At 35.1% G+C, this 57,671-nt stretch carries 60 protein-coding genes, 1 riboswitch and 2 other annotated features (1 of these 63 cut by a window edge); of the genes, 18 read left to right on the forward strand and 42 right to left on the reverse strand.

All coding sequences use genetic code 11. The annotated features are described in order from the left end of the window. Positions 1-425: the 3' portion of a hypothetical protein gene (locus AC0NJG_RS08495; protein WP_087951838.1), read on the forward strand. It extends 262 nt beyond the left edge of the window; 425 of the gene's 687 nt are visible here — the last part of the coding sequence; its start codon lies off the left edge, out of view; it ends in the stop codon at positions 423-425. Positions 426-454: 29 nt separating this feature from the next. Here AC0NJG_RS08495 and AC0NJG_RS08500 read toward each other — a convergent pair whose 3' ends face one another. The 14 genes from AC0NJG_RS08500 to AC0NJG_RS08565 all read right to left on the reverse strand — a co-directional run bounded on the left by AC0NJG_RS08500 (position 455) and on the right by AC0NJG_RS08565 (position 13,571). Then, positions 455-1,069, reverse strand: coding sequence for a peptidoglycan DD-metalloendopeptidase family protein (locus AC0NJG_RS08500; RefSeq protein ID WP_087951837.1), 615 nt, complete (start codon positions 1,067-1,069; stop codon positions 455-457). Between the two features lie 84 nt (positions 1,070-1,153). After that, the gene (locus AC0NJG_RS08505; RefSeq protein ID WP_087951836.1) at positions 1,154-1,735 is read right to left on the reverse strand and encodes a cob(I)yrinic acid a,c-diamide adenosyltransferase; all 582 of its coding nucleotides are present in this window, start codon (positions 1,733-1,735) and stop codon (positions 1,154-1,156) included. A gap of 137 nt (positions 1,736-1,872) precedes the next feature. Beyond that, a complete protein-coding gene (resE, locus tag AC0NJG_RS08510; protein WP_000964682.1) occupies positions 1,873-3,648 on the reverse strand; it encodes a sensor histidine kinase ResE in 1,776 nt (591 codons plus the stop codon). Continuing rightward, entirely contained in the window at positions 3,648-4,364 is a 717-nt protein-coding gene (resD, locus tag AC0NJG_RS08515; protein WP_000426862.1) for a DNA-binding response regulator ResD, read from the reverse strand. Before resD ends, resE begins: the two co-directional genes overlap by 1 nt. Before the next feature lie 302 nt (positions 4,365-4,666). Further along, positions 4,667-5,824 (reverse strand): cytochrome c biogenesis protein ResC, encoded by a 1,158-nt coding sequence (resC, locus tag AC0NJG_RS08520; RefSeq protein WP_087951835.1) that lies wholly within the window; start codon positions 5,822-5,824, stop codon positions 4,667-4,669. Between the two features lie 14 nt (positions 5,825-5,838). Further along, positions 5,839-7,464 (reverse strand): cytochrome c biogenesis protein ResB, encoded by a 1,626-nt coding sequence (gene resB, locus AC0NJG_RS08525; RefSeq protein ID WP_474062980.1) that lies wholly within the window; start codon positions 7,462-7,464, stop codon positions 5,839-5,841. A gap of 121 nt (positions 7,465-7,585) precedes the next feature. Further along, a complete protein-coding gene (gene resA / locus AC0NJG_RS08530) occupies positions 7,586-8,107 on the reverse strand; it encodes a thiol-disulfide oxidoreductase ResA (protein WP_000742200.1) in 522 nt (173 codons plus the stop codon). A gap of 93 nt (positions 8,108-8,200) precedes the next feature. Next, a complete protein-coding gene (gene rluB, locus AC0NJG_RS08535; protein WP_000440556.1) occupies positions 8,201-8,929 on the reverse strand; it encodes a 23S rRNA pseudouridine(2605) synthase RluB in 729 nt (242 codons plus the stop codon). 289 nt (positions 8,930-9,218) lie between these two features. Continuing rightward, positions 9,219-9,749, reverse strand: coding sequence for a spore maturation protein SpmB (gene spmB / locus AC0NJG_RS08540; protein WP_000029511.1), 531 nt, complete (start codon positions 9,747-9,749; stop codon positions 9,219-9,221). Further along, a complete protein-coding gene (gene spmA / locus AC0NJG_RS08545; RefSeq protein ID WP_046955232.1) occupies positions 9,746-10,342 on the reverse strand; it encodes a spore maturation protein SpmA in 597 nt (198 codons plus the stop codon). The genes spmB and spmA overlap by 4 nt, the downstream gene beginning before the upstream one ends. Then, positions 10,335-11,459, reverse strand: coding sequence for a D-alanyl-D-alanine carboxypeptidase DacB (gene dacB / locus AC0NJG_RS08550; protein WP_087951834.1), 1,125 nt, complete (start codon positions 11,457-11,459; stop codon positions 10,335-10,337). The genes spmA and dacB overlap by 8 nt, the downstream gene beginning before the upstream one ends. 189 nt (positions 11,460-11,648) lie before the next feature. Then, positions 11,649-12,563 carry a superoxide dismutase gene (locus AC0NJG_RS08555; RefSeq protein WP_087951833.1) on the reverse strand — a complete coding sequence of 305 codons (915 nt, stop codon included), beginning with the start codon at positions 12,561-12,563 and terminating at the stop codon, positions 11,649-11,651. Positions 12,564-12,668: 105 nt separating this feature from the next. Further along, positions 12,669-13,160 (reverse strand): YpuI family protein, encoded by a 492-nt coding sequence (locus tag AC0NJG_RS08560; RefSeq protein WP_000067566.1) that lies wholly within the window; start codon positions 13,158-13,160, stop codon positions 12,669-12,671. Positions 13,161-13,181: 21 nt separating this feature from the next. Beyond that, complete coding sequence (locus tag AC0NJG_RS08565) at positions 13,182-13,571, reverse strand: hypothetical protein (RefSeq protein ID WP_087951832.1); 390 nt, start codon at positions 13,569-13,571, stop codon at positions 13,182-13,184. Positions 13,572-13,757: 186 nt separating this feature from the next. On the opposite strand from AC0NJG_RS08565, the gene mprF reads away from it, so the two are divergent. After that, positions 13,758-16,343 (forward strand): bifunctional lysylphosphatidylglycerol flippase/synthetase MprF, encoded by a 2,586-nt coding sequence (gene mprF / locus AC0NJG_RS08570; RefSeq protein ID WP_087951831.1) that lies wholly within the window; start codon positions 13,758-13,760, stop codon positions 16,341-16,343. Between the two features lie 4 nt (positions 16,344-16,347). On the opposite strand, the gene AC0NJG_RS08575 is transcribed toward mprF, so the two are convergent. Next, positions 16,348-17,136, reverse strand: coding sequence for a hypothetical protein (locus tag AC0NJG_RS08575; protein ID WP_041184453.1), 789 nt, complete (start codon positions 17,134-17,136; stop codon positions 16,348-16,350). Positions 17,137-17,311: 175 nt separating this feature from the next. On the opposite strand from AC0NJG_RS08575, the gene deoD reads away from it, so the two are divergent. The 4 genes from deoD to AC0NJG_RS08595 all read left to right on the forward strand — a co-directional run bounded on the left by deoD (position 17,312) and on the right by AC0NJG_RS08595 (position 20,939). Continuing rightward, complete coding sequence (gene deoD / locus AC0NJG_RS08580; protein WP_000110707.1) at positions 17,312-18,019, forward strand: purine-nucleoside phosphorylase; 708 nt, start codon at positions 17,312-17,314, stop codon at positions 18,017-18,019. A 156-nt stretch (positions 18,020-18,175) separates the two neighbouring features. Beyond that, positions 18,176-19,987, forward strand: a complete 1,812-nt coding sequence (locus AC0NJG_RS08585; protein ID WP_087951830.1) for a sensor histidine kinase — start codon at positions 18,176-18,178, stop codon at positions 19,985-19,987. Between the two features lie 107 nt (positions 19,988-20,094). Further along, a complete protein-coding gene (locus AC0NJG_RS08590) occupies positions 20,095-20,625 on the forward strand; it encodes a tyrosine-type recombinase/integrase (protein ID WP_000806236.1) in 531 nt (176 codons plus the stop codon). Between the two features lie 119 nt (positions 20,626-20,744). Then, on the forward strand, positions 20,745-20,939 hold the full coding sequence (locus AC0NJG_RS08595) for a DUF3924 family protein (RefSeq protein ID WP_001094859.1): 195 nt from the start codon (positions 20,745-20,747) through the stop codon (positions 20,937-20,939). A gap of 293 nt (positions 20,940-21,232) precedes the next feature. Here AC0NJG_RS08595 and AC0NJG_RS08600 read toward each other — a convergent pair whose 3' ends face one another. Next, positions 21,233-22,078, reverse strand: coding sequence for a DUF72 domain-containing protein (locus AC0NJG_RS08600; protein ID WP_087951829.1), 846 nt, complete (start codon positions 22,076-22,078; stop codon positions 21,233-21,235). Between the two features lie 160 nt (positions 22,079-22,238). Here AC0NJG_RS08600 and AC0NJG_RS08605 point away from each other — a divergent pair, with 160 nt between their 5' ends. From AC0NJG_RS08605 to AC0NJG_RS08615, 3 genes are all read left to right on the forward strand, one after another. Beyond that, complete coding sequence (locus AC0NJG_RS08605; RefSeq protein ID WP_087951828.1) at positions 22,239-23,510, forward strand: ATP-binding protein; 1,272 nt, start codon at positions 22,239-22,241, stop codon at positions 23,508-23,510. A 194-nt stretch (positions 23,511-23,704) separates the two neighbouring features. Next, on the forward strand, positions 23,705-24,763 hold the full coding sequence (locus AC0NJG_RS08610; protein WP_474062981.1) for a Gly-Xaa-Xaa repeat protein: 1,059 nt from the start codon (positions 23,705-23,707) through the stop codon (positions 24,761-24,763). 195 nt (positions 24,764-24,958) lie between these two features. Then, a complete protein-coding gene (locus tag AC0NJG_RS08615; RefSeq protein ID WP_087951826.1) occupies positions 24,959-25,387 on the forward strand; it encodes a hypothetical protein in 429 nt (142 codons plus the stop codon). Positions 25,388-25,511: 124 nt separating this feature from the next. On the opposite strand, the gene AC0NJG_RS08620 is transcribed toward AC0NJG_RS08615, so the two are convergent. Next, positions 25,512-27,554: a transglycosylase domain-containing protein gene (locus tag AC0NJG_RS08620; RefSeq protein WP_474062982.1), complete on the reverse strand. Its 2,043-nt coding sequence runs from the start codon at positions 27,552-27,554 to the stop codon at positions 25,512-25,514. 312 nt (positions 27,555-27,866) lie between these two features. Here AC0NJG_RS08620 and AC0NJG_RS08625 point away from each other — a divergent pair, with 312 nt between their 5' ends. The 3 genes from AC0NJG_RS08625 to AC0NJG_RS08635 all read left to right on the forward strand — a co-directional run bounded on the left by AC0NJG_RS08625 (position 27,867) and on the right by AC0NJG_RS08635 (position 30,415). After that, entirely contained in the window at positions 27,867-28,487 is a 621-nt protein-coding gene (locus AC0NJG_RS08625) for a DUF47 domain-containing protein (RefSeq protein ID WP_000231448.1), read from the forward strand. Between the two features lie 11 nt (positions 28,488-28,498). Then, the gene (locus AC0NJG_RS08630) at positions 28,499-29,497 is read left to right on the forward strand and encodes an inorganic phosphate transporter (protein WP_000380267.1); all 999 of its coding nucleotides are present in this window, start codon (positions 28,499-28,501) and stop codon (positions 29,495-29,497) included. Positions 29,498-29,614: 117 nt separating this feature from the next. Then, positions 29,615-30,415: a sulfite exporter TauE/SafE family protein gene (locus AC0NJG_RS08635; protein WP_000455758.1), complete on the forward strand. Its 801-nt coding sequence runs from the start codon at positions 29,615-29,617 to the stop codon at positions 30,413-30,415. 293 nt (positions 30,416-30,708) lie between these two features. On the opposite strand, the gene AC0NJG_RS08640 is transcribed toward AC0NJG_RS08635, so the two are convergent. Continuing rightward, positions 30,709-30,936 (reverse strand): hypothetical protein, encoded by a 228-nt coding sequence (locus AC0NJG_RS08640; protein WP_087951824.1) that lies wholly within the window; start codon positions 30,934-30,936, stop codon positions 30,709-30,711. A gap of 168 nt (positions 30,937-31,104) precedes the next feature. On the opposite strand from AC0NJG_RS08640, the gene AC0NJG_RS08645 reads away from it, so the two are divergent. Continuing rightward, on the forward strand, positions 31,105-31,605 hold the full coding sequence (locus AC0NJG_RS08645) for a Crp/Fnr family transcriptional regulator (RefSeq protein ID WP_087951823.1): 501 nt from the start codon (positions 31,105-31,107) through the stop codon (positions 31,603-31,605). A gap of 197 nt (positions 31,606-31,802) precedes the next feature. On the opposite strand, the gene hmpA is transcribed toward AC0NJG_RS08645, so the two are convergent. The 3 genes from hmpA to AC0NJG_RS08660 form a co-directional block, all read right to left on the reverse strand. Next, a complete protein-coding gene (gene hmpA / locus AC0NJG_RS08650; protein ID WP_088328143.1) occupies positions 31,803-33,011 on the reverse strand; it encodes an NO-inducible flavohemoprotein in 1,209 nt (402 codons plus the stop codon). 155 nt (positions 33,012-33,166) lie between these two features. Then, entirely contained in the window at positions 33,167-33,688 is a 522-nt protein-coding gene (locus tag AC0NJG_RS08655; RefSeq protein ID WP_087951821.1) for a hypothetical protein, read from the reverse strand. Between the two features lie 114 nt (positions 33,689-33,802). Beyond that, positions 33,803-34,900: a site-2 protease family protein gene (locus AC0NJG_RS08660; RefSeq protein ID WP_429680423.1), complete on the reverse strand. Its 1,098-nt coding sequence runs from the start codon at positions 34,898-34,900 to the stop codon at positions 33,803-33,805. A gap of 150 nt (positions 34,901-35,050) precedes the next feature. On the opposite strand from AC0NJG_RS08660, the gene AC0NJG_RS08665 reads away from it, so the two are divergent. After that, entirely contained in the window at positions 35,051-35,248 is a 198-nt protein-coding gene (locus AC0NJG_RS08665; RefSeq protein WP_001978191.1) for a hypothetical protein, read from the forward strand. A 94-nt stretch (positions 35,249-35,342) separates the two neighbouring features. On the opposite strand, the gene AC0NJG_RS08670 is transcribed toward AC0NJG_RS08665, so the two are convergent. Next, positions 35,343-36,194 (reverse strand): YhfM domain-containing protein, encoded by an 852-nt coding sequence (locus AC0NJG_RS08670; protein ID WP_143880970.1) that lies wholly within the window; start codon positions 36,192-36,194, stop codon positions 35,343-35,345. Between the two features lie 108 nt (positions 36,195-36,302). On the opposite strand from AC0NJG_RS08670, the gene AC0NJG_RS08675 reads away from it, so the two are divergent. Further along, the gene (locus AC0NJG_RS08675; protein ID WP_474062983.1) at positions 36,303-37,079 is read left to right on the forward strand and encodes a class I SAM-dependent methyltransferase; all 777 of its coding nucleotides are present in this window, start codon (positions 36,303-36,305) and stop codon (positions 37,077-37,079) included. 39 nt (positions 37,080-37,118) lie between these two features. Here the strand turns inward: AC0NJG_RS08675 and AC0NJG_RS08680 are convergent, their stop codons facing one another. Beyond that, positions 37,119-37,328: a hypothetical protein gene (locus AC0NJG_RS08680; protein ID WP_000880630.1), complete on the reverse strand. Its 210-nt coding sequence runs from the start codon at positions 37,326-37,328 to the stop codon at positions 37,119-37,121. A gap of 271 nt (positions 37,329-37,599) precedes the next feature. After that, positions 37,600-37,858: a binding site (T-box leader), on the forward strand. A gap of 57 nt (positions 37,859-37,915) precedes the next feature. Here AC0NJG_RS08680 and brnQ3 point away from each other — a divergent pair. After that, positions 37,916-39,271 carry a branched-chain amino acid transport system II carrier protein BrnQ3 gene (brnQ3, locus tag AC0NJG_RS08685; RefSeq protein ID WP_087951819.1) on the forward strand — a complete coding sequence of 452 codons (1,356 nt, stop codon included), beginning with the start codon at positions 37,916-37,918 and terminating at the stop codon, positions 39,269-39,271. Positions 39,272-39,293: 22 nt separating this feature from the next. Here brnQ3 and AC0NJG_RS08690 read toward each other — a convergent pair whose 3' ends face one another. The 9 genes from AC0NJG_RS08690 to gltP all read right to left on the reverse strand — a co-directional run bounded on the left by AC0NJG_RS08690 (position 39,294) and on the right by gltP (position 47,005). Continuing rightward, a complete protein-coding gene (locus tag AC0NJG_RS08690) occupies positions 39,294-39,632 on the reverse strand; it encodes a DUF3922 domain-containing protein (RefSeq protein WP_373408446.1) in 339 nt (112 codons plus the stop codon). 55 nt (positions 39,633-39,687) lie between these two features. Continuing rightward, positions 39,688-40,320, reverse strand: a complete 633-nt coding sequence (locus AC0NJG_RS08695; protein ID WP_000598709.1) for a response regulator — start codon at positions 40,318-40,320, stop codon at positions 39,688-39,690. Continuing rightward, on the reverse strand, positions 40,317-41,372 hold the full coding sequence (locus AC0NJG_RS08700) for a sensor histidine kinase (RefSeq protein ID WP_087951817.1): 1,056 nt from the start codon (positions 41,370-41,372) through the stop codon (positions 40,317-40,319). The genes AC0NJG_RS08695 and AC0NJG_RS08700 overlap by 4 nt, the downstream gene beginning before the upstream one ends. Continuing rightward, the gene (liaF, locus tag AC0NJG_RS08705) at positions 41,372-42,112 is read right to left on the reverse strand and encodes a cell wall-active antibiotics response protein LiaF (protein ID WP_000716094.1); all 741 of its coding nucleotides are present in this window, start codon (positions 42,110-42,112) and stop codon (positions 41,372-41,374) included. The genes AC0NJG_RS08700 and liaF overlap by 1 nt, the downstream gene beginning before the upstream one ends. A 106-nt stretch (positions 42,113-42,218) precedes the next feature. Further along, positions 42,219-42,881: a PspA/IM30 family protein gene (locus tag AC0NJG_RS08710; RefSeq protein ID WP_000814138.1), complete on the reverse strand. Its 663-nt coding sequence runs from the start codon at positions 42,879-42,881 to the stop codon at positions 42,219-42,221. A 50-nt stretch (positions 42,882-42,931) separates the two neighbouring features. Next, entirely contained in the window at positions 42,932-43,288 is a 357-nt protein-coding gene (locus tag AC0NJG_RS08715) for a lmo0954 family membrane protein (protein WP_000808648.1), read from the reverse strand. 223 nt (positions 43,289-43,511) lie between these two features. Further along, positions 43,512-44,828, reverse strand: coding sequence for a Na+/H+ antiporter NhaC family protein (locus AC0NJG_RS08720; protein WP_087951816.1), 1,317 nt, complete (start codon positions 44,826-44,828; stop codon positions 43,512-43,514). A gap of 94 nt (positions 44,829-44,922) precedes the next feature. Further along, a riboswitch (SAM riboswitch) is annotated at positions 44,923-45,028 on the reverse strand. Between the two features lie 120 nt (positions 45,029-45,148). Further along, a complete protein-coding gene (locus AC0NJG_RS08725) occupies positions 45,149-45,667 on the reverse strand; it encodes a ribonuclease FAU-1 family protein (RefSeq protein ID WP_087951815.1) in 519 nt (172 codons plus the stop codon). A 66-nt stretch (positions 45,668-45,733) separates the two neighbouring features. Further along, the gene (gltP, locus tag AC0NJG_RS08730; RefSeq protein ID WP_000821146.1) at positions 45,734-47,005 is read right to left on the reverse strand and encodes a glutamate/aspartate:proton symporter GltP; all 1,272 of its coding nucleotides are present in this window, start codon (positions 47,003-47,005) and stop codon (positions 45,734-45,736) included. 499 nt (positions 47,006-47,504) lie between these two features. On the opposite strand from gltP, the gene AC0NJG_RS08735 reads away from it, so the two are divergent. Both AC0NJG_RS08735 and AC0NJG_RS08740 read left to right on the forward strand, forming a co-directional pair. Then, positions 47,505-48,776, forward strand: a complete 1,272-nt coding sequence (locus tag AC0NJG_RS08735; RefSeq protein ID WP_087951814.1) for a murein hydrolase activator EnvC family protein — start codon at positions 47,505-47,507, stop codon at positions 48,774-48,776. A gap of 101 nt (positions 48,777-48,877) precedes the next feature. Next, positions 48,878-49,039 (forward strand): hypothetical protein, encoded by a 162-nt coding sequence (locus AC0NJG_RS08740; protein ID WP_001095994.1) that lies wholly within the window; start codon positions 48,878-48,880, stop codon positions 49,037-49,039. A gap of 30 nt (positions 49,040-49,069) precedes the next feature. Here AC0NJG_RS08740 and AC0NJG_RS08745 read toward each other — a convergent pair whose 3' ends face one another. From AC0NJG_RS08745 to AC0NJG_RS08790, 10 genes are all read right to left on the reverse strand, one after another. Further along, entirely contained in the window at positions 49,070-50,425 is a 1,356-nt protein-coding gene (locus AC0NJG_RS08745) for a sodium-dependent transporter (protein WP_000665439.1), read from the reverse strand. 111 nt (positions 50,426-50,536) lie between these two features. Continuing rightward, positions 50,537-50,785 (reverse strand) — a binding site (T-box leader). Positions 50,786-50,846: 61 nt separating this feature from the next. Next, on the reverse strand, positions 50,847-51,464 hold the full coding sequence (locus tag AC0NJG_RS08750; RefSeq protein WP_000283349.1) for an NAD(P)-binding protein: 618 nt from the start codon (positions 51,462-51,464) through the stop codon (positions 50,847-50,849). Then, entirely contained in the window at positions 51,439-52,194 is a 756-nt protein-coding gene (locus tag AC0NJG_RS08755; RefSeq protein WP_087994439.1) for a sirohydrochlorin chelatase, read from the reverse strand. The genes AC0NJG_RS08750 and AC0NJG_RS08755 overlap by 26 nt, the downstream gene beginning before the upstream one ends. Before the next feature lies 1 nt (position 52,195). Further along, positions 52,196-52,972 carry a uroporphyrinogen-III C-methyltransferase gene (gene cobA / locus AC0NJG_RS08760; protein ID WP_049111559.1) on the reverse strand — a complete coding sequence of 259 codons (777 nt, stop codon included), beginning with the start codon at positions 52,970-52,972 and terminating at the stop codon, positions 52,196-52,198. Between the two features lie 86 nt (positions 52,973-53,058). After that, positions 53,059-53,259, reverse strand: coding sequence for a DUF3906 family protein (locus AC0NJG_RS08765; protein WP_087951812.1), 201 nt, complete (start codon positions 53,257-53,259; stop codon positions 53,059-53,061). Positions 53,260-53,269: 10 nt separating this feature from the next. Beyond that, positions 53,270-54,892 carry a nitrite/sulfite reductase gene (locus tag AC0NJG_RS08770; protein WP_143880965.1) on the reverse strand — a complete coding sequence of 541 codons (1,623 nt, stop codon included), beginning with the start codon at positions 54,890-54,892 and terminating at the stop codon, positions 53,270-53,272. An 11-nt stretch (positions 54,893-54,903) separates the two neighbouring features. Next, positions 54,904-55,497, reverse strand: a complete 594-nt coding sequence (cysC, locus tag AC0NJG_RS08775; RefSeq protein WP_000380508.1) for an adenylyl-sulfate kinase — start codon at positions 55,495-55,497, stop codon at positions 54,904-54,906. Positions 55,498-55,509: 12 nt separating this feature from the next. Continuing rightward, entirely contained in the window at positions 55,510-56,646 is a 1,137-nt protein-coding gene (sat, locus tag AC0NJG_RS08780) for a sulfate adenylyltransferase (RefSeq protein WP_000107515.1), read from the reverse strand. 38 nt (positions 56,647-56,684) lie between these two features. After that, complete coding sequence (locus tag AC0NJG_RS08785; RefSeq protein ID WP_474062984.1) at positions 56,685-57,389, reverse strand: phosphoadenylyl-sulfate reductase; 705 nt, start codon at positions 57,387-57,389, stop codon at positions 56,685-56,687. 86 nt (positions 57,390-57,475) lie between these two features. Beyond that, positions 57,476-57,619 (reverse strand): YezD family protein, encoded by a 144-nt coding sequence (locus AC0NJG_RS08790; RefSeq protein WP_000116161.1) that lies wholly within the window; start codon positions 57,617-57,619, stop codon positions 57,476-57,478. Between the last annotated feature and the right edge of the window lie 52 nt (positions 57,620-57,671).

The raw sequence follows: 57,671 nt of genomic DNA on the forward strand, positions 1-57,671 counted from the left end.
CTTCACAATTTATTTTTCAAGGTGAGCGAAACTGGATATTATCCCTTTTTCAAAAAGGAAAAGAAGCTCAAAAAATAATAGAAGAGCATACATCTTTACAAACTGAAGTTGTTTCCCGCTCTTTCTTAAAAAAACTTCCAGGCTTCCGTTCTAATGCACCATTGAATAAATACATCGGCAGCATTTGCTACACTGCACTCATTGCATTTTTATTAAAATGGATGATTCCATTTCAAGCACCACAAATCGCCCTGTACTCTATTTCAATTGGTTGTATGCTTCTTGGTTTACTTTGTTTGACAATTGGTTTAATTGAACCAACTATTGTACTATTTCGAACAAACGAAAAAACAAGAGCGAAAGTATTTTACTTATATAGCTACTTAGCTATTTCTGGATTTATATGTGTCTTTATTTTTTGGTAAAAAAGAGCTAGTTAAAACTAGCTCTTTTTTTACTTTACATATAATTGTTGATTTGGATAAATCAGCTCTTGTTGCAACCCATTTTTTTCTTGAATTTCCTTAACTGACATTCTAAATTTCCGCGCAATGCTAACTAGAGTGTCGCCTTTTTGGACGACGTATAACGATGAAGAAACTGCTTCATTTCTTTGTTCATGTAAAACAAGCAATGGATTCATCGCATTCTTTTTTGCCATCGTCCATCTTCCTTGATGAACTTCTAAATGTAAGTGTGCACCTCGGGATTCTCCTGTATTTCCTACTTCTCCAATTATTTCTCCTTTTGAAATATAATCCCCTTGAACTACATATCTCTTATTTAAATGTGCATACACAGCCTCATATTCTCCATGTTTAATAAAAACAACGTTTCCATAACTACTTGAATAATAAGACTTTGTTACCTTACCTTCTTGAATAGCTAACACAGGCGCGCCGATCGGTGCCGCTATATCTATACCGTAGTGTTTTCCGTGCCTTGTTCCAAAATAATCACTTATCTGTCCTTCAACAGGCCATGCCCATTGATTTCCCTCTGCGTACACATGTAATTGAGATAAAAATAGTACTGTCAATAACATGACGCCATATTTTAAAGCTTTCATATACATCCTCCGTTTTCTAATTACGACCATACCTTCTCTATTTTGGTATATTACAGAAAAAACTATACAAAAAAAGAAAGTGAATCACTCCACTTCCTTCTCTTTCTTATCACGAAAAACGATTGCACTGCGATTATACTCTACATCTTTTACTTGTAATCGAGCGTTTATTACTCTAGCTACTGCAAATAAATAATCAGATAATCTATTTACATACTTTAGAACGACTTCATTTATTTCTCCTTCCTTTTGCAGGGACACGATACATCGTTCTGCTCGCCTTACAACTGTACGTGCAATATGAATAGCAGCTGCCGACTCGCTTCCACCTGGTAAAATAAACCGTTCTAGCGGCGGTGCTTCTTCTATATACGAATCAATCCTACTTTCTAAGTTTTCGACCATTTCAATTTTTAGTTTATAAGGAATTTTCTCGCTTACTATCGCCAAGTCTCCCCCGCAATCAAATAGTTCATGTTGAATCGTTTCAAGTTCATTATAAATATCTCCGAAAGACCCGCCTTGTAGTTTAGTCATCGCATATCCAATATGAGAATTCGCCTCATCTATTGTGCCATATGCTTCAACTCGGATATTATCTTTATCCACTCTGCCGCCTATTACACTTGTTGTCCCTTTATCTCCTGTTTTTGTATATAATTTCATCGCTTTACGACACCCCTCTCACGATTCTTCATTCGACTAAGTTAGAAAAAAAGTTCTACTATTATTTATTTAATCGATTTTACAAAAAAATAAACAACAGTAGAACTTTATTCATTATCAACTTTAAAAACATATATCTAAATTATACGATTCGGTAAATATACAGAGAATGTAGTTCCCTCTCCAACAACACTTGAAACAGCAATTTTCCCATCATGGCCTTGCACAATATTTTTTGCAATCGCAAGCCCGAGTCCTGTTCCACCTTTTTTTCCACGTGTTCTTGCTTTATCAGCTTTATAGAAACGATCAAATAAAAATGGAATATCTTCTTCTGGAATACCAGCGCCCGAATCTTGTACTTCAAAAATAAGACCATTATTTTTCGTATCAATTACAAGCGTTACATGTCCACCTGCGTTCGTATGACGTATTGCGTTATCAATTAAATTCGTCAATACTTGTTCCATACGATCTGCATCAAACGGGTATTGCTCAATTGGATTTTTGAAATCAACCGTTAACGCGACTTCTTTATCCTTTGCAATTCCTTGGAATTTACGACCTATTTTTTCAACGAAAGGATGAATATCAACTTCACCTATATGTAACTCTACATTACCACTTTCCATACGCGCTAAATCTAACAATTCATTTACAAGTTTCCCTAAACGAACGGATTCATCATAAATGATTTGAACAAACTCATTAATTTCTTCTTTTGTTTGCACAATATCATCTAAAATTGCTTCACTATACCCTTGGAGCATGACCATCGGTGTACGAAGTTCATGTGATACGTTCGCAATAAAGTCTTGGCGCATTTTCTCAAGACGGCGTTCTTCCGTCATATCACGCAATACAGCTACAGCCCCACGAATTTTCGTTTGATTGTAAAGCGGCGTCATAAGAACTACATAATTACCCTTTTGTAAATTAATTTCAACCACTTGTTGTTGTTCGCTTTCTACAACGAGATGGAATAGTTCAACAAGTTCAGAAGGTAGTTTTTTACTGAGCTCTATCTCTTTTTCTTCTTGCCAAACTTGTAAGAAATGTTCAGCCGGCGGATTAATTACAACGACTTCACCCTCTTGATTTAATGTAATAACCCCATCTGCCATACTACTTAAAATACTAGCTAACTGTTCTTTCTCTTGCTGCAGGGCATTCATATTAAACTTCAACTGTTTCCCCATTTGATTTAAGGCTGTTGCAAGCTCACCAATCTCATCTTGGGATACCATAGGAGCTTTTGCATCAAACTTCCCACGCGATACCTCAAAAGCAACCTCACGCATTTTACGAAGGGGTGCTGTAATTCGAGTAGATAAGAAGAATGCAAAGAAAGTTGTTAATATAATCGCAATCCCTGCTGATAAGAATATAAAATCAGTCGTTCTTTCCATACCTTGTATCGGTACTTGTAAAGATTCGTATACAAACACTGCACTTTGATTTTTTGACTGTACTGGTTTTCCGACAATCATAATATCATTTTCAGTATTTTTATTCTTTCTACTATTAGAGGCTTTTCTAATGTTATTCTTAATTTCTTTTTTGTCTGTAAACACAGCCGCTAATTCTTTATCTTCTTTTAAGTCATCCATTGTAAGAGTGACTAATCCTTCTTGTTTCGGTGAAGAAGATATTTCTTTACCATCTTCTACAATAATGATCCTTGAAAGTGGGTCAGAGAATTTGTATGCGATATTCTCAATTGTTTTTACATCGGCACCTTCTTCAATTAACTCTGAAACACTTGTTGCAACTTTTTGAAGCCTAGCTTCACTCATATCAACATAATATGTTCTAAAAAACTGTGAAAGTAAAATCGCAACAAATCCAAGCACGAACGAAACGAGAAGCAATATGGTCATCCATAACTTCCCTACTACACTTCTCCAAAGCATCAGTCGTTCACAACCTCAAACTTGTAACCTACTCCCCAAACGGTAACAATCATCTTGGCAGCATCGGGTGATTTTTTACTTAACTTCTCACGTAAACGCTTTACATGCGTATCAACTGTACGTAAATCTCCGAAGAATTCATATTGCCATACTTCTTTTAGCAATTGCTCACGATCGAATACTTTATCAGGCGCTTTCGCTAAGAATAATAGTAATTCGTACTCTTTCGGTGTTAAGTTCACCTCATTACCATCTGCTGTAACACGGTGTGCATCATTATCAATTGTTAAATGCGGGAATACTGTAACATCTTTTGTCGTTGTATCTTGTGTAAAGAATGTTGTTGGTACAGAACGGCGTAAGACCGCTTTCACTCGAAGCACTACTTCACGTGGGCTAAATGGTTTCACAATATAATCATCAGTTCCTACCTCAAACCCTTGTACTCGATTTACTTCTTCACCTTTTGCTGTCAACATAATAATTGGCGTCGCTTTCTTCTCACGAACCCCTTTACATACTTCGATACCATCTTTACCAGGCATCATAAGATCTAATAAAATTAAATCATAATCATTTTGCAGCGCCATTTCTAAAGCTGTATCACCATTGTCTGCTTCTTCAATTGTGTATTGTTCTCTCTCTAAATACATTTTCAACAAACGACGAATACGATCCTCATCGTCTACAATTAAAATTCTTGATTCATTTTCCATTTCTACCCGTTGCGTACTTTTACCACAACGGTTCACACCTACCCTTCTATACTATTATGTTGCGCTATTCTCGTTTATTTAAGCAATCTTCTAAATGTTTCACTTCCCATATTATGCTTCACAAGAATAATAAAGTTTGTTCAATTTTTTTCCAAAACTATGTATTTTTTTTGAACAGTATATAATGTCCTCGACATCATTTTACAAAATCAACCGCTACTTTGTCATGTTTTTCTCAAAAAAGAAGAAAAGTTGACAAAAATAAAATAGGAAAGTGACATACACTCTCCTATTTTATTTCTCTATGCGTATGAATGTAAACCCGCGATAATTAAGTTTACTACAATAAAGTTAAACATAATGATTGCAAAACCAATTACCGCTAACCATGCTGACTTCTCTCCATGCCATCCTTTTGATAAACGTAAATGTAATACCGCAGCATAAAAGAGCCAAGTAATAAGCGCCCAAACCTCTTTTGGATCCCAGCCCCAAAAACGTGTCCACGCTATTTGAGCCCAAATCATGGCGAAAATTAATGCACCTAATGTGAAAACTGGGAATCCAATTGCAATAGAACGATATCCTATTTCATCTAACAAATCGCTATTCGTATTTTTCACTAACGGCTGAAGCGCCGCTGATACTCGTTTACGTAAAATTAGCCTTAATACGATATAGAGTAACGTTCCGACTAACACTGACCAAATAACAGTATTTAATTTTTTCGCATTTACAATTGCCGGAACTTCAACTGTCGGCTCTAATTTATTTTCTGTCAGTAACTTCCCTTCATGCGGCCCCACTAAAGCCGGAAGATTGTATTTCATTTCCACTTGTTGTTCATTTTTATCAATCCATTGAAACTTCGCTTCATATTTCATACTAGAATATACCGTTGTTACTCCAATAAACCCAACTGTACAAACAAGTGTGAATACTACCGTCTCTAGCCAAAATGTACGTTTACTTTTCACTGATTGATCTACATTTTTCAATAAATACATAACACCCGTAATAAAACTAATTGCTAAAATTGCTTGTCCTGCAGCCGCAGTCGTCACGTGAATATGTAACCAATTACTTTTTAAAGATGGAATAAGCGGTGATATTTCCCTTGGAAACATACTTGCATAAGCAATTAATAAAAGCGCAACCGGTAATGCAAATAATCCGATTATACTTACGCGGTACATAAAGTACATGACAATAAATGCTCCGACAAGCATCATGCCGAAAAACGTACCAAATTCAAAAAAGTTACTAACTGGCGCATGACCTGATGCGATCCACCTTGTTACAAAATAAACTGTTTGTGCAATAAACCCTAAAATTGTAATCGTTATTCCTATATTTGCCCATTTATGACCCTTTTCTTTAATTGCTCCCCCAAAAAACAGAGTGGCAATTAAATATAAAATAAATGCGGTAAAGAGAAAGTTACTACTTATTTGCACCATATCGTTTCCCCACCTTAACTAATTTTTTTATCGACTACTTTATCATTTGGTTGCGGAATTGCTGTACCTTCTAGTACTCTTTCAATATCTTTCTTTAAACCGAACCAGTTTTTATTCGTATGTCCTGCAATCCACCATTCATCATTAACGCGTTGTATCCAAATACGGCGATGATTCCAATACATTCCTTGAATGACACCAACCATAAATATAAATCCTCCAATACCGAGAATCCAAAGCGTTAAATCTTTTCTTACAGTAAGTGCTGTTGCATTTTGCATTTCCACACCTGCAAAGGACATTTTATATTTGTTATTCCCATCAGGTTCTATATTTTGCTGAATACCAACAAAACTCACTTCACCATCTGGTGTTTCAGGTGTAAACATTTTAAATACAAATGCAGGGTTGTTTGGTAATTTTGTTTTTGTATTTGGTCTTCCATTCTCATCAAAATAAAAATCAGGGAAATAGCTTAATAGTTCTAAAGAATAACCATTTCCTAAATCATATTTTTCTGCAGGGTTTGTTAAATCAACTTTAATCGGTCCCCACTTTTGATTATTTTCTTTATTTTGCAAACGGAAGGACATACTTTTAAATTCATTTTCTCTATAACTCAATTGATAAACAGCAAATTGATCAAATTTTAGCGGTTCATTTACTCGAATTTCAACTTCCTTTACTTTTTCCAATTTTGGTTTTTGTCCAGCTACCTTTTCACCTACCGCTTTATATAATACGGCATTCGTTTGGAAGTTTTTCGCAATCATTTTATCACCTACACGATCAATTGCTTCATCAAAAACTTCCTTGTCCTTACTTTTATCATAAACTTCCTTTATAAACTTCTCACTTTTTAAATAATATTGGCCATCCGTCCCTGGTATTTCTTTCGTTTCACCATCACGTAACCAAAGCGTTTCATCTACATACATACTCGGTAAAAAACGAAGCATCGCACCGAATAAAAAGATAATAAGACCGATATGATTTACATATGGACCCCAACGCGAGAAACGTCCCTTTTCTGCTAAAACGTTTCCGTCTTCTACTTTCACATTATAGTTCGTTTTCTTTAAATTCTTTTGAACTTTTTCAAAATCTCCCTCTTGCGGTGTACCAGTGCCATATAATCTCTGTCTCTTTAAAAAGCTAGGGTGTCTTTTTACCCCTTGCTTCTTTAAAGCTTTATAAAGTGGAATGACACGATCTAAGCTACATATCACAAGAGAAATACCAATTGAAGCAATTAACATCATATACCACCATGAACCGTATAAATTATTAAAACCTAATTGATAGTATAATTGCCCTAAAAATCCGTATTCTTGCTTATAATATTCGGCGGGTGCAATCCCTGGAGTTATGTACATTTCTTGCGGAAAAATAGTTCCAATCGCTGATGCAGCTAAAGTAATTACAATGAGCCATACACCGACTTTTACAGAAGAGAAAAAACTCCAAATTTTATCGACTATCGTTTTTGTTTGCGTGAGAGATCTTCGAGCAGTCCCCTCATAGCGCATATCCAATAGTTTTATATTTTCATTGCTTTCAAATGGTTTCCCGCAAGCTTCACAAAAAACAGTTCCTATCGGATTTACATGTCCACATTCACACTTAATTTCTTTCAACACTCTCACCGCCCCTGTATCTATATGTACTATTGTATATTCTAACCTAAAGTTACCACAATACTCAGAATTTTTAAATCGAAGGCGCTATAGGTAAGCGCCACTTATGTAACGGCTTTCTTTATTACGGAGTGATTTTCTTTAAATACTCCTCCAATTGTTCCTTTGTTTGTTCACCTTTAATCTCTTGAATCACCTTACCATCTTTATCAATCAAGAAGCTTGTTGGTAATGGTATTACTCCATACGTTTTTATAATTTCTCCACCTTTATCGATTGCAACGGGGAACTTAAGATCGTATTGTTTCACAAAATTCTTAACAGCAATATCCGTTTCATCTGCATCTAACGCAATGATTTCAACGCCTTTTTCTTTATACTTTGGATATAGTTCATTCATATAAGGCATTTCTTTCTCACAAGGTTTACACCACGTACCCCAAAAGTTTAAAAATACACCTTTTCCCTTAAAATCTTTTAGCTCAATTTTCTTTCCTTCTAAATCTGTCACAACAAAGTTAGGTGCTTCTTTTCCAATTTCCATTTTCTCTTCTTTAGTGAAATATCCTTGATAAAGTGTAAATCCTACAGCACCACATAAAATGAGCAGAATAATAACGCGAAATAATAAGCGATTTTTTTTCATATTGTTTCCCCTCTCTTCGACGAGTGATGAATATATGTATTTTTAATAAATCACCAGCGGAGCATTCCACTGGTGAAAGTTTCACAATATCGATTAGCGAGGCTTTGTAGAAGCCAATGCACGTAATTGTTTCACCTCATGCGGTGTCAATTCTCTTGCATCACCAGGTCGCAAGCTACCCACTTCTAAAAAGGCATAGCGTTCACGCTTTAGTTTCACTACTTTACAGTCTAACGCTTCAAACATACGACGTACTTGACGGTTACGTCCTTCATGAATTGTTAATTGTACAATCGCCATTTCTTTACGCTTGTCCCAAGAAATAATCTTCACACGCGCTGGTGCTGTTTTTCCGTCTTCTAACGTCACACCGCGTTCTAACATGCGGATTTTCTCACCTGTTAGAGGCCCTTTTATTTTTGCAACATATGTTTTTTCAACTTTATATCTAGGGTGCATTAATACATTTGCGAAGTCCCCATCGTTTGTCATTAATAATACGCCAGACGTATCATAATCTAAGCGTCCGATTGGGAATAAACGTTGTGTAATTTCCGGGAAAAAGTCTGTTACAACACTTCTTCCTTTATCATCTGATACACTTGAAATTACGCCAGTTGGTTTATATAGTAAAAAATAAACAGGTTCTTCTTTTTCAAGAGGGATGTTATTTACTTCTACTTTATCTTGAGGAGTTACTTTCGTTCCTAACTCCTTCACTATTTTTCCGTTAACTTTCACTTTTCCTTGCTGAATTAATTCCTCAGCCTTTCTTCTCGATGCAATACCTGCTTGCGCAATCACTTTTTGTAATCGTTCCATTTCTTTTTTTCACCTCGAATTTATCTTACCTTACATTAGAAAGACTTGGCAACCGCATACGCTTGACGGCTTTTCGCTTCATCTGACTTAAACAACATAGCGATGATAATAAACATATAAAGGTCAAATCATGTTTTTACCTTTTATTATTGTCCATATTTTTCATATTGCTTACAATAAAAGTTCATTATTTTGTCAAAAATACCGCATAAAAAAACCACTATTAAGCAACACCTTAATAGTGGTCGTATACGTATTATAAGCGAAATAGCATAAAAAATGAATAGTATTACTTAAACATTAAAGAAACAAACACAATCGAACAAATAATTCCGATTAAATCAGCAAAAAGTCCTACTTTTAATGCATCCCCCATTTTTCTAATTCCAACAGCTCCGAAGTATACCGTTAAAATATAAAAAGTCGTATCTGTACTCCCTTGCATTGTAGAAGCCAATCGTCCAATGAATGAGTCTGGTCCATATGTGGCAATTAAATCGGTCGTAATACTTAAACCAGCAGAGCCCGAAATAGGACGTATAAGTGCTAGTGGAACAATTTCTGCTGGGACATGAATTAAATCTAACATCGGCTTCATTACTGATATCATTGCATCTAGTGCACCTGAAGCTCGAAATATAGAAATAGATACGAGCATTCCAACCATAAACGGTAAAATAGAGATTGCAATTTGAATCCCTTCTTTCCCCCCCTCAACGAACGATTCGTACGTCGGAACTTTCTTTATCGTTCCATATAAAAGGATAAAACCAATTACACAAGGGATTACCCATAATGATATCGTATTAACAATACTCATTTTTTCCGCCCCTTCCTACTCCTTCTTCGGTAAAAATAGCGATCAATCCAAATCGCTCCGATCATAGAGAGTACTTGTGCAATGAATGTTACCCCAACAATTTCAGTAGGATTCGCTGATTCATACGTCATTCGAATCGAAATGACAGTAGTAGGAATTAAAGTAATCGCTGATGTATTTAACGCAAGAAACGTCACCATAGAACGGCTCGCCGAATCCTTTCCCCCATTTAACTCTTTCAATTGCTCCATCGCTTTTATACCAAGAGGGGTCGCAGCATTACCTAACCCAAAAAAGTTAGCCATCATATTCGATAAAATAAATCCCATTGACGGGTGATCTTTCGGTATTTCTGGAAACAGCCTTTTGACTATCGGCATAAAAAGTGTAACTAACTTTTTTAATAACCCTGCTTCCTCTGCAATTTTCATTAAACCGAGCCAAAATACTAAAACACTAATCAGTCCTATACAAATTGTTACTGCGTCTTTTGCTCCATCAAATACTGCTTTATTTATTGCTTCCATCGTTCCATTGATCATGGCATATACGATCCCTATGACTGCCATCGCTACCCATACGAGATTAACCATCGCTTCCAACACCTATCATATGAGAAAAAATTTCTTTCACATTATTCCAGTACATTCCCGTTGTAGCTACTAACTTCCGTTTACTATAAAATAAATTTCGTTCTCCAACTTTCTCATTGCCAACATAAATTTCTGTCTTCCCAACCTTTACTCCATCCTTAAGTTTCGCACTTTTATCAAGTTCAACTTTTAATACGACATCCTTTCTTTCCTGCTCAGTTAAAGGTACCGCAAAACTATTTTTCGTATAAACATGATTCGCATATTTCTTTTCAGTTATTTCAGCAAGAGCTCCTTGTCCTACAACGTTTGTTTGTTTGAAACGTTCAAAACCTTTATCAAATAAATTCATATGATCATCCCAATCGCTAGAAGCGCTCAAAGTTACGACAATTAGATCTAGTCCATCTTTTGATGCTGTTGTAACAAGCGTCCGTCCCGCTTTCTTCGTAAAACCCGTTTTTCCTCCTGTTGCAAATTCATAATAAGACGTCACAAGTTTATGTTTGTTTCTCCACGGATAATCCCACGAATCTGATTTATACGTTTTTGTCCCAAAAATCTTCTTAAAAGTTTCGTTCCCCATTGCATACCTTGTTAAAAGTGCCATGTCATAGGCAGACGAATAATGAGATCCATCTCCATCTAAACCATGCGGGTTTGAAAAGTGAGTATCTTTCATTCCAATTTGTTTCGCCTTCTCATTCATTAAATATACAAACCCTTCTATACTCCCTCCTACATTTTCAGCAATTACTTGTGCTGCATCATTACCAGATCTAAGCATAAGTCCGTATACGATGTCCTCTAACTTCACTTTCTGTCCAGGCTTTAAATAAATTGCTGAGCCTTCCACTCTCACTGCTTCATTACTAACCGAGACCATTTCTTTCATTTTTCCTGATTCAGCAGCTAACAAGGCAGTCATAATTTTTGTTATACTAGCAATCTTTTGTGGCTCATGTTCTGCTTTTCCGTATAATACGCGACCTGACTGTTGCTCCATTAATACAGCATTTCGAGCACTGACATTACTGTTCATCTTTGCATATGTAGGAATTGGTATAACGCTTGCGTACATAATAAGAAGCGTAATGATTACACAAATTCGTCTCATATTTCCCCCCACGTCCTTTTGGCACTTTTTGTACAAGTGTATGCTTGGCCTTTTAAAATATGAACGAAATCTCCCTCTCCCCCAATAAAACAAAACTGTAATCAGTTATGGCTTTGTTGATTCTCCACTAACCATTAGCCCTCAATATGCAAGCCTTCGTGATATAAAAAAGACGCATACAATATGCGTCTAATATGGCGTCCATTCAATTTGTTTTGCACTTTCAAATCTTTTTTCTACATCCGGCCAATTTACAACATTCCACCAATTTTTAATATATTCATCTTTTCGATTTTGGTATTGTAAATAATACGCATGTTCCCACACGTCTAGTACAAGGAGCGGTATCGTATCCCATTGTGTAAATAATTGATGAAGTGTACTCTGCAAAATTTCTAATCTTCCCGATCGCGGAACCCAAACGAGAATTGCCCATCCTGAACCTTCCACTTTAGAGGCTGCTTCTGTGAAATGTTTTTGAAAACGCAAGAAACTTCCAAAATCTTGTTCAATCCGGTGTGAAAGAGCCCCTCTTGGACTTCCGCCGCCACCTTTTTTCATGTTATTCCAAAATATTGTGTGCAAGTAATGACCTGATCCATGAAAGGCCGCTTCTCTTTCCCAATGCTTAATTAAATCAAATTGATTTGTTTTTCTCGCTTCTTCCATCATCTTCTCTGCCTTATTTAATCCTTCTACGTAACTACGATGATGTTTATCATGGTGTAACATCATAATTTCTCTAGAAATATACGGTTCTAACGCATTATATGGATAAGGTAGTGGCGGGAGTGTATGCCCTCCAATTGGAACAGCTCGTTCACTATCCCCTCTTTCACATAGTTCATATTCCTCTTCTGCCTGCACGAATACTTCCTGCAAATGATGCTGAATATGTTCTACATCATCACTTATTTCATACATAAACTCTGCATCTGTATCATACTCATGCTCTTTCATACGGTCTAATAACGTTTGAATTTTATAAGCAAGCATATGGACATCATACACTTCCATTGCACGGCTATCTAACACGTGAAGAACACTTTCACACCAGCTTTCTACTTCATGAAAGTAATCTGTGAATACACCTTGCTGACTCATGTTACACCTCCTTAATGCTATCCCCTTAAATATATTCAAAGGAAATCCCTTATATAACTGTACAAAAGGAAAAGAAGCTAAGTACCCTTAGCTTCTTTTTCACAATTAATATTTGTGTAACATCTTTGTTTGGTAATCCGTCTCATAATATTCTAGTTCTTCACGCATCAATTGAAATTTACCTTCTAAATTCTTCATTACTTGCTCTATAGATGCAGGTGGCGTTTGTTGAAAAACGATGGAGTTTTTCCCTGTATAAGCAGATCGACTATTTTCATACCAATGATCACTCTTTGGTGAAAAAAACTCTGCAATTACTTGATGATAAATTTTATATAAAATCTTTTCAGCTGCTGTCTTTCGAAATGGCTGGCTATTTAACAAAACAAAACACGCATCATGCCCTTCTTCACAAAAAACGAGAAGACGTCTTATTGACGCTAATAACCCTTTATAATATTGTTCGTTTCCTGCCGGTGTCTCTTCTAATAAAGAAGGCAACGTATGATAATTTACATAATTGGTTATCAAATGAATAACATCTTCTAAAAACATAGAAACTTGTTCTGTTTGATTTTCCACCATTAGATTAGACATTTTTCCCTCTCCTTTGCCATTTCACGCTATTTCTACTCTTTTATTTTTATGTAATTCAGCCAATATTTCTTGTACTTTCACGACTATTTCCTCATCAAAATATTGTTGGAATTCTTCTATATTATTTAAATACAAACGTTTTTGCATGCGAAGCTCATTCTCTTTCAGTAAACAACAGATCGCTACAATTTCCCGCAAATATATGTCTTGATTTTCTACTTTACATACCGGATTTCCTTCAAAAGGAGTAATTTCTTGTAAAACTTCTTCAAAATACCGAACATATAAAACAGAAAAGGTTCTTTCTTTATCATTTAATATATATGTCACTTCAGATCTATTAAAAAAATCTTCTGACGTATTAGGTTTTGCTTTCTCTAGCTCATATCCCGCATAACCTATTATAATCATCTAATTCCCCTCTTTTCCTTCTTTCAATTTATTTTAACTTAATTTTCTGACAAACGAAATACTCTTTTAAATATAATCCCTATAAAAAATAGCTTCCTTATACAGGAATTTACCTTTTTATTTTTCTTGAAGTTTGTCATAATAATATTATTGTCTCAGTTTTCTTATACAAGGAGAGTTGTATTTATGTCGTTTTCATGGAAACGTTTCTTACAAATCGGGAAAATTATCTTCCCATTTGTTGTATTAACCATTGTATTCTTTCAAGCAAAAAAAGAATTAGCAGGCATTTCTTTTTTAGAAGCAATCAATACAATTAAAAACATTCCAACCGGAGGAGTCTTTTTAGCAATTACACTTGGTGCATTTGCCGTATCAACAATGTTCTTTTACGACTATGTTATGCTTCGTTATTTAAAAGCTGATATACCAGTCCAAAAGATTTTTCGTATCTCCTGGATTGCTAATACCTTAAATGGATTTATTGGATTTGGTGGTCTCGTTGGAGCGGGTGTACGTACAATGCTTTATCGTCCATACATAAAAGAAAATGGCAAGCTTATTAAAAGTATCGCCTGGATGACAACTGCTTTTATTAACGGACTCGCTATTCTTTCATTCCTCGGTCTTATTGGAATATTAGACACAAGTTTTATTTTGCATGAAAAACCGTGGCTATGGCCTGTTTTGATCTTCTTCGCCCTTTTCGTCCCTATATACATCGGCTTTTCTAAACTAAAAAATAGAAAACCAAAGCAAACCGAAGGACAAGTTGAAGGAGAAGAAGAGAAAAACCCAACTGTTTTATACTCATTAGTCTCATTAGTTGAGTGGGTATCTGCTGGCATTGTTATGTACGTCATACTAATATTATTTGGCATTGATATCGAATTTCAAAAGTTTTTAGGCGTGTATGTCATTGCTGCTTTAGCTGGTGTTGTTAGTCTTGTACCTGGTGGACTTGGTTCATTTGACCTTGTCTTTTTAACTGGGCTCGGACAATATGGCATTGATACAGGCGTATTACTACCTGCTATGTTATTATATCGCCTCGTCTATTACATTTTACCATTCTGCCTTGGTCTTATTTTTGCAGCTTTTGAAATGACAGGCGTGGCCATTAAAAAGTTTGAAGACAAACCTTTTATTGCGCCTGCATTAGAAACAACTGGTGTTATATGGACTTTGCAGCGTGATTTTCTAGGAAAACTAGGTTCATGGGCCTCTGCTGCTTTAACAGTATTTGCTGGATTAATGGTTATTTTATCGACCATTCTACCGACAAGTATAAACAGAGCTCACGCCTTACATATTCTAGCTCCAAAACATCTTATTCAATTTTCTTTTAGCTTATCACTAACATTCGGTATTCTCCTCCTGATCCTTTCACGAGGCATATATTATGGAACAAAGCGTTCTTACTATATGACGATTATTTCTTTAATCGGAGCAGCTATCTTTAATACGCTAAAAGGGATTGATATTGAAGAAACGTTTATTTTATTAATTGTACTCGCTGTATTATATATGCTTCGTAAAAGATTTGTACGCGAGAAAATGGAAGTCTCACTTTCTGATATCGTAAAAGTTTTTATATTCTTACTTATAACTTTATATTTATATAAAAACTTAGGTATTTTATTTGCAGGTGCAAAAGAAGCTTTTAAACCTGATTTTGTCGTTCGTAATATTACGCAAGTAAAACGAAGTGCATTAGCAGCTGCCTTTTTCGTTCCTACATTTTTACTGATTGGCTCACTCATTGCTAATCGTTATCGAAATGAATTTCCCGGGCAACCAGCTAATGATAAAAGATTGCAAAACTTTTTAGATGAACATGGTGGAAATGTACTTAGTCATTTAGGTTTTTTAGGTGATAAACAATTCTTCTTTAGTAGTGATGGGAAAGCGCTCCTTCTCTTCTCTATAACTGGAAAACGTCTTGTTGTGCTAGGTGATCCAATTGGAGATCCTTCCTCCTACCGTACTGTGTTACAAGAGTTTTTAGCTGAAGCTGACCGATTTGGATACATTTGTGTATTCTACCAAATCGAAAGTAAATGGATGAGTTTATATCATGATTTTGGTTACAACTTCTTTAAGCTTGGTGAAGAAGCTGTCGTTAATTTGAACACATTTACAATAACAGGAAAAAAACGTGCCGGTATGCGAGCGACTTTCAACCGTTTTGAACGAGAAGGCTATACATTCTCTATTCACCAGCCGCCGTTCTCAGATGAACTATTTGAAGAATTAAAAAAAGTTTCAGATGCGTGGCTCGGTGGAAAAAAAGAGAAAAGTTTCTCACTCGGATACTTTGATCGTGAATATATTAGCCGTGCTCCTATCGCTACATTATCTGATGCAGATGGAAAAATCATTGCATTCACGACATTTATGCCCGTATATCAAGACGGATCATTGTCTGTTGATTTAATGCGCTATTATCCAGATGCGCCTAGCGGTATTATGGATGCAATTTTCATCCACCTATTCCAGTGGGCAAAAGAAAATGAATACCACTCCTTTAATATTGGTATGGCACCACTTTCAAATGTAGGTTTATCGACACAATCTTTCTGGTCTGAACGGGTTGCTGCTGCCATCTTTAATAATGTTCGTTATACATATAGTTTCAGCGGGTTACGACATTTTAAAGAAAAATATAAACCAGCATGGAGCGGTAAATATTTAGCATTTAGAAAGAATCATTCTTTACCAATTACAATGCTCTCTGTAACAAAATTAATAGGAAAAAGAAAAAACAGCTAAATAGTTAGCTGTTTTTTCTTTTTTGAACTTGTACAATAAATTCTTTTTCATATTTCTTACCATTTATATAGAAATCTCCCCATATTTTGTACGTTCCTTCAGCAGGAAATGTAATACGGTATTGTAATTGTCCATCTGTATCAACAGGGATTGCATATAAAAAATTTTCTCTCGTTTCGTCCACAATATAGAGCGCCTCCACTTCTCCTCTCTCTGAATGTAATTTCAATTTTTCACCCTTTTTCGCTTGAAATTGAAATGTTAACGTCACTGGCTCATTCGGATGCAGTGCACCGAATAAAAGAGAAACTTCATACTCCCCTATTTTTTTTGTAAGTACACTATCGATTGGAAATTTTACTTTTTTCTTATTTTTCTCCTCTATTTCCTTCCCAAAATCTTTCTTCGCAAATGATTGCACAGACTTATTTTTGTCTTCATATAAAAATATTGTATATCCTTCATCTTTCGCTATTTTAGAAGATACCTTATATGATCCATTTCCTGCGAATGTAGGTTTCATTTGTTGTACATGTTTTAATTGTCCGTCTACAATAACTGCCCGAATTTGATCATTCACACCACGCACTTCGCTACTTTTATTATTTAATAATTGAAACACAATATCTGCTTTCTCATTTCCTTTTCCATTTGACACATCCCATTTTACTTCCTGAACATCACCTACAGTCTCTGTTGTTTCTTGATACTTTTTTATGTAAAATCCGCCTACTACAACAAATAGCAAAGCAACGAGTCCAATGACAAGATTTTTCAAAACATCACCTACCATTTTTATAGTCTCTATTCATACAAAACTTCTTACATATATATTCTAGATGATAATTTATGAAATCCTTCTGTTTTGCACATATTACAAATAATAAAAAGATTTTAATTGAAAGGATTCGTAGTGTATAATGCAAATGATATTGATTTCTATCAATACATTATAAGGAGGACTTTTCATGAGTGTACATATTGAAGCAAAACAAGGCGAAATTGCTGAATCTATTCTATTACCTGGTGATCCATTGCGTGCAAAATATATTGCTGAAACATTTCTAGAGGACGTTACTTGCTATAATAACGTGCGTGGTATGTTAGGTTTCACTGGAACTTATAAAGGAAAACGTGTATCTGTGCAAGGTACAGGTATGGGTGTTCCTTCTATTTCTATTTATGTAAACGAATTAATCCAAAGCTACGGAGTTAAAAATTTAATTCGCGTTGGAACTTGCGGTGCCATTCAAAAAGACGTAAAAGTTCGTGACGTTATTATTGCAATGACAGCTTGTACGGATTCTAATATGAACCGTTTAACATTCCCAGGATTTGATTTTGCACCAGCTGCAAACTTCGACCTTCTAAAGAAAGCTTACGATGCTGGAACTGAAAAAGGCTTACACGTTCGTGTTGGTAACGTTTTAACAGCAGATGTATTTTACCGCGAAAGCATGGACATGGTTAAAAAGCTTGGAGATTACGGTGTACTAGCAGTAGAAATGGAAACAACTGCGCTTTACACATTAGCAGCGAAATACGGTGTAAATGCGTTATCTGTATTAACAGTAAGCGATCACATCTTCACTGGTGAAGAAACAACATCTGAAGAGCGTCAAACTACATTTAACGAAATGATTGAAATCGCTTTAGATGCAGCAATTCAACAATAATACATTAAAGAACTCGTCATACGTCTGTCGAGTTCTTTTTATGTGACTTTTTATTAAAAACTACTTCCAGAAGAGACAGATTTTCTCCTCTACTTTTTTGTAACGTTTGTTATAATAAAGAAATCATTTACAGTATTTCTCACAAGAGGTGACGCAGTGAAAAACAGAAGTATCGTCTTTAAACTATTTTTATTAACATCAACATTATTTACAATCATATTCCTCCTATTTTTCCTAGGACAATCTCTATTTTTAGAGAAATTTTATATTAATAAAAAAGTAAAAACAGTTCAAACTGCTTTTGAAAAGTTCGTAGATACGTACGAAAAAAGTGGGAAAACTTATGAAGAAATTCGAAAACTAAAACAAGAATTTCATGATAAAACAAATGCTGACATGCAATTTTTAAATACGAATGGCATTATTAAAAGCGACAACAATTACTATATTGATGTATTTAATCCTAAAAATAATGAGACATATTCTATTCCGCTCAATAATCTTTTAACACCCGAAGAATATAAGAAATTTGAAAACTTAGGATTGAAAAAAGACGATGTGATAAACGTCGTCGGTTTGCTACAAAACAAAACAATAACACCAATAAAATTGACAACAAATTATAATCGATGGCAAAACGAATATACCAATTCAGATTTTTCATCTATTAATGGTAACCCTTCTAAAAATAGACTTACAAACCGATACAAAACTGTTACTCAAATTGAGTTTACTGGTACGATCTCTAAGTTACAGCTTCCATCGAGAACTGAGGTTCGTCTTGCAAATGATATTGAAACATTGCAAGCCGTTCAATATTTTGCAGAGCTTATTAGAAATGGTACTGCTAACTCGCAGCAATTAAACACTTATATAATAGATAGCGGGGAGAATATAAAGAATAGTATCTTTGTAAAACCTATTATGAAAAATGGAGAGATTACAGAATATGCTTTTGCGATAGCATCCTTGCAACCTGTTAATGAAGCGATGCTTGTTTTGAAAGATTATTATGTCTATGCCTTAATCATCGTATTTCTCGTAATTATTTTATTATCCTTCTACTACTCAAAAATCATTGTGAAACCATTAATTAAAATGAATCGTGTTACAAAAAAAATGGCCAATTTTGATTTTAGCGAGAAATTACCTGTAACAGCAGACGATGAAATTGGAGGGCTTTCCGGTAGTATTAATACGTTATCTGTAAATTTAAAAGACCGAATCGATCGATTAAATGTTGCCAATACAAAATTACAACAAGATATTGAACGTGAACGTCAATTAGAAAAAACGCGAAAAGAATTCATTTCTGGTGTATCACACGAATTAAAAACACCGCTCAGTGTAATTAGAAGTTTCGCTGAGGGAATTAAAGATGGCGTTAGTAAAGATACGACGTATTACACAGATGTTATTTTAGAAGAAACAGAAAACATGAACAGACTTATTGTTGAAATGTTAGAATTAGCAAAATTAGAATCAGGTACGTACAAACTAGATATGACGACGTTCTCAATTGGTGAATTAATTCAACAAGTCTATACAAAGTTATTATTTAGCATGGAGGAAAAGCATTTACAAGTGAATATAGATGTAGATCCTTCTATATTTGTGAAAGCGAATCGTAGTCGTATTGAGCAAGTAGTTGTGAACTTACTTAGCAATGCAATTCGCTATACACCAGATGGAGAAAAAATACAAGTCTCCGTTATGGAAATGGAAGATACAGTAAAAGTTGAAATCGAAAACACAGGAAACCCTATTCCAGAAGAAAGTCTTGAAAAAATTTGGGATCGTTTCTACCGTTTAGATGCATCGCGTAGCCGTCATACTGGTGGTACTGGTCTTGGATTATCTATTGTTAAAAATATTTTAGACCTCCACCATGCCGAGTACGGTGTATATAATACGACTAATAGTGTTGTATTCTACTTTAATTTACAAAAAGTAAAAGAAGTCAAATAATTTGTCTTAATTTCACTAGGAGTTCACATGAAATTCACACTCTCCCTTTATAGTAAGAAACAAGTTAATCCTTTCCTTTACACATATAAAAGAGGAGAGTGCGTGAAATGAAACAAGCAGGACAACCTATTCAAAACGAAAAACAATTAGAAACTATCAAAAATATACTTTTACAATCTTCGAAACGTGATGGCTTATTATTCGTATTAGCTGTAAATTCTGGCTTAAAAGTAAGCGAAATCTTACAATTAAAAGTTAGTGATGTAATCGATGAAAATGAAAATGTTCGCCATTCCATTTTATTTTACAATGAAAAAGTAAAGAAACATAAATGGTTCGCTGTAAATGAAGACTTACAGCACGCGATCGAAGACTATATGAAAGAACGTAAAACTTGGAAACGTAATGAACCATTGTTAAAGTCTCAAAAAGGAACAAAATCTATTACGAGACAACATGCGTGGTACATTTTAAACAAAGCTGCAAAAGAAGTTGGATTAGAAGGGATTAGCTCACATACACTTCGAAAAACTTGGGGATATTGTGCATACAAATCAGGTGTTGATATCGCATTTTTACAACACTTCTTTGATCATAGTACTCCATCAAAAACTTTAAAGTATATCGGTATTGCTTAATAACTCTTATACATAAAAAAGGTTACCATTTATAAATGGTAACCTTTTTTATGTTTCACATTCTCTTTTCTTGTCTCTCCTATATTGTAGTGGTACTCTAATAGTAAGGGGGAGAAATTATGAACACTTTAACAATTGAATTACCGAAAGAAACGGCTGAAAAACTTGATTTATTAAAACAAGCTTATGAAAAGAAAACAGGTGCTTCTATTTCTGAGAGTACTCTTGTTCAAACACTTATCTCAAAAGAATTTATCCAAGCGATAACTCCTTTTGATTTACAACAATTCATCACTAGCAAAGAACAGCATTAATTGCTGTTCTTTTTTTATACTTTATCAGGGGTTTGCCGGAAATCTACCTCGAAACAATTCCTTACTTTAGCCAAACTTCTATTAGGCATCTCCCTATCGTTACTACCTCATAAAAAATTTTTTATTTATTTTCAGGAAAACCATTGACAATGATAATGATAACCATTATCATTTATTACGGAGCCAACAATTGATGAATCAACCAAACGCTCAGTAACATTGTTACCCCTCTTTTTCATATAGAAAGGCACTGTACATTCCCCCTGTTTGTACAGTGCCTTTCTTGTTTATTATCACTCAAACAAATTTAATTGCTCAGGCTTTGGCTCGCCATATGTAATGTTCATCATTTTCATAAGCTGTTTCGCATTATCAGCTGCATCTCCGCCTGAATTATTGTTAAATAGTACGTATATGTCCTTTGCCTTCTTTTTTAATTGTTCTAGTCTTTCTACCCATTCTTCTAATTCTTTATTGTTGTAGCGATATAAGCAACGAACCGCTCTCCAATTTTCCCCTTTATCAAGCCAGCCATGAACATTTCGGCCATGAAAACGTATTAACACCATCTCTGCATTCGTTACTTCTAATACGAGTGGTACTGAACCCATCCCTGCCTGTGGCTCATCACAAATTGTATGAATCCATTTCTCTTGCTCTAGAAACTGTAACGTCTTATCTCTCATTTCTGGATAAAACCATGTTTGATTTCGAAATTCTATTGCACACGGCAAACCTTCCATTTTTTCTTTCGTATATCGGAGAAAATCTACATTTTTCTTTTTACAATCAAACCACGGTGGATATTGAAATAAAATCGTTTTTAATTTACCAGCTTCAATTAAAGGAAGAATAGATTGTTTATATACATCAAACATCTCATCGAACGTAGAAAAAGGAATTTCACCTTTCATATGTCCTGTCATTCCTTGATATGCTTTGACGATAAAAGAAAAATCTTTCGGTGTCTCCATTGCCCATTTTGTATAGTTTCGTGCAGGTTGCATCGCATAAAATGAACTATCCACTTCTACTATAGGGAAATACTCACTATATGTTCGTAATTTATTTCTATTTTCATAGGGATCTATATATAAAGAAGCATGATCTCCCCACCCTGTTACTCCAATGAAAAGCAAATATATTCCTCCCTTTTTAACTTCACCTACTATCCATTCTACTCACTTCCTGAACACTTCGACCAATCAATTTCATTAAGTAGTCCCTTCTTTAAGAGTATCCGTATAAAAATATGATATACTAGATGGAAGAATTTTTAAATTGAGGGGTTATTTATTTATGCTTCCAAAAGATGATATTGTGTGTCATGAAAAACGAATAGAAGAATTAGAAAATAAAGTACGTTTTTATGAAGAACTTGTGAATCAATTACCACATCATTTCACATATAAAAATCCACAGATTGGTTTACAAATAAAGAAAACGAGATCAACTCATTCTATTCAAAACATACAAAAAGAGAATAAAGAGGCTGATTTTCAGCTTACTTGCGATTCATTATTTTTATTTAAACAACTTGAAACATACTTTGTTCATATTTTTGATGCTTTTTCACATCATGTAACCTTTGTTGATAATAAAGGAAATATAACTTTATGTAATCAGGCTGCGGCAGATGATTTTGGTGTAGTACGAAATGATATAATCGGAAAGCCAATTCAACAATTACTAAAATTACCTGAAGAAAAAATTAAAGCTCTTGAAACATTAAGAACAGGCACAGAAATATATAATGAAGAAGTTTTAGACAAAAACTATGGCATTTTAAATAACCGAATTATTCGTGATTATAACGGAGAAATTTTTAGAGTTATTAGTGTCTTTCATTATTTAAACACAGAACGTGATGCAGAAAAATTTTCATTAGCAGGGCGAATCGCAGCTGGTATTGCACATGAAGTACGTAATCCTCTTACAACCGTACGAGGTTATTTACAATTTTTACAAGAAACTGTTTCTCCATCTAATAAAGAACTATTTAAAAACTTACTTATTCCTGAATTAGATCGCGCAAATAGTATCATTACAAAATTTTTATCTATTTCAAAAACACGCGAATTTACAAGAGAGCCCTTTCCAATTAATACATTTTTACGTGAGTATATTCAACAGTTACTAGCTAGCGAAGTCTTTTTACATAACATTTCAATTGATTATAATTTTTCTACCGAATTAGATAATATTTTAGTTCATATTGATCGTCATGAACTTGTGCAAGTTTTTTTAAACTTATTCCAGAACGCTGTCGATGCTCAAGGAGAAAAAAAACTTTCTATCCAAATCACTAGTTATCGTCTAGATAATTTTGTTCGTATTACTTTCACTGATAATGGGACTGGTATTCCACCAGCCATTCAAGAATATATCTTTGATCCATTCTTCTCAACAAAAGATTCCGGTACAGGACTCGGCTTGGCAGTAACGAAAAAAATTATTCAAAATCATAACGGTACATTAAAAATGACTAGTAATGAAGATGGTACTACTTTTACTATTTCAATTCCAATCTTACCTAAAACAGCCCTTGAAAGATTAAATCAATACAAATAAAATCCAATCCACGAACTGCATGTCAATTGTTAAATCCCTCAACAATTGACATGCAGTTTTTTATGTTGAACTTTTCTTCTTTACATTATATAAAACCTTCTCTATATTTTACTTATTTTTTTAGAAATGGTAGTTTGTCCAGCACTGATTTAGTATAAATTTCATTTTAATATATAGTAATGACTATTCATTCTATGAAAGAAAAGAATGAAAAGATGAACAATAAAAATAAAGGAAAAGTATTTTATGGTAATGATTGTTGCGAAGTCAGAGCTTGCAGTCATATTAACATCTCTAAGTCCGAACTTACAGAATTCGTTAGACTGCTTCAAGTTCTTGGCCAAGCTATTCAAGCTGTCTTTCAAAACCCTTCTCAAAATAATATCGATAACTTGATCGCTGCCCTAAATAACTTACAAAAATTTCTCAATTGCTTAGATTTATCTCCAGCACAAAGACAAATTGGAAATTCTATCATTGCTAATCTATTAACTATTTTAAGAACAACACCTTTCTCATGCGGAGCGTTGTACGTTGAACTACAAAGCCTGCTGAATTATTTATTGTATATCGCTAAGTTATTCAAAGTAGATTGTTGTACGACCGACAAACTAGTTAAACTCATAACAGAGATCCAAACTATCCTAGTTCAATACGGGTCAGGATGCCTTGGAGGAGGAGCAACTGGCGCTACTGGTGCTACTGGACCTCAAGGACCGGCGGGTGCTCAAGGTGCTACTGGGCCTCAGGGACCGGCAGGCGCTCAAGGCGCTACTGGACCTCAAGGGCCTCAAGGTATTCAAGGGCCGGCGGGCGCTCAAGGTGCTACTGGTGCTCAAGGACCAGCGGGTACACCAATTCCTGTAACGATCGCGGCAATCGGAAACTCAAATCCACAAACTATATACCCTGGAACAAACATCCAATTAAACCAAGTATTTGAATTAACTAATATCGCTTTCAACGATACTTCAGATACTTTAACAATTTTAGAAACAGGCGTATATGATATTAGTTTCTCAGCGTCTACAACTTTCCCAGGATCTTCACCGTTTGGGTTTGGTATTTCGTTCAATGGCCAACCACCTACTCGCAATTTCTCAACTAACGTTATCGGTAGTGCTGTTTCTTTCTCTACAATCGTTACTTTACAAGCTGGTACAACGATTGCTGTACAACCTACAGCAAACACTATTTCTATTCCAAACACAGGCGATACAACTGCAACACTATCTGTATTCCGAATTTACTAATTTTCACTCAATAAGTATATTTATAATAGTATGTATTGTTTAACCATGCATTAAATCTCTCTTTATATAGAAAGGAGCACTTATTTGGGAGGATAAGTGCTCCTTCTTTACGTTTCTTTACCTCAAATTTACTTTAACTTAATCCTCATTTTGTATGATAAATAGTGAAGTCAAAGATATGAAAGAGGGATGAAAATGAGAGTTATGTCACTAATACGCATTTGGTTTGCACTTATGGTATGCATTATTTTATGTGTAGGATTTTTTTTAACTCTAAAATATTCCACTATATCAAAAGCAGAGAGAAAAACTGCTCCATACAAACTTCTATATACGAAACAAAGCAACATTCCTTATTCCAATGCCACAAAGAATGAAAAAAAAGTTATAAAAGGGATGCTTATTACGAAAGCTTCTAGTTCCGAGGCGTTACTCCAAATTGCTGAAACGATTAAAGATCAGTATAAAAATAAAAAAATCGATGAAATGACACTCTCTATCCACAATGAAAATAGCGGTAATTACGAAGAAGAATTACCTTACGAACCTATTAGTAAAGGCCAAATAATCGTCACATACGATTCCGAATCCTTTGGCAGTACAAATATTATACTTAATGAGTAATATCATGTATCTCAATAGATATGGATTAATAGCTAATGAAGATAGACAAAAATCTCTACCGATTAAAAGTTTATGTTGTTTTTGTACAAAAAAAGAGGCGAATTTCGTTATTCGCCTCTTTCTTTTACCAAAATGAAGGAATCCACTCTTTCACTTTATCAAGCCACTCTTGTTGCTCTTGTTTTCGTTGTTGTTCCTCTTCTTTCCTTCTCTTCTCTTCTTCTTTTCTTCGTTTTTCCTCTTCTATTGTAGTCAATTGTTTTTTATAATCAGCCTCAGATATGAGAGATAACTGAAATGCTTTTTGAGCTGGATTTGCGTTCGCTTTTTTCATAATATCCCGGAACATTGTCGTCGTAATTTGACTACCACCCGGAACATAATGATCGCTATCGGTTTTATCATATCCTACCCAAATTGCACCTACCAAATCTGGTGTGTATCCAACAAACCATGAATCCTTTGCACCGGTGCTCGGGCCATTTACAATTTGAGTAGTTCCTGTCTTACCTGCCGTATCAACATTATTAACTTTCGCCTTTTCGCCCGTTCCCTTTTCGACAACACCTTTTAATAAATATGTCATTTTTTGAGAAACTTTTTCGCTCGTCACTCGTGTCTCTTTCTTATACCACTTTCCAAGCGTTTCACCTTCAGCATTTTGTATCTCCCTAATTGCATGAGCTTCCACTTGGACTCCGTCATTTGCAAATGTACTGTATGCTTGAGCCATTACAAATGGAGATGTTCCCACATGCATACCGCCTAAAGCAATCGGATACGTACGATCTTCTGGCACTAATGGAATACCAAATCGCTCTAAAGATTTCAATCCTTTATCTAATCCAATTTGTTCTAATAGCCACACAGCTGAAACATTATACGACTTTGCTACGGCTTCATACATTGTCACATCACCGTGAAAAGTATGATCGCTATTTTGTGGTTTATATTCTTTGATGTTAAATGGTTCATCTTTTAATATATCGTATACTTCATATCCTTGTTCTAACGCTGGTACATATACAGCCAAAGGCTTTAACGTTGAGCCAGGTTGTCTTTTTAATTGGGTTGCATGGTTAAACTGTAAAAACTGATACGGCCCTCTGCCTCCAACTAAAGCTGGTACACCACCTGTTTTGGGATTCATAAGAACTACACCCGTTTGCATAAGTTGGTCTGAGCCACTATCTTTGAAATAACTATCATTATTCACAACGTCTTCTACGGCCTGTTGTTTTTTCGAATCAAGCTCTGTATAAATACGATAACCACCTGCTAAAATTTCATTTTGTGTTAATTCGTACTTGTCCATCGCCTCTCTAACAATATAGTCTACATATTGAGAGTATTTTCCCTTGTATTTATCATCAACGCCACGTTTTAACACAAGTCCACTCTCTTTTTCTTTATTATACTGTTCGTCCGAAATATACCCTTGCTCTTTCATTAAACTTAATACGACATTACGTCTTTCAATTGACTTGTTAAAGTTTTTATAAGGTGAATACGCAGATGGTGCTTTAATCAAGCCCGCAATCGTTGCTGCTTCTGAAATTGTTAAATCTTTTACATCTTTATCAAAATAAGATTTAGCTGCCCTTTTTATACCCCAAGCACCTTCACCAAAATAAATTTGGTTCATATACATTTCAATGATTTCATCTTTCGTATACGTACGCTCTATTTTTTTTGTTAAAAAATATTCCTTAATTTTTCGAGAGTATGTGCGGTCTTGTGTCAGAAATACATTTTTCGCAAGTTGTTGTGTAATTGTACTTCCCCCTGCTACAACTTCTCCTGCTGTAATATTTTTAAAAACTGCACTTATAATTCCAATATAGTAAATCCCATGATGGTTAAAAAATTCCTTATCTTCTACTGCAACAATGGCCTGAACCATAATATCAGGAATATCTTTCTTTTTTACGCCTTCTGTTTTAGAAGAAGCTAATTTAGTCGCAACTTCATTATTTGCATCATAAATTAAGGTCGGCTGCGGAACAGCTTGCTTTAATTCAGATATGTCTTGAATAGAAATTATTATATTTATAGCAATAAATAGAGTAGCGAGCAAACTTCCTAATACAATTAATGAATTACGAAGCTTCTTCCTCTTGTTGAACCACTCCTGCATTTTTTTTAAGTGAGTGTTCTTCAATTTCATTCGTTCACTTCCTTCGTTTGTTTACACTCTTCTTTTCAAAAGGAAGAATATACCTCCTTTTAAATTTATTATAATAACGTAGTCTTTCCTGTAGTGTAAAGCTTTTCTTTCACATTCATACTTTTTGCAAGAAAAGGACATTCTACAAGTAAGATATTCAATATTGATTATTAATATTATTAATACAACAATAAGAGTTATGTTAAGTTTTTGTAAACTTTTCGATAAAATGTTTTAAAAAACGACAGTTTTTTGTTAGAATTGACTAGCCAATATATTTTACATATATTACTTTTGTGGGGGTAACTAATAATGGTCTTTAAATCAAAAAAAGATAAATTTTCTGAAATGTTAATGAATGTTTCCGAAAATTTAAAAGAAGGCGCGCAGTTTTTCGTGGAGTATAAAATTAAAAATGCTAGCGATTTAAAAGAGTTTTCTATGCGCATGAAAGAGTATGAGTCAAAAGGTGACTCATTTATTCACGAAATCATTATGGAGCTAAACAAAGCGTTTATTACTCCTATTGAACGTGAGGACATCCTACAGCTTGCAATGAGTATGGATGATGTATTAGACGGATTAGATCATAGTGCTGGTCTATTCGAAATGTATTCTATTACAGAAGCTGATGAATACATGATTAAATTCGTAGAGGCAATTAATCAATGTGCGATTGAAATTGCAAACTCTGTTGAATTAATGTCTAACAAAAAATTAGTCGACATTCGTACAAATGCGATTAAGATTAAGGATTATGAATCACAATGTGATGATATTCGCCGTCATGCGATTAAGCACTTATTCTCTCGTGAAAAGGATCCAATTAAGATCATTCAATACAAAGAGATTTACGAAGAGCTTGAAGAAGTAGCGGATAGCTGCCAAAGCGTTGCAAACGTATTAGAAACAATTATTATGAAGAACGCGTAAGGAGTTTGATCATGGATACACTCTTGATACTGACCGTTTTAGTAGTCATTTGCGCTTTAGCTTTTGACTTTATTAATGGATTTCACGATACAGCAAACGCTATTGCAACGGCTGTTTCAACGAAAGCTCTAAAGCCTAGACATGCAATTATTATGGCAGCTATTATGAACTTTTTAGGTGCGATGACATTTACAGGTGTAGCAAAAACAATTACCAAAGACATCGTTGATCCGTTCGCTTTACCAAATGGTTCTCTTGTTATTTTAGCAGCTTTACTTGCGGCGATAGCATGGAATTTGATTACTTGGTACTACGGTATTCCAAGTAGTTCTTCGCATGCCATTATTGGCTCAATCGCAGGTGCAGCTATTGCTGCTGCTGGCTTTAGTTCATTAAACTTTAAAGGTTTCATAAAAATTCTTGAAGCTTTAATCATTTCACCGATTATCGCTTTTGTTATCGGGTATATCGTATACAGTATTTTTAAAGTCGTCTTTAAAAACTTTAATTTAACGAAGACGAACAAAAATTTCCGTATATTCCAAATTTTCACTGCTGCATTACAAGCTTATACACATGGTACGAATGATGCGCAAAAAGCAATGGGAATCATTACAATGGCTCTTATGGCTAATAACTATCATACTTCTAGCGACATCCCGTTCTGGGTACAATTATCTTGTGCAATTGCAATGGGTCTTGGTACTTCTGTCGGTGGGTGGAAAATTATTAAAACTGTTGGTGGACAAATTATGAAAATTCGTCCTGTAAATGGTGTAGCTGCCGATTTATCATCATCTCTTGTTATTTTCGGTGCAACATTCATTCACTTACCAGTTAGTACGACGCACGTTATCTCTTCTTCTATTTTAGGGGTGGGTGCTTCTCATCGTGTAAAAGGTGTAAAATGGGGAACTGCAAAACGCATGTTAATTACTTGGGTTATCACACTTCCTATTTCAGCTTCTTTAGCTGCTTTATTTTACTCTTTATTACACTTAATCTTTTAATCAAAAGTCGTCTTCCTTATTTTTCTAGGAAGACGACTTTTTTGTGAACAAAGCTTTTTCTCATGAAAAAGCGTGTATAATAATTGGTGGATAAGTTATATAGAGGAGTTGGCAATTTTGGAATACATCATGTTACTTTTCATTGGGCTAATCGCCGGGACAGTCGGGAGTCTAGTCGGACTTGGCGGCGGAATTATTATTGTTCCGTTATTAATCGGATTACACAGCCTATCACCACAACTTGCAGTAGGAACCTCAATGGTAACAGTCGTTTTTACAGGACTATCTTCCACCCTTACTTATATGAAGCATAAACGAGTAGATTACAAAAGTGGACTTATTTTATTTATCGGGAGTGGCCCTGGTGGTATCATCGGCTCGTGGGCAAATAAATTTTTAAACCAAGATACATTTTCTTTATATTTTGGGATTTTTCTTATTTTTGTCTCCATTCTTCTTATGTTACGAGACAAATTAAAACCCCTTTCTTTATCAAATATGACTGTAATCAAGCGCTCTTTTACAGATAACGAAGGAAACACTGTACACTATCAATTCCCACCGCTTCTCGCTATCTTTATCGCCTTTATAGTTGGTTTTATATCTGGATTATTTGGAATTGGTGGCGGTGCTTTACTTGTTCCAGCAATGATGCTACTTTTTGCATTCCCAGCACATATTGCTGTAGCAACTTCGATGTTTATCGTATTTCTATCAGCAATTGTAAGTTCTGCAACTCACATCTCCCTTGGAAATGTCAGCTGGATTTACGCATTAATTCTTATTCCTGGTGCATGGATTGGTGGAAAAATCGGGGCGTATATTAATACAAAATTAAGCGGTAACGCCGTAATTAATTTATTACGTATCACATTAATTATTCTTGGGACTAGATTAATCATTACTTCTTTTTTATAACGCGTTCTTTTTAGAATGCGTTTTTTTTATACACATGAATATAAAAATCCTCCTAAGAGAACAAATAAAATTAAACAAACACATAATAACATGTAATTGGAAATATGTACTTTCTTCACGTTGACCACTCCTATAACTGCGACTGTTATCTTTATGATAGCGAAAAAATAATTTACTTGCAGTTACAAAGTGCTAACAATGCAAAATCATTTATTACAAATTTTATCCTTATATTTCATTTCTTTGTATATTCTATCGTTTTAATAAAAAAAGATGTCATATTGACATCTTTTTTAGTGAAGAAGTGACCATCCCATAAAGTCTTCATGTACTTGGCACGCCCTCTTATCGCTTCGATCATATAATTCAGCATAACTATCTGTTTCTTCATCATAAGCCATCGTATAAATAATTTGGCCATCTACTTCAACGGATAACACGACTCCACCTTTCATCTCTTCTACATGAATGATGGCATTCGCTGGAATTCTCATATCCGTCATTTTTATCGCATCTAACAATATACTAAACCCCCTACAGCGTATTCATTGCTAGTACTATTACACACTAAATAGTATACTACTGTAATAGCATATATTTCGTCAATGAAATTGCTGTTTAAATAGCATATTGTCTTTATACATATACACTAAAAGAAATAGAAATGTTTAATAAATGGGGGGCTAACATTGATTCTACACAAAGGAGATGTACTATTCCGTCAAGGTGAGGACGGTCCTTTATATTTTATAAAAACAGGTTTATTAAAAGTAGTAAGGATAGAAGAAGATGGAACACCATTTCTATTCAACATTATCGTTCCAGGAGAAACGATACCTCACCATTCCTTAATTTCACCGAAGGAATATCACGGTACAGCAATCGCTTTAATGAAAACGGAAGTTGAACCTATAATTAGCAATGAGTGGTACAATCAACTTCAAGCGGACCCTGCATCATATGCAAATATCGCTATGCAATTACAGTCAAAATTAAGAATGATGCAGCAACGTATCGACCAATTGACGACCGTCTCTCCAAAAGAACGTCTTCATCGCTTACAAGAATGGTTCACACTATATTTAGGTGACATTCCTATATATGAAATATTAACACAAACTGAAATTGGTCAGCTCATCGGTATACGCCGCGAAACGGTAAATCGACTATTACGAGAACAAATAAAGTGAAACTTTAATCATTGGGGGTTTTCTTCATCCCCCAATGATTATCAGCCCTCACCAATCGGACTTTTAGGGGCAGCCCGACCCCCTCCTAACTTCTTTGCTTTCGCTGAATTTTGAGGTGGGGGTCTTACTGCCCATTAAAGCGGGATAAAAAACGAGATGAAATAATACCTCGTTTTTTTGCTTCTTCAAAACTCCATCTATTGTAAGCTTGCTGCTGGACCGAAAAATTCATAATGAATATGCTCTTGTTTTACACCTAAATCAGTTAGTGCAGCATTTATATGTTTCATAAATGGTACGGGACCGCAGAAATAAAATTCTGCTTCCGTTGTCGGGATAATAGTTTCTAACCATTCAGCTTCAATGAAACCTTCTTTATCAAAGTTCTTCATTTCCAAATCTTTTTCAGTTGGTGCAGAATAGCAAGTGTATGCTTTCACTTGTTCGTATTCATTACCTACTGCCTCAACGTGTTCTTTCATTGCATGTGTATTACTATTTATCGCTGCATGAACAAAACATACATTACGTTTTGAGTCTTGTTCAATTAACGTATTTAGCATACTCATCATCGGAGTAATCCCTACCCCACCACTAATTAGTACAACTGGTAATGTTGAATCCATATTTAATACGAAATCCCCTGCTGGTGCACTTACTGGTAACATATCCCCTTCTTGTACATGATCCTGTAAGTAGTTAGATACTTTACCGTCCGGTGTATCTACACCTTTTTCTTTCTTTACACTAATACGATAATATTCTTTTCCAGGAGCATCTGATAAACTGTATTGACGATTATGCGTATATGTTTCACCTTCTATATTTATTTGAATCGTCACATATTGTCCTGGGATGAATGAAGAAACTTTCCCGTCATCTTCAGGTTTTAAATAAAATGACGTAATAACATCGCTTTCCTTCACTTTTTTAACAACTACAAAGTTACGGAAATCTTTCCATCCACCTTCTTTATGTGCCGCTTCTTCATACATCTCTGCTTCAATGCTAATGAATGCATCAGCAATGACACCATAAGCTTCTCCCCATGCATGTAAGACTTCATCAGGTGCACCTGCAACCTCTTTAATTGCGCGTAGTAAACATGTACCTACAATTGGGTAATGTTCCGCTTTAATACCTAAACTTCTATGCTTATGCCCAATTTGTTTTACAACTGGAATAATAACTTCTAAATTATCAATGTACGTTGCAGCTGCATAAACAGCATTCGCTAACGCCTGTTGTTGTCTTCCCTTTTTCTGATTTGTATGATTGAAGATATTCAATAACTCCGGATGTTCCGAAAATAAAATTTCATAAAATCTCGTTGTAATTTCAACGCCTTTTTCCTGTAATAATGGTACTGTTAACTTTACGATTTCAATTGTTTTTTCACTTAACATTGTATCCCACTCCTCTATTTCCTTAACTGTTTTTAGTTTAACTGAATTGTATAATACAGATTGTGATTTTAATCACTATTAACACGATGTTTTTGTGAAAAATATATGAACATTGCACTTACAAAAAAAATAAGCTAACTAGAATACTAGCTAGCTTATTTTTTAGACTGAATAGCTTGTTCAATTAGCCTTATATCTTTCCCATCTCCAAATTCTGTATACCCCCAGATATTCGTTTCACCTCTATATTTATTTACGATAATATCCAAGTCATGGTATACACGATGCGCATAAACTACATACTCAATATTTTGAAGTTCCACACCTTTTTTTGCAATTTCATAGCTTCTATTTACATCACGTTTTATTTTTTCACTCTTTACTTCTGTATGTATATTTTTCAAAGTCGATTCTTGCTGTTGAAACCATTGTTTCAATTGGTTCCAGTCCCCTTCTGTATAGTTCTCTGCTTTACCATAATTTAAGAAATTATTATAACTTTCATGTGTCATACGAATAAAATCCAGTACTTTTGTCTCTTCTTGTACATCTTCTATTTGAGCTATCGTATTTACATCAGCAGGCTTATTCGCATAATGTAACAGCACTTTCATAAGGCTATAACTCGCAATGATCATCACGATAATAATCCCGAATACACGTAACAATTTCTTCATATACAGAACTCCTTCTCTACTAGAGATATTACAATGTGATACTATACTTGTAACATTCTCTCGTAGAAATCTAATTCCTGTATAAATTCTTCCTATCATTTCGACAATATTTTTCTATACATTCCTCGTTGGCAAATGTTCTTGTAAAACCATATACCCTTCATAAGCTGCGTAACCGAGTATAGCCATTAATCCGATATAACAAGCAAATGCTGTCCATTTCGTTTTCGTATCCACTTTGTAATAGTTTTCCTGTTGTTTCTTGTCTGCATCCCATTCCTGTAATTTTCTTTCTGACATTTCAAATGCTTCTCGTATATGAATTGTATGTGTTTCTTTTTCATCTTCATATGGGACGTAATCAAGTGGCTCAAACTTTGGTAACAGATACTCTAACACTTCAATCTTTTGAAGTTCTCCTGTTTTTAATTCTTTCTCTCTTTCTTTTTGCCTTAATACATTTATTTCATGTTGCATCATATATATATTCCGATGTACTGCACCAGTTTCTTTTAACTCTTCTTCAAGCCTTGCAACATATTCTTTCATTCCATCAATTCTATATCCTAATTCCTTAATCGGCTCATCTCGCTTTATTACTCTATATAATTCCATACAGCCGATAATAACAATAAATCCGCCTAAAATACTTTTAAAATAAATTGAATACCCAAGTAGTAAAACAAGCCCCGCTCCCCAAATTTTCGTACTTACAACTGAAATAATCCGTCCCCCGTCTAACGGAGAAACCGGAATTAAATTAAAGAAATTAATCATACTTCCGAGTAAAATAATGAGCGCCCAAAACGGCTCTTTCGTTATCATATAAAGTGGAATAGCCGGTAAAAATGAAAGTAATCCGAAAAGAGGTCCCATATAGGCAATATATGCTTCATCTTTTGCATTTTTAGGCATCTCTTTCATCCCAATAAGAGCGCCCATAAATGGAATAAATATTGCTGGTGATGTTGGTATACCTTTTCTTTTCGCAGCCCATAAATGGCCCATTTCATGGATAAACAACAAATAAATGAGCGCTACTCCAAATTTCCAACCATATATAACTGCGTATGCACCAAGTGATAGAAACATACTAAATACTGTTGAAAACTTTGCTAATTTAAAAATTGCAAATACCCACTTTAACTTAGAAAGTAAAAATAAACCTATGGCAACAATAATTCCCCATAATCCTTTTTTATTATTTTTCATATTCCTCTCCTTTATCTCTCATTAATGAATCATATTTATTCATTAACGCCGGTTCTTTCTCTATTATGACATATTTTTTTCTATCGTTAGAAATAATGTTTATTTAATCCATTTTTAGCCAAAAATATAAATAAAAGGAGGTGTACACGAATGAATTTACAATCTCTCATAATAGGCGCTTTATCGTTTTTAGCTTCAACTCTTATTTTTTATACCGTTAGCTACGTATTATTATTAGATTTGTTGCCAAATCACGTATTTATTGCTTTTATCATCCTTTCTGCTCTTATGATTTCTTTTCTTATTACGCGAAAATCAATGAATGAGCCATCTGCAAAAGCAAAGTAATAGAGAGGGGACTCCCCTCTCTATTATCATTTCCTAGGAAAGGTCATATAGACTTTACGAATTTACATTCCTCCCAACTAATTAAAGTTTCACTTTATCTTTGTAAATTCATTTTTTCACCATACTCTTTAACAATTTGAATAATATTTTGAAAAACACCTATTTTTTCTTTTTTACTATTTAATATATTTAAATCATAATTTTCATAATATGTTTCTAATGACTTTAATTGTGATTCTGAAGCACCTTGTACGGGAACAGTAGCATGCAATTCATACTGTTTATATCCTTCCTTTACCTTTTCTCCTAAGATTTTTTCACTCTCTTTTGCTCCAATTAATTTTTGAACTTTTTCTGGAAAAATGACCTGCAAATAGTATTCTTGTTCCTTCTCTAACTTGTTGTATAGTGATTGTGAAATCGTATACCGTACTGTATAATTCACTTTTTGATCGCCCGCTTTAATATGGAACGCGGTAATATGCAAATCTTTTTTTGTTACTTCCGTTAAAGGACCTGCCTGTGTTTCATCTTCTTTTTGTTCTGATACATTTGGAAATATAGCCAAAAGCTTTTCTGTATCTTTTTTATTCAGCATATACATAGCTTTCTTATGTTGTACCCATCCTCGTCTGTCTTCTCCTCTTAGCCATGCATAATACGTTTCTTTCTTCCCATCTCTACTAATTTGTATTTCATATTCAGGTTCACCAAAGCTACCTGTTATGTCTTGTTTCTCAGCTTTCTCTATAATGTCTATTACTACCTTAGCTTCTGATTCCTGTAACTTTTTCTCTTTATGTTTTTTTGGTATAACGGTTACCTCTATTGTTTCTTTCACTTCATTCACCGTCTCTTCCACTTTTTTTGTTTCTTTTTTTTGCTCAACTTGACTACAAGATGCTAGTAACATAACAAATAACAGCAATACATATTTCCTTTTCAACTTAATCCTCCTTTTACAATAAGAAACTCTTATAATCTTCATACAAAAAACAAAAACGTGACACACTATAAAATACGCTATACTAAGCATTGAAAGGAGGTCTTTTTCATGTCCATTAATTTTCACGATGCAAATAATAAATACACATACGCACAGCGAAACGCCCATATTTCTTGGAGAGAAATGATAAAAAATATTACAGACGTACAAAATAAACGAATAATTGATATAGGCTGTGGTGGCGGGATTTATACGAAAGAACTTGCTCTTATGGGAGCAGAAAGTGTTGTTGGGCTTGATTTTTCAAAAGAAATATTACAGGCTGCAAAAGAAAATTGTAGCGGATTTTCAAACATTTCTATCATTCAAGGTGATGCACATAGCGTCCCATATCCTAATGATACATTCGACATTGTTATTTCGCGCGCAGTTATTCATCATTTACAAGACGTTCCTACATTTCTACGTGAAGCTTCTCGGATATTAAAGAAAAACGGTGTACTTATTGTACAAGACCGAACTATTGAAGATTGTACGATCCCTGGAAGTCCCGAGCACATCCGTGGATATTTTTTCTCTATCTTCCCAAAACTCATTGAAATAGAATCAAAAAGACGTCCAAAAACCACCAAGATACAGCAAGAATTACAAAAATATTTTCTTCACGTTTTCCCCACTCAAACACAATGGGAGATACGAAAAATACATGATTCTGTAGAGGCATTATTGCAAGATTTATCGCCTCGAACAGGCCGATCCATTCTATATGAACTAACAGATTATGAACTTTCTCAACTTCTACAACAAGTAAAGACCGCCTTACAAAACGTCTCTCCTATTATCGAAAGAGATCGTTGGACCATTTGGAGCGCCATGAAGTTGTAAGGAAGGAAGCCTCACAAAATAATGTGAGGCTTCCTTCTTTCATAATCTAATTTTGCAACACTCTTGATATCCTCCACTTCTGGCCTGTGCACTTCCACACTTCGGACATACTAAATATCTAGACTGATTTGTCAACAAACTACCTTTTTGAAAGAGTAAAACTTCTGCTTGTTTAAACGAACGCGAATAATATAACCACATAAAACCAATTATAGCAATAATGCCAAATAATACTCCCATCGCAAGCATTTCAGTCACCTCTTTTGGTTTGTTCTTTCCAGCAAGTGGATTGTTGTATTATTCTCTGTAAATTCAAACAATACCTTCTTTACTCCTATAAATATCAACTTTCTCTATAAACTTTACAATTCTCTACAAAATTTTACTCCCGTTTTACAATTCACCATTCTTTTTACTACAACGAATATCAAATTCGATATTTCTGTATATAAACATATCTTTCAAAAAAATGTTGACTTTCAAAAAAAAACATGTAACAATACTGTCAGAATACTTGAATAAAAATTCATTGACGAGAACGAGTATGTTATAGGACTGTCCCCCAGAGAGTTGGCGATTTGCTGAAAGCCAACGTTCAGTGCATAGCCGAAAATCATCTCCGAGAAGTAGAACCGAATGTTACAGTAAGTTCTTACCGGCTGTCCCCCGTTACAAGGAACACGTATCATGTTGTACGTTGTAAAGCCGTATACATATAGACTCAATTCTACATGTATAAATTAGGGTGGTATCGCGGGTAAATATAACTCGTCCCTTTCTTTAGGGACGAGTTTTTTGTGTTCTTACAAATGAATTTTAATAAAGGAGGAAAAACAATGAACACTGTATCAAAAAAACATATTTTTTTCACGGGTCTTATGCTATTTTCTTTATTTTTTGGGGCAGGTAATTTAATTTTCCCTCCCATGCTTGGACAAAATGCAGGCGAAAACTTTTGGCCGGCAATGATTGGATTTTTACTAACAGGAGTCGGTTTACCACTACTAACAGTTATCGCAATTTCGTTATCAGGAAATGGTATGCAGCAACTTGCAAGTCATGTCCACCCATTATTCGGAATATTCTTTACGGTAGTTGTATACATCGCAATCGGTCCTTCTATGGGTATTCCACGCGTTGCAAATGTCGCTTATGAAATGGGCGTTAGTTCTTTCTTACCAGAAACGATTCGCTCTAGCAGCCTAGCACTTTTTGTATATACAATCATCTTCTTTGCTATCGTATATTGGCTGAGTTTGAATCCATCTAAACTTGTAGATCGTATTGGAAATATATTAACACCTATTTTATTATTCTCTATTTTCTTATTGTTTGTTAAAAGTGTATTTACACCACTTGGACAATCAGGACCTGCAATGCAAGAGTATCAAACTTCTCCGATTTTCAAAGGCTTTATGGAAGGATACTTAACGATGGATACCATTTCAGCACTTGCATTTGGAATTATCGTTGTAAATACCATTCGCTCTAAAGGTGTGAAGGATCGTAAATCCATTGCTATCGCAACAGCCAAAGCTGGACTTATTGCTGCTACTGGCCTCGTACTTGTATATGGTGCGCTTGGCTGGCTCGGTGCAACTAGCGTCTCGCTCGGATATGCAAAGAATGGTGGACAATTACTTACTGTGATCGTACAACAATTATTCGGTCCATATGGTCTGCTTTTATTATCTCTTATCGTTACACTCGCTTGCTTAACAACATGTGTTGGACTTGTATCTGCATGTAGTCAATATTTCTCAACATTATTGACTAAATTTTCATACAAAACATTCGCAAGTATCATTTGTGTATTGGGATTATTAGTTGCCAACTTAGGTTTAACAAAAATCATTTCCATCTCTGTTCCAATTCTACTTGTTGTATATCCAGTTGCGATTGTACTTGTTCTACTATCGTTACTGCATAAATATTTCGGTGGATATCGCTCTGTTTATGTAGGTGCTTTAATTGGAGCAGCAATCGTAAGCGTATTTGATGGATTAAAACAAGGTGGTATTTCAGTTTCATTTATCACATCATATTTTGAATTTATCCCTTTATATAATGAAGGAATAGGTTGGCTAGTACCTGCATTAATCGGAGCTCTTAGCGGACTTACAATCGCTAAGCTAAGCGGCGCGAAAAAAGTTCCCTTACTAACCGAATCTCGTGAAATAAAAGCATCCTAAAAAACTCCCGAAAGGGAGTTTTTTACATTTGATAAGCAGTATGATTAAAACTGCTTATTTTATACGCTTTCGTATAATAATCAATATTTGTATCCACTGTTTCTACTTTGACAACATCGTAGCACTCTTCTTGCTTTACTAAAAATAAATAGTACTCTTCTGTCGCCTCAACAATTGCAATTTTATCTGTTTCAACATTATATTGTTCACAAAGCGCTTGTAATGCGTTCACATAATCCCCTAGTTTTTTAGACTTATCCATGCCGAATATAGTTTGAACTAACATATACATTCTCCCCTTTGTATGTACTGTTAACAACTCAATGATAACGCTTACATTTATTAGCGTCAATAAAAAGATTTTGTACAAACTAATAACCAGTGGGGACCACCCCACTGATTAAAGTTTCACTTTATCATTTCGTCAATTGATGTCGAAACGCATAAATAACCGCCTGTGTTCGATCACTTACATTTAGCTTATTTAATATATTACTCACATGTGTCTTTACTGTTTTGAGGGCAATAAACAACTCATCTGCAATCTCTTGATTACTTTTCCCCTCTGCAATTAATAACAAAATTTCAGACTCTCTTTCTGTTAACTCCTCATGCAAAGGTTGTTCTTTCTTCTGACGCATACGAGACATCATTTTACCAGTAACTTTCGGCTCTAATACCGTTTCTCCGTCATAAGTAGCTCGTACAGCGTCTGCTATATCACTCGCTCTTGATGTTTTTAATAAATAACTTGTCGCTCCGGCCTCAATAACAGGATACAATTTCTCATCATCTAAAAAGCTCGTTACAACTACAATTTTTGCTTCTGGCCATTCTTGAATAATAGCACGTGTTGCTTCAACACCATCCATCTCATCCATGACAAGGTCCATCAAAATAATATCCGGCCTTAATTGCAAAGCTAACTCTGAACCTTTTCTTCCATTTTCAGCTTCTCCAACTACTTCAATATCTGGCTGCGTTGATAAATATGCTGATACACCCATTCGAACCATTTCATGATCATCCACTAGTAATACTTTAATCATGATTCTCCCCCTCTCTCAATCATAATCGGTACTTTTACTTCTATTTGTGTACCTTTATTTGGAAAACTAAGTACCTTTAATGTCCCACCAATTTCATGAACACGCTCTTGTATTGACCTTAATCCGTAAGAACCAGCCTTATTCACTCCTACTTTAAAACCTACACCATCATCAATAATTTTCAATATTGCATATTGATCAATTTTTCGAAGACGCACTTCCGTTTTCTTTGCCTTCGCATGACGTAAAGTGTTAGATAGCGCCTCTTGTACAATGCGGAATAAGTGATCTTCTACACCTTTTTTTAATTGAATCGGTTCAATTAACCATTCAATTTTCATATGTTGCTTTCTAGATAGTTCTGTTAATAATTCTTCTATACCTTCTGTTAGTTTCTTACCTTCTAACTGTACTGGGCGTAAATGAAGAAGCAATGCTCTCATTTCTGACTGGGCATTTACAACCATATTTTCAACGAGCTGTAACTGCTTTTTCGTCGTTTCTGGAAATTCAGCTACTTGTTCATTAATAGCCGACATCATCATCGACATTGCAAAAAGCTGCTGACTTACAGAATCATGCAGCTCCCTCGCCAATCGATGCCTTTCTTGGGAAATCGCTTCTTGTCTCATCTCTTCATTCCAATGAGCTCGTTCATTCGTTACCTTTTGAAAGAGTCCAGCTTGCTCCTCTAATCGACGAGCCAGACCGATTACTTTTCGTTCCACTTCACGAAATTCATCATCTGCAGTAAACGAAACATCACTCGGAAAATTCCCTCGCTCTACTTCAAATAGAAACGTATTTAATCCTTGTATACGCTGCTCTATATAGTAACCGATTGCATATCCTACAATTCCCCCGATAAGTAAACTTGTAGTCATAATAAACAAGCCAATTGGAACAGAAGCGATGGATTCCTTCCATAATAAATCATATACTTGTTGCTCGCTTTTCCATACATATACAATTGTACAAATGAGTGCGATACTAACTGAGGACAACATAGAATAACGAATATACATCCACGAAATATTTTTTTGTTTCTTCATTATACTTTCCTCACTTCCGTATCGCCTACGACAAGCGAAGAAATAATTTTAATACGACGAGGAGCCTCTTTATACTGCTCTGTTCTAAATGTAACATTGCGGTTAAACCCTGTCTCCTCATGACCTGGCAAGAGCACACGTCCGACAATAACAGAATGATTTAAAGACAGTTCAATATCATATGGCACATATAAACGAATATTACCAACGACACCCCGAATAACAATTACCGTTTCTCCTTCTGGAATCATAGCAGTTGTTAAATCTATTTCCACATCACAAGCACCATATTGAACATTAATATCCTCAAGTTCATAAATATGATCCATCATTCGTACATTGCCAACAAACATATTTTTCAAATATGGTTCTGTACGATATATTTGCTTCTCTTCATCTATAATCCCTTTTTCTTTAATTTCAACCTTCATTGCTTTTTGCTGATGCCCTTGTTGAATCAATTGATAACCAATTAAAGCTAAACAAGCAAATACGACAAGAACAAATGCTGCTGATGAAAATAAGAAGAATAAAAATACGATACCACCAACAAATAAAAATACATTTCCCCGTACATAACGATTCTTTTTACGATAATGCCTTCCAAACATAAGCATAATAAATGCAAAAATGAGACCACCTGGTTCAAAATGTCCAAGTATCATATCAAGAAAAAGACCGAATCCAAATATGATGAGGAGCATCCCCATTAATTGTGTCTTTGAAAAATGTTTCTTCATTTCAGCTCCCCCCTTCTTGTCACATATACATAGAAGAAAAGGCATTGCTTTCCAACACCTTTTCTCCTATCACTATATCATAAGCCTGTTTTATAATATACTACTATTATTTTGTTAACTCTTTCGTTAACGATACATCATTCTTTTCTTTCATTTCACGCTCAAGCTTTGCAATCTTCATATCAAATGTATCACGTTCATGCTCCTCGTTCATACGAGTTTCTAAGTCGCGAATATGATCTTCAATTTCTTCAAAGCGTAAGAATGGATTATTTTCATCCATTTTATGCATCGCAGTATTCATACGACGATTTGCATGTGCCATATTTTCACGTGCCATTAATTCCATACGTTTCGCGTGCATTTCTTTTAATTTATTTTTCATTTCAGAAAGACGACGCTCTAACTCATCAATTTGCTCTACAACACCTGCATACATTTCTTCTAATCGAGTTACTTGCCCTTCATAATAAGCTACTTCTTCTAATGCACGCTCATGTAGTTGTAATTCTCCTGCTTCTTGAGCGATAATCGCTTGCTTTGATCTTTTATTCACGAAATAACGTGCTTGCTCAAGCTCACGAGCAAAGTTAGATTTTAATGTTTTATGACGCTGAATTAACTTCTCAATTTTTGTTATTTCACGCTCACTATCGCGTAAATATTGGTTTAACATAGCAATTGGGTTTTTTCTTTCTTTCTCATCTAACACATTATGAAAATCCGCTAAAATTGCATCGCGTACACGTCCGAATAAAGATTGTTTCATTATAATCTTCCTCTCTTCTACTTTATAAATTTGATTTGATTGATTTTATATTAGTTTTTCATTAACTTGTTCCACTCATCTTCAAAGTTACTATATGGTTTAGAACTTTCTGGAGCAGAATCAACAACTACATCTTTTTCTTTTTTCCACTCACGGTATCCGTAGTATAAAACTACTAATGCTGCTATACCGATTAATGCTGGGGAATGCGAAAGGGCGATGGACAAGCCGATCAAACCAACAATACCCCAAGCTAACTTTCCAAAAAATGATTGTGCTCGCACAAATGATTTATAGCTCCAGTACACAACTCCTGCTCCAATTGCGAATCCTACAATACCAGCAAGACTGCCAAGAGCAATTAAAGCTAAAATACCAGCCGCGATAAACGCTAGAAATTGTTTCATCTTGTGCTTGCCTCCCTTCGATTTGATACTCTTATCTTAACTATTTTTTCTTTTTTCCATAACGAGCTTAAGAACCGTTTTTAACTCAGACTTAAGACCGAGTTGCATTCAGCCTTTTGTAAAAACATATGGTAGCATGGGATCATTCACTCTTTTCCCGCACATAAAAAGCCGTACAGAGAACATTCTCTGTACGGCTTTCGTTACTTTTCATACACTTCCATTATGCTGTTTTATGATACTCTTTCTTTTCCGCTACTTTAGAAAACCTCGGGAAACCAATTAATATAGAAATGATTCCACATACTCCAACTAAGATTGGATAAAACGCATATGGTAACAGTTCAATTGGAGATAACGCCGCAAATCCTGCTGCTGTTAACATTTGCGCACCATACGGAATTAACCCTTGCACACAGCACGAGAAAAGATCTAATACACTCGCTGATTTACGAGGATCAATTTCATATTGATCTGCAATGTTTTTCGCAAGCGGACCTGTAAAGATAATAGAAATGGTATTATTCGCTGTACACATATTCGTCATACCTACTAAACCAGCGATACCGAACTCTGCTCCTTTTTTTGAACGAATGTTACGCGTTAAAATATTCATTAAATATTGAATGCCACCATTATATTGAATCAATTCGACCATACCACCAATTAAAATAGCAAGTAATACTAACTCCATCATACCGCCCATTCCAGTCGTTACACTTTTAAAGAAACTCTCTAACGTATAACTTCCATCTAAAAGACCGATAACCCCAGATAGTACAGTTCCACCGGTTAACACGATAAGTACATTCCAACCAAGTAGCGCTGTAATAAGTACTCCTGCATACGGTAAAATCTTTATCCAGTCAAAGCTATGCGTTTTAATCTGCGTATCGCTTCCTAAAGTAATGATTACTAATAGTACAATTGTAATAATAGCTGCTGGTAATACAATTAAAAAGTTCGTTTTAAACTTATCTTTCATTTCTGTTCCTTGTGAACGTACAGCTGCGATTGTTGTATCTGAAATAAATGATAAATTATCTCCAAACATCGCTCCGCCAACAACAGTAGCCATCGTAAGTGCAATTGAGATATCAGTTTGCCCACTAATACCTACAGCAATTGGTGCTAATGCAGCAATTGTTCCCATGGAAGTTCCCATCGCTAATGAAATAAACGCTCCTATAACGAAAATGCCAGCTACGATAAATCCTTGTGGTAAAATTGATAACGCTAAGTTAACTGTAGAATCAACGCCACCCATCCCTTTTGCTGTTTCAGAAAACGCTCCTGCCAGTACAAAAATCAGAACCATAATCATAATATCTGGGTTCCCTGCACCTTTAGCAAATCGTTCCACTTTTACATTAAAACTTTCTTTACGATTCATTGCTAAAGCGACTCCTACAGCAATTGAAATTGCTACAAGTATCGGCAATTTATAGAAATCACCTGTAATAATTCCAGAACCAATAAATAGCGCCAGAAATATCCCAAGTGGTAATAATGCCAAACCATTTCCTCTCGTTTCTTTCAAAGTACCATCTCTCCCTAGTTTCAACCTTTTTCTAATGAATAACAAAAGACCTCTTCCAACAAGAAGAGGTCTTATACATCTATAAGAAACGCTCTTCTCATCTTTCAAGCATATGCTTGCTGGATTTGGCACAGCACTCTGAAATCGAGTCCGCTGCCGAGGCATCGTAGGGCCAGTCCCTCCGCCTCTCTTTATAAGAAGGTTTCATATTTATTTTTTAATAATAATTTCTTCCCTAACTTTACTCGCTTACAAAACAAAAGTCAATTATTTTTTGTATAGATTTTTTTGGTAATTATACAAAAATTTGAATACAATAATCATTTTAACTTTTTGATTTCTTCTTCCAATATTGAAATCCAATAAAATTCACTATTTTTTATTGCAGCTATGATCCATTTCGTAGTGTACCAAGCTAACTCATACTCTTCTTTTGTAACATCGCCACTTTTATAAGCATCCTCTAGCTCATCTTCATCTAGCACATACATCTTACCATTCGGTAATAACACTACATCTAAATATAAATCATCAAAATACGGTAAACCACGCTCGTCTATTTCATATTCTTTCGCCACATCGATATAATATTGCACTAATTCTTTTTGATCATCTAACATAGCGGTAATCGCAAAGTTTTTCCCGTCTATGAAATATTGAATCCACGTATACTGATTGCCAGCAATACATAGCTCTTTACCGTCATATTCTTTACAACTAGGTTCTCTCACCTTTTTTATTTCCAGTATTCCTAGCATTCCCTCTTCTATTTGCTTAACCGTATAATTCTTCTCTAGTAGTCGCTTCCACGAAGAACCGTCACCATATTTACGTTTCATTACGTCTGCTCCCCTTCTATATAGAAAAGCCCCCACATATTATGTGAGAGCTTGTTCAAATTATAATTAAGCTGCTTGCTTATTAGAAATTTCTTTCAAGTAGGCTTGTCCTTTTTCAGCGTCATATTGACCTTCCCATTTAGACATAACTACAGCTGCTAAAGAGTTACCTACAACGTTAACTGCTGTACGAGCCATATCTAAAATACGGTCAATACCAGCGATAAAGGCTAAACCTTCAGCTGGAATACCTACTGTACCAAGTGTCGCTAATAATACAACGAATGATACGCCAGGTACACCCGCAATACCTTTTGATGTAAGCATTAATACAAGTAATAATGTAATTTGTTGTGTAATAGATAAATCAATACCATACATTTGTGCTAAGAAAATAGCCGCAATTGCTTGATATAAAGTTGATCCATCTAAGTTAAATGAATAACCTGTCGGAATAACAAAAGATGTAATTGCTTTCGGACAACCAAACTTCTCCATTTTCTCCATGATTTTTGGTAAAACTGTTTCTGAACTTGCTGTAGAGTACGCTAAGATTAGTTCATCTTTTAAAATCTTAAAGAATTGGAAAATGTTAATTCCAAATATTTTCGCTGTAATTCCTAATACGACTACAACGAAGAAAATCATTGCTCCGTATACGACAATTAATAATTTCCCTAATGGAATTAATGAAGAAAGACCAAATGTAGAAACTGTAACTCCAATTAACGCAAATACACCAAATGGTGCAAATTTCATAACTTGGTTTGTTACGTAAAACATTGCATCAGCTACACCTTGGAAAAATTGAAGAACCGGTCTTCCTCTTTCACCAATTGCCGCTACACCTAAACCAAATAATACAGAGAAGAAGATAATAGCAAGCATATCTCCGTCAGCTAATGACTTTACAATGTTTGTTGGAACAATATTTACAAATGTATCTGCAAATGAATGACTTTGTACTTGCTCTGTCGTATGTGTATATTTCGAAATATCTGTCTTTGTTAACTGCTCCATATTTACGCCTTTTCCTGGTTGGAAAATATTCGCAATTAATAGACCGACAATAATTGCAATTGTTGTAATAATTTCAAAGTAAATAATTGTTTTTCCGCCTAGTCGACCTAATTTTTTAACATCGCCAACACCAGCAACCCCAACAACAATACTCGCTACAACAATCGGTACAACGATCATTTTAATTAATCGGATAAAAATATCACCAATTGGTTGTAAATAACTCACCACTGCCGGATTGCCAAAGAAAATCGCCCCAACTGCAATACCTAGCGTAAGACCAATTAATATTTGCCATGCAAGTCCTATTCTTTTCATATTTGTTGTAACCCCCTCTTCGATGTGTCACTCTATCTCTCATTCTATCTATCTCTATAAAACTTGAAATTAAGAGTATTACATATTATTCGACAATTCACTACATTTTGTCCCTGTTAAAAATCATAAATCAAAATTTAAAATCTGACAACAAAATAAGTTTGCCCGAACGCAAATAATTTTCTTGACAAAAATAAAACCCATGTCAGAAAACCTAACATGAGAACGATTCCTTACCAGTGTTTTATTGAATGTATAACTAATATTTCACTACATAAAACAAATTCACTTTTCCCTTTATTTTACAAGAAAACTCTAAAAACAAACCTTTGTTACACAAATATAAAAAATGAATCTACAGTGAAATTTATCGTTGAAAAATGATAAATTCCGACAAAACTTAGTAATTTTATAAAATTTTCTTTACATTATGGTTACAACGATAGACACTCTTCTTCTTATGATATATAACAGTCATAGGGAAAGGAGCCAGACAACCATGAAAAAGAAATTTGTAGCGTTCAGCGTTTTAGCAGCAGGAACGATTTTTGCTTCCCCGTTACTTTCACCCGCATACGCTGAAACGAATCAAGATAAATTATCTAATATTCAATCTGAATTAGAAGGAAAACAAAATGACTTACAAAATAAATCAGCCGAGAAAGAACAAATAGAAAAAGAAATTCAAGAATTACAAAAGAAAATCGACGATTTAACTACTTCTATTAATAAAAACGAAGCTGAATTAAACGATACAAAAAAAGAAATTAGTAAAACACAACAAGTAATTACTGAAAAAAAGAAACATATAGAGCAATTACAAACAAACATAGATACACGTCAGGAAGTTATTAAGCAACGACTGCAATCTATGCAAGAAAAACCTCGCACAAATATCATTACGGAAGTATTAACAAATTCTGCAAACATTGCTGATCTTGTTGATAATATGTACTCTGTCAGTTTAATTTTAAACAACGATACTGATATTGTGAAAAAACAAACAACTGACCAAGATGCTGTGACGAAAGAAAAAGAGGCTGTTGAGAAAAAAGAGCAACAACTGAAAGAATCCGAGCAAAAATTAGAACAAAAACAACAAGAATTACAAAATAACCAACAACAGCAACAAACTTTTATTAGCGATCTACATACGAAAGTGGCAAAAGTAGATTCAGAGATTGAAGGATTAGAAGAATCTAAAGGCATTTTAGAAAATCAGCGTCAAGCTGTTCAAAAGGCAATTGAAGAAGAAAAGCGCGCAGAAGAAGCTCGTAAAGCTGAGGAAGCTCGCAAGGCGGAAGAAGCTCGTAAACAAGCTGCTTCATCTGCTCAAACAGCTCAAGCGGCCCCAACACCACACGATACAAACATCGGAGGATTTATTAAACCAGCAGCTGGATCAAAAACTTCTGGTTTTGGCGTGCGCTCTATAGATAACCATAAAGGAATCGATATCGCTGCTTCAGGAACTGTTCCAATTATTGCCGCTGCAGATGGCGTTGTTATTCGCTCAGAATTATCATCTAGTTACGGAAATGTTGTGTACTTATCTCACCGTATTAATGGAAAAACATATACAACAGTATATGCTCATATGAGTAGCCGTTCTGTATCGAATGGACAAACTGTAAAACAAGGAACTCAACTTGGATTTATGGGGAATACCGGCCAATCATACGGACAACATTTACACTTTGAACTTCATCTTGGAGAATGGAATGTCGGTAAGACAAACGCAGTTGATCCATCTCCTTATATCGGATTATAAAAAAACTCGGTGCATACCGAGTTTTTTTATTTCCCCTTCACACACTATAGGCATTCCACATAGACTACAACTAAATGCCTATAGTTTACGGGGTGAGTTATATGAATACACAATTACAACAAGAAATACAAGAAGCTAGAGAGACTTTTATTGGCCGGATATTTACATTTGGCGGCTCAGTTTTATTTTTAATCGGATCATTCCTCGCAGTCGTCACAGCCTATAAAGCATATAATCGTTTATTAAATACACCTACAACATAATAAAAAGACGGAGATTTCTCCGTCTTTTTATTATGCAAACATTTTAAATACGCCTATCGCATTTAAAAATACAATAATTACAGTTACTGGAATAACATAACGAAGTAAGAAGAACCAAATATTAAATAATGTTTTCCCTTTCGTTTCCGTAACTTCTAATTCTTTCATTAACATTTCTTTACTCATTTTATTTGGTACAAATAACGAAATAGCTAGTACCCCTAATGGCAGCAATACGTTACTTACTGAGAAGTCGACTAAGTCAAAGAATGTTTTCCCAAATATTTTCACATCACTCATAATTCCAAACGATAGAGCTGACGGAATTCCAACTGCAAAAATAAGAATACCAATTAATAACGATGCTGACGGACGCTTTTTCTCGTTATCTTTCGCAACAGATGCTACTACAATTTCAAGCATGGAAATCGCAGATGTTAACGTTGCAAAGAAGAATAACACCAAAAACATAATGAAGAAAAATTGTCCAAATGGTATTTTCGCAAATACTGCTGGAAGGACGATAAATAGTAACCCCGGTCCTTCAGTCGGCTTAACACCTAATGCGAAAATCGCCGGAAAAATCGCTAATCCTGCAAGTACTGTAATAAAAACAGTTAAACTTACAATAGATGTTGCTGATTTCGCTAAATGTTCTTCTTTCTTCAAATAGGAACTATACGTAACCATTACTGAGGCCCCTACTGTTAGCGAGAAGAACGATTGTCCCATCGCATATAAAATTGTATCTGCTGTCAGCTTTGAAAAATCTGGTTTCAAGAAGAACTCTACTCCTGCAAAAGCACCATCCAGTGTTAATGCACGAACAATGATCGCAATAAACAAAATAAATAATAGCGGCATCATGTACTTACTTGCTTTTTCTATCCCTTTCTCTACACCTTTACTTACAACAAAAATCGTACAAAGCATAAAGACAAATTGCGCTCCAATCGCGCTTACTGGATTTGAAATCGTTTCACCAAACAATTTCCCATAATCAACAACACCATTCCAGAAGCTTCCTGTCACACTATAATATAAGTATAGTAAAATCCATCCACCTACAACACTATAAAAAGATAGTACACTAAAACAAGTAACAACTCCCATACGACCAATCCAAGGATATAACTTGCTATTTGGCACTAATACTTTATACGCAGTAACTGCCTCTTTTTGTGTACTACGTCCAATAACAAATTCAGCTATAAGAAGCGGCATACCTATAAATAAGGTTAATAGTAAAAATACAAGGAAGAATGCGCCTCCCCCGCCATTACCTGCAACATACGGAAATTTCCATATTGCACCAAGACCTACTGCGGCTCCGGCTGCTGCGAGTACAAAGCCTATTTTCGACGTCCATTGCTGTGTTTCTTTCATCATAAATTCTCCTTTTCTGAATATTTAAACTTTTGTTAATTATACACTTTCATTTCATACTCGCACACCTCCTTTAGAAAATAAAAAAGTCCCCTACACGCAAATATGCATGTAGAGGACGATATATGTAATGTTAATACCGTGGTACCACCTCAATTGGATTGATAAACCCCACTTGTTCAAGTACAGGAAAAACTCCGATACTCTATCCTTTTAACGGCGGAACCCGGGCTGCCTACTACAATGTTCAACATACCTCTCGCAAGCCCATTCTGTATATTTTATCGTACCGGGCTCACACCTTACCCCAGCTCTCTGAACGTATCAAATATACATACTCTTCTTGCTCATCGATTTCATCTATTGAAGTTACTTGTGATTATAAATTATATTTTTATAGTTGTAAAGTACAATTTATTTATTATCCTATATGAACTCTTCTCTCTAATTCTTGTAAGAACAATTCTCTTTTTTGTTCATTTTGAACATATATCGACTTCAATACCTCTTGCAACAATATATTTCTCTCTCTTTTCTCTATTTGTAATTCTTTCACCTTTATTCTAACTTCGTATAAAAAATCAAGATACGATTCATACGTCTCATCATATTTATTTGCGATATCATCTCGAATTTTTTTTGCAAGTTTCGGACTCGCTCCTCCAGTAGAAACAGCTATATTAAGTAGCCCACGATGAAACGCCGCCGGAAAATGAACATTTCCACTTTCCGGATTCGTAATAACATTTACCAGCTGATTTTCTGCCGTATCTTCAGCAACCTTTTCATTCAATACGGCATCACTACTCGCTGCTACAACTAAAAAAGCACCATTAATATCACTTTTTTCATACTCCCTTTGATACCAACGAATTTTCTTTTCTTCTACAAGTTTCACTAAATTTGCATCCAATTCAGGACTTACCACAACTATATCTGCACCTTGTTTGAGTAAAGGAATAATTTTGAATCCCGCGACTTTCCCTCCACCAATGACAACAACACGTTTCTTCTCAACTCGCACTGTAAGTGGATACATATTGATCTCCCTTCAATAATTTCTTCGTTTTCTGAATTAACATATACTGAAACGCTTCATTCTTCCCTAAATATGGACTTATTTTTATCTCATCTAGCTCATATTGGCGTACTTCTTTTTCAATATGCTTCATAAGCAAACCTGTAAATAACAAGTAAGGCAGTACAACGATATTCTTTTCTTTTCGTTCTACAACTTCCTTTAACTTCTCCTCAAATTTTGGCTCTGCAGCTGCTAAATAACAAACTTCTACTTTCTTAATCTTCTCTTCCATTTGAAATAAAGAAGCGATCCAGTTTATATCTCTTAATACTTCAGGATCGCTACTCCCTCTTGCAACGAGAAGCAACGTGACTTCATTCCTACCTTCCTGTTCAATACCACTTCCGCTATACACCGATTTAACAAGTGTTTCTGATACACCAAACGGATTACCATATGTCACTTTAACATTCAAAAATTGATTAGTTAACTTTTCCAATTCAAACGGGATATCTTTTTTCACATGGCCTGCCGCTAATAAAAAAACTGGAATAACAATAATCTCTGTAGCACCACGCTTCACACATGTACGGAACCCTTCATCAATAGTTGGACTCGCTAACTCTAAAAAACAAATTTCTTGAATACTTGCCTCTACACGGTTCATACATGACGTAATAAATGCAACCGCTTCTTCTTTCGCTGCTTTCAAGCGACTTCCATGACATATATATAAGATGGCTTTCATTTTATAACACTCCACTTACTTGATACGTACTTTCTGTCTGTTTCTCAAACCAATGGATTTTTTCTCTGAAACGGACGACTTCTCCAATTACAATCATGCTTGGATTTTGAATTTGTTCTTTTTTCGCAACATCTACAATTGTTCCTAACGTCCCAACAACTGTGCGCTGCATAGATGTCGTTCCCCGCTCAATAATAGCAGCAGGCGTACTTTTATCTTTTCCATGCTTTATCAGTTGTTCACATATGTAGGGTAAATTGCTAACTCCCATATATACAGCTAAAGTCTCTACACCTTTCGCTAAATTTTCCCACTTCACTTCCTCTGCAGCATCTTCTTTCCTATGCCCTGTCACAATAGCAAAGCTTGCACTTGCATCACGATGTGTCACTGGAATGCCTGCATAAGCAGGAGCAGCTATTCCAGCTGAAATACCAGGAACAATTTCAAACGGTACACCTTGCTTTGCTAACGCTTCAGCTTCTTCTCCCCCTCTACCAAACACAAATGGATCCCCACCTTTTAGCCTCGTTACAACTTTTCCTTTTTTCGCATATTTAATAAGAAACGTGTTAATTGTCTCTTGCTTCATCGTGTGATAATTTGGTAGTTTTCCGCAATAAATTAAATCCGCTTCAGGCTTTGCATAAGAAAGCAATTCTTTATTTACGAGACGGTCGTATAAAATAACATCTGCTTTCTCAATACATTTCAATCCTTTTACAGTAATTAAATCTGGATCTCCAGGGCCCGCTCCAACGATATATACTTTTCCCATCATCTCTCCTCATTTCTACTATTAAAGTGAAACTTCCATCCTTATATATGAATGGAAGTTTTCATTTCTTCATATTTCAATGTTCCTTACTCATGAATAACAAAGGCCGCGCTTTTTCGAATCTTCTTTTTTTCAAATAAAGCAATCTCCTTTACTTCTGGTAACGGTAAAAAATGTTTTTCAAGCTCAATCTCCACCATCTTAAATGCCTGTTCTTCACTTTCAGCAACAACAACAATTGGAACAATGCTATCCACTAATACCGCTTCAAATCGATATAAATCCATATTGCCCCTCCTAAGACGCTATTACTTCTTCTAACACGTTATTTAACGCTATTTGTAATGTCTCTACACCAACACGGCCTACAAAATCATAAAACGTTTCAGCCGGTAATTTATTTTCTTTGAAGTAACTTATAAATGATGCGAGTACATCAGGTAGATCCTCTCCATCTATTTTCCCTTTTAACTTTTGATTATAAGCACCACCATTTAACAACGTTCCACCTACATATATTTCAAATGCTTCAACAATTCCTTTTTCCTTCGTTTTCATTTTTACACCTTGTAATCCAATGTCAGCAATTTGACGTTGACCACATGAATTCGGGCATCCTACCATATGAATACGAATCGGAACATCGAGTGCAATTTGTGTATCTAAGTATTCGGCAATTTTTCGTAATCTTTCTTTCGTTTCTACTAAAGCAAGATTGCAATATTCAATACCAGTACAGGAAACCGCGTGACCAATAAACGATTTCGGATTTGCTGATATTGCTTCAAACAACGGCTCATTTAGCAAGCCAGTTATATTTTCTGGCGGAACATTCGGAATAATGAAGTTTTGCGAATTACATGTACGAATTTGTCCATTTCCATATTGTTGTGCAATTCTTGCAATCTCAAACATTTCTTCTGCATGTAGGCGTCCTACCGGCACATTAAAACCTACATATTTTAGTCCCTCTTGTTTTTGGTCTTGGACACCATAAAAGTATCCCGCATTCCAGCCTTTGAGAGCACTTTCTCCTTTACTTTGTAATGGTCCTGTATATTCTATTAGTTTCTCTTTAAACTTCTCTGCTCCCCAGTCTGCAACAAGAAATTTCAAACGAGCTAAATGACGTTTTTCACGATATCCAAAATCACGGAATATCGTAGCAATCGCAATTGCTACCGCCTTCACTTCTTCTGGTAAAACGAATACATCTAATTCATCAGCTAAATATGGACGGGCTGATAACCCACCGCCTACTTTTATATGAAAACCAACTTTTTTCTCACCATCTATCTCTTTCGTTGCAGGTGTAAATGCAACACAGTTAATCTCTGCGTTTGCTGAATTATAAATGTTAGAACTAATAGACATTTTAAATTTACGTGGTAAGTTAGAAAATTCTTCATTATGTTGGAAATAATCATATACCTCTTTCACAATGCCAGTTGTATCAAATAGTTCATTTGCATCAATGCCAGCAAGTGGATTCCCTGTAATATTACGCGTTATATCACCACACGCCCCAGCTGAAGATAACCCAACTCTTGCTAATCTTTTAAAAATATCTGGAATTTGATGAATTTCTAACCAATGAAACTGAATTGCCTGTCTTGTCGTAATATCTATTACGTCACGTCCATAATCCTCAGCGATAGAAGCAAGCACTTCTGCCTGTGCATTCGTAATAATCCCAGAAGGAATATTTACACGCATCATAAAATAACCAGCTTCTTTCGGTCTTTGTAAATACAACCCTGCCCATTTGAATGCGTCCCACTCTTCTTTCGGAATAGATTCGAAGCCATTCTCTGCATAGTAAGGAATATCATTAAAGATTTCCAATCCATCTTTTTTTAATTTATTTTTCTCAGTTTGATTTAATTTTTCATTGTTAGCCCATACTTTTTCATAACTCATTTTTTATCCCCCTATATAAAACTACGCTCTTGTAAGTACTTCACGATTTGTTCTGCACATTCTTCAATAGAATACTTGTGCGTTTGTACAATTAATTCCGCTTTCTCTGGTTCCTCATACGGTGAATCGATACCTGTAAAGTCTTTAATATCACCTTTTCTTGCTTTTTTATACAGCCCTTTCGGATCACGTTTCTCACACTCTTCAATTGGACATTTTACAAACACTTCTATAAATTCATCTGCAGCTAATAGATCTCTAACTTGTTTTCGGTCTACTCGAAACGGTGAAATAAACGCTGTAAGAACAACAGTCCCTTGATCTACAAATAACTTCGCCACTTCGCCAATCCGTCTTATATTTTCCATACGATCACTTTCAGAAAAGCCTAAGTCTTTATTTAAACCGTGGCGTATATTATCTCCATCTAGTACATAGTTTCCAATATTCTTTTCAAATAGTTTACGAGCAACCGCGTTTGCTACTGTAGATTTACCCGACGCTGATAAACCAGTAAACCAAATTACAAAACTATGATGCCCATTCTTCACTCTTCTCTCATCTTTTGAAACAGAAGCTGTATGCCAAGTAATATTCGTATCCATTTCATTCTCTCCCTATTCTGTTACTACTTCTTTTTTCAAACCTTTAATTAGTACCTCTACTACCTCTTTACGACTAAATGTACTTGGCGGAACCTCACCGTTTCTTAATAGTTCTCTTACTTTCGTACCCGATAAGATGACATGATCTTCTTTTCCATGCGGGCATGTTTTCGTCGAAGCCATCGCTTCACATTTCGTACAGTAAAAACTATGTTCAAAAAATAATGGCGTAATCCCTAACTCCTCCACTGTAAAGTTTGTAAAAATTTCTTGCGCTTCATAAGTACCATAATAATCTCCTACCCCAGCATGATCGCGCCCTACGATAAAGTGGGTGCATCCAAAATTCTTTCTGACTAACGCATGGAATATCGCTTCCCTCGGTCCTGCGTAACGCATTGCTGCAGGAAATACACTTAAAAAGACACGATCTTTCGGATAGTAGTTTTGAAGTAATACTTCATAACTTTCCATTCTTACATCAGCAGGAATATCATCCGACTTCGTTTCCCCAACGAGCGGATTTAAAAAGAGGCCATCTACAATTTCAAGAGCAGATTTTTGAATATATTCATGGGCACGATGTACCGGATTTCTCGTTTGGAATCCAACTACTGTTTTCCAACCACGTTTTTTAAATTCTTCTCTCGTTTCAATTGGATCTAAATGATAAGAAGGAAACAGATTATTTTCAAAACGTTTCGTAAGAACAATAGCTCCTCCGATGTAAACGTTCGGTCTTTCGTATAATTTTTTCACTCCAGGATGAGCCTCATCCGTCGTTTTATACACTAGTAACGCTTCTTTTTCCTTATCAGGCACAAAAATATCTTCTATTTGAATAACACCATATACATTTCCACCGTTAACAAGTTTTACTTCCTCTCCAACTTTTAGCGTCTCTGCTACTTCTTCTGTTACTGGTAATGTAATTGGTATACTCCAAACGCTCCCATTAGCTAAACGAAGCGTTTCTACAACCGAATCATAATCTTTCTTTCCTAAAAAACCAGTAAGCGGGCTATATCCTCCTGTCGCTAATAGTTCTAAATCACTTAACGCAATGTTATCTAGCCCAATTTCTTTTTTAATTTGTGATACGTCGTATGTCTCGTCTATTCGATTTATTAATTCGTTTCTTGTACTCATTTTCTATACCCTCTCTTAGCTTTATTTTCAAATTCATCTTATTGGTAATGAAGACCACATTCAGTTTTCACTTTCCCAGCCCATCTACCATCTCTCGAATCGCCACCCTCTCCTACAGGCAACGTACACTTCTCACACCCAATACTTGGATATCCAATGTCATGTAATGGGTTATAAGGCAAGCTATGTTTGTATACATATCTCCATACTTCTTTCCACGTCCAATGAATGAGCGGACAAACTTTAATAGATTGAAAGCGATGATCTAGATTTATAAACTTTGTATGCTTACGGGTTTCTGATTGTTCCCTTCTCAATCCCGATATCCACGCTTTTTCATTCGCTAATGATGCTTCTAAAGGTAAAATTTTTCTAATCTTACAACAGAGATTGGGATTGCTTTCCCATAGCTTGTCACCATGCGCTTTGGCTTGTTCATCAAGTGTAAGTTCTGGCTGTTTTTCTATAATATTCAATAAAGGAAATCGTTCCCGCACTTTTTGAATTAATTCATACGTTTCTTGAAAATGTACGTTTGTATCCAAAAATACAACTTTAGCAGATGGATTTACTTGGTTAATAAGATGCAGCAGTACCATCCCTTCCACTCCGAAGCTACATGCGTATACAATTTCACTTTTATATTCTTTATAAGCCCAACTTAATACAGATAATGCGCCTTTCGTTTCATCTTCTTCTGAAAATGAAACATCATTTTCTTCCCACGTTTCATACGTCAACATGTTTTTTCCCCCTGTAAAAGCAAAAAGACGGTTTTAACCTAATGAAATAGGTTAAAACCGCCTCTAGTTTTTCTAGTCAGCGCTTTTTACTTTAAACGTACTTTTTCACTTTTCTCTAATTGAATGACTTTTCCATCTTGCACAACAATTGTAATTGAACCATATTTCATATCAGCAAGCATCGCTTCAATTTTCTCAGATACTTCCTCAAAATGTTCCCGTACGCTCACGCGAACAGCCCCCCTTTTTATTCATAAAAAAAATCTTTCCCATTTCGAAAAG

The sequence above is a fragment of the Bacillus sp. SSR7 genome (genome assembly GCF_055902415.1).

What these genes read in the sequence shown, in the direction of transcription:
- AC0NJG_RS08500 (WP_087951837.1), bottom strand. Translation starts at nt 1,069, where the DNA reads ATGAAAGCTTTAAAATATGGCGTCATGTTATTGACAGTACTATTTTTA.
- AC0NJG_RS08505 (WP_087951836.1), bottom strand. Translation starts at nt 1,735, where the DNA reads ATGAAATTATATACAAAAACAGGAGATAAAGGGACAACAAGTGTAATA.
- resE (WP_000964682.1), bottom strand. Translation starts at nt 3,648, where the DNA reads ATGCTTTGGAGAAGTGTAGTAGGGAAGTTATGGATGACCATATTGCTT.
- resD (WP_000426862.1), bottom strand. Translation starts at nt 4,364, where the DNA reads ATGGAAAATGAATCAAGAATTTTAATTGTAGACGATGAGGATCGTATT.
- resC (WP_087951835.1), bottom strand. Translation starts at nt 5,824, where the DNA reads ATGGTGCAAATAAGTAGTAACTTTCTCTTTACCGCATTTATTTTATAT.
- resA (WP_000742200.1), bottom strand. Translation starts at nt 8,107, where the DNA reads ATGAAAAAAAATCGCTTATTATTTCGCGTTATTATTCTGCTCATTTTA.
- rluB (WP_000440556.1), bottom strand. Translation starts at nt 8,929, where the DNA reads ATGGAACGATTACAAAAAGTGATTGCGCAAGCAGGTATTGCATCGAGA.
- spmB (WP_000029511.1), bottom strand. Translation starts at nt 9,749, where the DNA reads ATGAGTATTGTTAATACGATATCATTATGGGTAATCCCTTGTGTAATT.
- spmA (WP_046955232.1), bottom strand. Translation starts at nt 10,342, where the DNA reads ATGGTTAATCTCGTATGGGTAGCGATGGCAGTCATAGGGATCGTATAT.
- dacB (WP_087951834.1), bottom strand. Translation starts at nt 11,459, where the DNA reads ATGAGACGAATTTGTGTAATCATTACGCTTCTTATTATGTACGCAAGC.
- AC0NJG_RS08555 (WP_087951833.1), bottom strand. Translation starts at nt 12,563, where the DNA reads ATGAGTCAGCAAGGTGTATTCACAGATTACTTTCATGAAGTAGAAAGC.
- AC0NJG_RS08560 (WP_000067566.1), bottom strand. Translation starts at nt 13,160, where the DNA reads ATGTCTAATCTAATGGTGGAAAATCAAACAGAACAAGTTTCTATGTTT.
- AC0NJG_RS08565 (WP_087951832.1), bottom strand. Translation starts at nt 13,571, where the DNA reads ATGATTATAATAGGTTATGCGGGATATGAGCTAGAGAAAGCAAAACCT.
- mprF (WP_087951831.1), top strand. Translation starts at nt 13,758, where the DNA reads ATGTCGTTTTCATGGAAACGTTTCTTACAAATCGGGAAAATTATCTTC.
- AC0NJG_RS08575 (WP_041184453.1), bottom strand. Translation starts at nt 17,136, where the DNA reads ATGGTAGGTGATGTTTTGAAAAATCTTGTCATTGGACTCGTTGCTTTG.
- deoD (WP_000110707.1), top strand. Translation starts at nt 17,312, where the DNA reads ATGAGTGTACATATTGAAGCAAAACAAGGCGAAATTGCTGAATCTATT.
- AC0NJG_RS08590 (WP_000806236.1), top strand. Translation starts at nt 20,095, where the DNA reads ATGAAACAAGCAGGACAACCTATTCAAAACGAAAAACAATTAGAAACT.
- AC0NJG_RS08595 (WP_001094859.1), top strand. Translation starts at nt 20,745, where the DNA reads ATGAACACTTTAACAATTGAATTACCGAAAGAAACGGCTGAAAAACTT.
- AC0NJG_RS08605 (WP_087951828.1), top strand. Translation starts at nt 22,239, where the DNA reads ATGCTTCCAAAAGATGATATTGTGTGTCATGAAAAACGAATAGAAGAA.
- AC0NJG_RS08610 (WP_474062981.1), top strand. Translation starts at nt 23,705, where the DNA reads ATGAAAGAAAAGAATGAAAAGATGAACAATAAAAATAAAGGAAAAGTA.
- AC0NJG_RS08615 (WP_087951826.1), top strand. Translation starts at nt 24,959, where the DNA reads ATGAGAGTTATGTCACTAATACGCATTTGGTTTGCACTTATGGTATGC.
- AC0NJG_RS08620 (WP_474062982.1), bottom strand. Translation starts at nt 27,554, where the DNA reads ATGAAATTGAAGAACACTCACTTAAAAAAAATGCAGGAGTGGTTCAAC.
- AC0NJG_RS08625 (WP_000231448.1), top strand. Translation starts at nt 27,867, where the DNA reads ATGGTCTTTAAATCAAAAAAAGATAAATTTTCTGAAATGTTAATGAAT.
- AC0NJG_RS08630 (WP_000380267.1), top strand. Translation starts at nt 28,499, where the DNA reads ATGGATACACTCTTGATACTGACCGTTTTAGTAGTCATTTGCGCTTTA.
- hmpA (WP_088328143.1), bottom strand. Translation starts at nt 33,011, where the DNA reads ATGTTAAGTGAAAAAACAATTGAAATCGTAAAGTTAACAGTACCATTA.
- AC0NJG_RS08655 (WP_087951821.1), bottom strand. Translation starts at nt 33,688, where the DNA reads ATGAAGAAATTGTTACGTGTATTCGGGATTATTATCGTGATGATCATT.
- AC0NJG_RS08660 (WP_429680423.1), bottom strand. Translation starts at nt 34,900, where the DNA reads ATGAAAAATAATAAAAAAGGATTATGGGGAATTATTGTTGCCATAGGT.
- AC0NJG_RS08665 (WP_001978191.1), top strand. Translation starts at nt 35,051, where the DNA reads ATGAATTTACAATCTCTCATAATAGGCGCTTTATCGTTTTTAGCTTCA.
- AC0NJG_RS08675 (WP_474062983.1), top strand. Translation starts at nt 36,303, where the DNA reads ATGTCCATTAATTTTCACGATGCAAATAATAAATACACATACGCACAG.
- AC0NJG_RS08680 (WP_000880630.1), bottom strand. Translation starts at nt 37,328, where the DNA reads ATGCTTGCGATGGGAGTATTATTTGGCATTATTGCTATAATTGGTTTT.
- brnQ3 (WP_087951819.1), top strand. Translation starts at nt 37,916, where the DNA reads ATGAACACTGTATCAAAAAAACATATTTTTTTCACGGGTCTTATGCTA.
- AC0NJG_RS08695 (WP_000598709.1), bottom strand. Translation starts at nt 40,320, where the DNA reads ATGATTAAAGTATTACTAGTGGATGATCATGAAATGGTTCGAATGGGT.
- AC0NJG_RS08700 (WP_087951817.1), bottom strand. Translation starts at nt 41,372, where the DNA reads ATGAAGAAACAAAAAAATATTTCGTGGATGTATATTCGTTATTCTATG.
- liaF (WP_000716094.1), bottom strand. Translation starts at nt 42,112, where the DNA reads ATGAAGAAACATTTTTCAAAGACACAATTAATGGGGATGCTCCTCATC.
- AC0NJG_RS08710 (WP_000814138.1), bottom strand. Translation starts at nt 42,881, where the DNA reads ATGAAACAATCTTTATTCGGACGTGTACGCGATGCAATTTTAGCGGAT.
- AC0NJG_RS08715 (WP_000808648.1), bottom strand. Translation starts at nt 43,288, where the DNA reads ATGAAACAATTTCTAGCGTTTATCGCGGCTGGTATTTTAGCTTTAATT.
- AC0NJG_RS08725 (WP_087951815.1), bottom strand. Translation starts at nt 45,667, where the DNA reads ATGAAACGTAAATATGGTGACGGTTCTTCGTGGAAGCGACTACTAGAG.
- gltP (WP_000821146.1), bottom strand. Translation starts at nt 47,005, where the DNA reads ATGAAAAGAATAGGACTTGCATGGCAAATATTAATTGGTCTTACGCTA.
- AC0NJG_RS08735 (WP_087951814.1), top strand. Translation starts at nt 47,505, where the DNA reads ATGAAAAAGAAATTTGTAGCGTTCAGCGTTTTAGCAGCAGGAACGATT.
- AC0NJG_RS08740 (WP_001095994.1), top strand. Translation starts at nt 48,878, where the DNA reads ATGAATACACAATTACAACAAGAAATACAAGAAGCTAGAGAGACTTTT.
- AC0NJG_RS08745 (WP_000665439.1), bottom strand. Translation starts at nt 50,425, where the DNA reads ATGAAAGAAACACAGCAATGGACGTCGAAAATAGGCTTTGTACTCGCA.
- AC0NJG_RS08750 (WP_000283349.1), bottom strand. Translation starts at nt 51,464, where the DNA reads ATGTATCCACTTACAGTGCGAGTTGAGAAGAAACGTGTTGTTGTCATT.
- AC0NJG_RS08755 (WP_087994439.1), bottom strand. Translation starts at nt 52,194, where the DNA reads ATGAAAGCCATCTTATATATATGTCATGGAAGTCGCTTGAAAGCAGCG.
- cobA (WP_049111559.1), bottom strand. Translation starts at nt 52,972, where the DNA reads ATGGGAAAAGTATATATCGTTGGAGCGGGCCCTGGAGATCCAGATTTA.
- AC0NJG_RS08765 (WP_087951812.1), bottom strand. Translation starts at nt 53,259, where the DNA reads ATGGATTTATATCGATTTGAAGCGGTATTAGTGGATAGCATTGTTCCA.
- AC0NJG_RS08770 (WP_143880965.1), bottom strand. Translation starts at nt 54,892, where the DNA reads ATGAGTTATGAAAAAGTATGGGCTAACAATGAAAAATTAAATCAAACT.
- cysC (WP_000380508.1), bottom strand. Translation starts at nt 55,497, where the DNA reads ATGGATACGAATATTACTTGGCATACAGCTTCTGTTTCAAAAGATGAG.
- sat (WP_000107515.1), bottom strand. Translation starts at nt 56,646, where the DNA reads ATGAGTACAAGAAACGAATTAATAAATCGAATAGACGAGACATACGAC.
- AC0NJG_RS08785 (WP_474062984.1), bottom strand. Translation starts at nt 57,389, where the DNA reads ATGTTGACGTATGAAACGTGGGAAGAAAATGATGTTTCATTTTCAGAA.